General features: G+C 67.8%; 50 protein-coding genes and 7 pseudogenes (1 of these 57 cut by a window edge). 43 read left to right on the top strand and 14 right to left on the bottom strand.

Going from position 1 to position 57316, the window contains the following annotated elements:
- The 6 genes from ndk to proB all read left to right on the top strand — a co-directional run.
- A protein-coding gene (ndk, locus tag IHQ52_RS17675) for a nucleoside-diphosphate kinase (RefSeq protein ID WP_006437205.1) crosses the window boundary here: on the top strand, window positions 1-44 show its end. The gene continues 373 nt to the left of window position 1, outside the view; the window shows 44 of its 417 coding nt (coding positions 374-417); its start codon lies off the left edge, out of view; its stop codon occupies window positions 42-44.
- Between the two features lie 425 nt (window positions 45-469).
- A complete protein-coding gene (locus IHQ52_RS17670) occupies window positions 470-3820 on the top strand; it encodes a translation initiation factor IF-2 N-terminal domain-containing protein (protein WP_040004841.1) in 3351 nt (1116 codons plus the stop codon).
- Window positions 3821-4099: 279 nt separating this feature from the next.
- A complete protein-coding gene (gene rplU, locus IHQ52_RS17665; protein WP_006437207.1) occupies window positions 4100-4411 on the top strand; it encodes a 50S ribosomal protein L21 in 312 nt (103 codons plus the stop codon).
- A gap of 38 nt (window positions 4412-4449) precedes the next feature.
- Window positions 4450-4713, top strand: coding sequence for a 50S ribosomal protein L27 (gene rpmA, locus IHQ52_RS17660; protein WP_005198946.1), 264 nt, complete (start codon window positions 4450-4452; stop codon window positions 4711-4713).
- 96 nt (window positions 4714-4809) lie between these two features.
- A complete protein-coding gene (obgE, locus tag IHQ52_RS17655; RefSeq protein WP_006437208.1) occupies window positions 4810-6276 on the top strand; it encodes a GTPase ObgE in 1467 nt (488 codons plus the stop codon).
- Window positions 6273-7418, top strand: a complete 1146-nt coding sequence (gene proB, locus IHQ52_RS17650; protein WP_006437209.1) for a glutamate 5-kinase — start codon at window positions 6273-6275, stop codon at window positions 7416-7418. The genes obgE and proB overlap by 4 nt, the downstream gene beginning before the upstream one ends.
- Before the next feature lie 4 nt (window positions 7419-7422).
- Here proB and IHQ52_RS17645 read toward each other — a convergent pair whose 3' ends face one another.
- From IHQ52_RS17645 to ectA, 4 genes are all read right to left on the bottom strand, one after another.
- Complete coding sequence (locus IHQ52_RS17645; RefSeq protein WP_006437210.1) at window positions 7423-8301, bottom strand: Sir2 family NAD-dependent protein deacetylase; 879 nt, start codon at window positions 8299-8301, stop codon at window positions 7423-7425.
- A 55-nt stretch (window positions 8302-8356) separates the two neighbouring features.
- Entirely contained in the window at window positions 8357-8791 is a 435-nt protein-coding gene (locus IHQ52_RS17640; protein WP_006437211.1) for an ectoine synthase, read from the bottom strand.
- Window positions 8788-10077, bottom strand: coding sequence for a diaminobutyrate--2-oxoglutarate transaminase (gene ectB, locus IHQ52_RS17635; RefSeq protein WP_006437212.1), 1290 nt, complete (start codon window positions 10075-10077; stop codon window positions 8788-8790). The genes IHQ52_RS17640 and ectB overlap by 4 nt, the downstream gene beginning before the upstream one ends.
- Before the next feature lie 186 nt (window positions 10078-10263).
- On the bottom strand, window positions 10264-10791 hold the full coding sequence (gene ectA / locus IHQ52_RS17630; protein ID WP_006437213.1) for a diaminobutyrate acetyltransferase: 528 nt from the start codon (window positions 10789-10791) through the stop codon (window positions 10264-10266).
- Window positions 10792-10955: 164 nt separating this feature from the next.
- On the opposite strand from ectA, the gene rsmD reads away from it, so the two are divergent.
- From rsmD to IHQ52_RS17595, 7 genes and pseudogenes are all read left to right on the top strand, one after another.
- Window positions 10956-11516: a 16S rRNA (guanine(966)-N(2))-methyltransferase RsmD gene (gene rsmD, locus IHQ52_RS17625; RefSeq protein ID WP_006437214.1), complete on the top strand. Its 561-nt coding sequence runs from the start codon at window positions 10956-10958 to the stop codon at window positions 11514-11516.
- A 60-nt stretch (window positions 11517-11576) separates the two neighbouring features.
- A complete protein-coding gene (coaD, locus tag IHQ52_RS17620; RefSeq protein WP_006437215.1) occupies window positions 11577-12065 on the top strand; it encodes a pantetheine-phosphate adenylyltransferase in 489 nt (162 codons plus the stop codon).
- Window positions 12066-12189: 124 nt separating this feature from the next.
- A complete protein-coding gene (locus tag IHQ52_RS17615; RefSeq protein WP_006437216.1) occupies window positions 12190-13038 on the top strand; it encodes a DivIVA domain-containing protein in 849 nt (282 codons plus the stop codon).
- Window positions 13039-13080: 42 nt separating this feature from the next.
- On the top strand, window positions 13081-13752 hold the full coding sequence (locus tag IHQ52_RS17610) for a YceD family protein (RefSeq protein ID WP_006437217.1): 672 nt from the start codon (window positions 13081-13083) through the stop codon (window positions 13750-13752).
- Complete coding sequence (gene rnc / locus IHQ52_RS17605) at window positions 13745-14473, top strand: ribonuclease III (RefSeq protein ID WP_006437218.1); 729 nt, start codon at window positions 13745-13747, stop codon at window positions 14471-14473. The genes IHQ52_RS17610 and rnc overlap by 8 nt, the downstream gene beginning before the upstream one ends.
- Before the next feature lie 12 nt (window positions 14474-14485).
- Complete coding sequence (gene mutM, locus IHQ52_RS17600) at window positions 14486-15361, top strand: bifunctional DNA-formamidopyrimidine glycosylase/DNA-(apurinic or apyrimidinic site) lyase (protein ID WP_006437219.1); 876 nt, start codon at window positions 14486-14488, stop codon at window positions 15359-15361.
- A gap of 185 nt (window positions 15362-15546) precedes the next feature.
- Window positions 15547-15939, top strand: a pseudogene (locus IHQ52_RS17595) (DUF222 domain-containing protein); the annotation flags it as partial.
- Window positions 15940-16002: 63 nt separating this feature from the next.
- Here IHQ52_RS17595 and IHQ52_RS17590 read toward each other — a convergent pair.
- Complete coding sequence (locus IHQ52_RS17590; RefSeq protein ID WP_006438890.1) at window positions 16003-16803, bottom strand: ATP-binding protein; 801 nt, start codon at window positions 16801-16803, stop codon at window positions 16003-16005.
- Between the two features lie 4 nt (window positions 16804-16807).
- On the bottom strand, window positions 16808-18463 hold the full coding sequence (gene istA, locus IHQ52_RS17585) for an IS21 family transposase (protein WP_232513133.1): 1656 nt from the start codon (window positions 18461-18463) through the stop codon (window positions 16808-16810).
- Window positions 18464-18601: 138 nt separating this feature from the next.
- Between istA and IHQ52_RS17580 the strand changes: the two are divergent.
- Window positions 18602-19605 (top strand): annotated as a pseudogene (locus IHQ52_RS17580) (HNH endonuclease signature motif containing protein); the annotation flags it as partial.
- 457 nt (window positions 19606-20062) lie between these two features.
- Here the strand turns inward: IHQ52_RS17580 and IHQ52_RS23600 are convergent.
- Window positions 20063-20620: pseudogene (locus tag IHQ52_RS23600) on the bottom strand (helix-turn-helix transcriptional regulator); the annotation flags it as partial.
- A gap of 111 nt (window positions 20621-20731) precedes the next feature.
- Here IHQ52_RS23600 and IHQ52_RS17570 point away from each other — a divergent pair.
- From IHQ52_RS17570 to IHQ52_RS17465, 22 genes and pseudogenes are all read left to right on the top strand, one after another.
- Entirely contained in the window at window positions 20732-21127 is a 396-nt protein-coding gene (locus IHQ52_RS17570; protein WP_006438186.1) for a VOC family protein, read from the top strand.
- A gap of 65 nt (window positions 21128-21192) precedes the next feature.
- Window positions 21193-21648 carry an OsmC family protein gene (locus tag IHQ52_RS17565; protein WP_006438185.1) on the top strand — a complete coding sequence of 152 codons (456 nt, stop codon included), beginning with the start codon at window positions 21193-21195 and terminating at the stop codon, window positions 21646-21648.
- Window positions 21649-21651: 3 nt separating this feature from the next.
- Window positions 21652-21933 carry an acylphosphatase gene (locus tag IHQ52_RS17560; RefSeq protein ID WP_006438184.1) on the top strand — a complete coding sequence of 94 codons (282 nt, stop codon included), beginning with the start codon at window positions 21652-21654 and terminating at the stop codon, window positions 21931-21933.
- 44 nt (window positions 21934-21977) lie between these two features.
- Window positions 21978-25586, top strand: a complete 3609-nt coding sequence (gene smc / locus IHQ52_RS17555; protein WP_006438183.1) for a chromosome segregation protein SMC — start codon at window positions 21978-21980, stop codon at window positions 25584-25586.
- Window positions 25583-27106, top strand: coding sequence for a signal recognition particle-docking protein FtsY (gene ftsY / locus IHQ52_RS17550; RefSeq protein ID WP_006438182.1), 1524 nt, complete (start codon window positions 25583-25585; stop codon window positions 27104-27106). The genes smc and ftsY overlap by 4 nt, the downstream gene beginning before the upstream one ends.
- Window positions 27107-27332: 226 nt before the next feature.
- A complete protein-coding gene (locus IHQ52_RS17545; protein WP_006438181.1) occupies window positions 27333-28685 on the top strand; it encodes an ammonium transporter in 1353 nt (450 codons plus the stop codon).
- A 50-nt stretch (window positions 28686-28735) separates the two neighbouring features.
- Complete coding sequence (locus IHQ52_RS17540; protein ID WP_004572306.1) at window positions 28736-29074, top strand: P-II family nitrogen regulator; 339 nt, start codon at window positions 28736-28738, stop codon at window positions 29072-29074.
- A gap of 8 nt (window positions 29075-29082) precedes the next feature.
- Window positions 29083-31719 carry a [protein-PII] uridylyltransferase gene (locus IHQ52_RS17535; protein WP_006438180.1) on the top strand — a complete coding sequence of 879 codons (2637 nt, stop codon included), beginning with the start codon at window positions 29083-29085 and terminating at the stop codon, window positions 31717-31719.
- A 53-nt stretch (window positions 31720-31772) separates the two neighbouring features.
- Window positions 31773-33335: a signal recognition particle protein gene (gene ffh, locus IHQ52_RS17530; protein WP_006438179.1), complete on the top strand. Its 1563-nt coding sequence runs from the start codon at window positions 31773-31775 to the stop codon at window positions 33333-33335.
- 17 nt (window positions 33336-33352) lie between these two features.
- Window positions 33353-34432: pseudogene (locus tag IHQ52_RS17525) on the top strand (amidohydrolase family protein).
- Window positions 34433-34877: 445 nt separating this feature from the next.
- Window positions 34878-35327, top strand: a complete 450-nt coding sequence (gene rpsP / locus IHQ52_RS17520) for a 30S ribosomal protein S16 (protein ID WP_006438177.1) — start codon at window positions 34878-34880, stop codon at window positions 35325-35327.
- Window positions 35324-35566: an RNA-binding protein gene (locus IHQ52_RS17515; RefSeq protein WP_006438176.1), complete on the top strand. Its 243-nt coding sequence runs from the start codon at window positions 35324-35326 to the stop codon at window positions 35564-35566. The genes rpsP and IHQ52_RS17515 overlap by 4 nt, the downstream gene beginning before the upstream one ends.
- Window positions 35567-35593: 27 nt before the next feature.
- On the top strand, window positions 35594-36127 hold the full coding sequence (rimM, locus tag IHQ52_RS17510) for a ribosome maturation factor RimM (RefSeq protein ID WP_006438175.1): 534 nt from the start codon (window positions 35594-35596) through the stop codon (window positions 36125-36127).
- Window positions 36127-36846, top strand: coding sequence for a tRNA (guanosine(37)-N1)-methyltransferase TrmD (trmD, locus tag IHQ52_RS17505; protein WP_006438174.1), 720 nt, complete (start codon window positions 36127-36129; stop codon window positions 36844-36846). Before rimM ends, trmD begins: the two co-directional genes overlap by 1 nt.
- 36 nt (window positions 36847-36882) lie before the next feature.
- The gene (locus IHQ52_RS17500; protein WP_006438173.1) at window positions 36883-37221 is read left to right on the top strand and encodes a YbaB/EbfC family nucleoid-associated protein; all 339 of its coding nucleotides are present in this window, start codon (window positions 36883-36885) and stop codon (window positions 37219-37221) included.
- On the top strand, window positions 37218-37556 hold the full coding sequence (locus IHQ52_RS17495; RefSeq protein ID WP_006438172.1) for a hypothetical protein: 339 nt from the start codon (window positions 37218-37220) through the stop codon (window positions 37554-37556). Before IHQ52_RS17500 ends, IHQ52_RS17495 begins: the two co-directional genes overlap by 4 nt.
- A complete protein-coding gene (locus IHQ52_RS17490; RefSeq protein ID WP_006438171.1) occupies window positions 37553-38569 on the top strand; it encodes a hypothetical protein in 1017 nt (338 codons plus the stop codon). The genes IHQ52_RS17495 and IHQ52_RS17490 overlap by 4 nt, the downstream gene beginning before the upstream one ends.
- A gap of 155 nt (window positions 38570-38724) precedes the next feature.
- The gene (rplS, locus tag IHQ52_RS17485; protein ID WP_004572295.1) at window positions 38725-39066 is read left to right on the top strand and encodes a 50S ribosomal protein L19; all 342 of its coding nucleotides are present in this window, start codon (window positions 38725-38727) and stop codon (window positions 39064-39066) included.
- Window positions 39067-39084: 18 nt separating this feature from the next.
- A complete protein-coding gene (gene lepB / locus IHQ52_RS17480) occupies window positions 39085-39939 on the top strand; it encodes a signal peptidase I (protein ID WP_006438170.1) in 855 nt (284 codons plus the stop codon).
- 22 nt (window positions 39940-39961) lie between these two features.
- On the top strand, window positions 39962-40648 hold the full coding sequence (locus IHQ52_RS17475) for a ribonuclease HII (protein WP_006438169.1): 687 nt from the start codon (window positions 39962-39964) through the stop codon (window positions 40646-40648).
- Window positions 40645-40956 (top strand): DUF2469 domain-containing protein, encoded by a 312-nt coding sequence (locus tag IHQ52_RS17470; RefSeq protein ID WP_005198978.1) that lies wholly within the window; start codon window positions 40645-40647, stop codon window positions 40954-40956. The genes IHQ52_RS17475 and IHQ52_RS17470 overlap by 4 nt, the downstream gene beginning before the upstream one ends.
- Before the next feature lie 114 nt (window positions 40957-41070).
- Window positions 41071-41493, top strand: a complete 423-nt coding sequence (locus tag IHQ52_RS17465; protein ID WP_006438168.1) for a YraN family protein — start codon at window positions 41071-41073, stop codon at window positions 41491-41493.
- A 22-nt stretch (window positions 41494-41515) separates the two neighbouring features.
- Here IHQ52_RS17465 and IHQ52_RS17460 read toward each other — a convergent pair whose 3' ends face one another.
- The 3 genes from IHQ52_RS17460 to IHQ52_RS17450 all read right to left on the bottom strand — a co-directional run bounded on the left by IHQ52_RS17460 (window position 41516) and on the right by IHQ52_RS17450 (window position 45329).
- Window positions 41516-42844 carry a DUF4185 domain-containing protein gene (locus IHQ52_RS17460; protein WP_006438167.1) on the bottom strand — a complete coding sequence of 443 codons (1329 nt, stop codon included), beginning with the start codon at window positions 42842-42844 and terminating at the stop codon, window positions 41516-41518.
- A 98-nt stretch (window positions 42845-42942) separates the two neighbouring features.
- Window positions 42943-43581, bottom strand: coding sequence for a 5,6-dimethylbenzimidazole synthase (bluB, locus tag IHQ52_RS17455; RefSeq protein WP_006438166.1), 639 nt, complete (start codon window positions 43579-43581; stop codon window positions 42943-42945).
- 29 nt (window positions 43582-43610) lie between these two features.
- Window positions 43611-45329 (bottom strand): HNH endonuclease signature motif containing protein, encoded by a 1719-nt coding sequence (locus IHQ52_RS17450; protein WP_006438165.1) that lies wholly within the window; start codon window positions 45327-45329, stop codon window positions 43611-43613.
- Between the two features lie 308 nt (window positions 45330-45637).
- Here IHQ52_RS17450 and IHQ52_RS17445 point away from each other — a divergent pair, with 308 nt between their 5' ends.
- The gene (locus IHQ52_RS17445; RefSeq protein WP_006438164.1) at window positions 45638-47146 is read left to right on the top strand and encodes a YifB family Mg chelatase-like AAA ATPase; all 1509 of its coding nucleotides are present in this window, start codon (window positions 45638-45640) and stop codon (window positions 47144-47146) included.
- Window positions 47143-48279 carry a DNA-processing protein DprA gene (dprA, locus tag IHQ52_RS17440; RefSeq protein WP_006438163.1) on the top strand — a complete coding sequence of 379 codons (1137 nt, stop codon included), beginning with the start codon at window positions 47143-47145 and terminating at the stop codon, window positions 48277-48279. The genes IHQ52_RS17445 and dprA overlap by 4 nt, the downstream gene beginning before the upstream one ends.
- A 1-nt stretch (window position 48280) precedes the next feature.
- Here dprA and IHQ52_RS17435 read toward each other — a convergent pair whose 3' ends face one another.
- Window positions 48281-48874 carry a TetR/AcrR family transcriptional regulator gene (locus IHQ52_RS17435; RefSeq protein WP_006438162.1) on the bottom strand — a complete coding sequence of 198 codons (594 nt, stop codon included), beginning with the start codon at window positions 48872-48874 and terminating at the stop codon, window positions 48281-48283.
- 181 nt (window positions 48875-49055) lie between these two features.
- Here IHQ52_RS17435 and IHQ52_RS17430 point away from each other — a divergent pair, with 181 nt between their 5' ends.
- Both IHQ52_RS17430 and IHQ52_RS17425 read left to right on the top strand, forming a co-directional pair.
- Window positions 49056-49934 carry a siderophore-interacting protein gene (locus IHQ52_RS17430; RefSeq protein ID WP_006438161.1) on the top strand — a complete coding sequence of 293 codons (879 nt, stop codon included), beginning with the start codon at window positions 49056-49058 and terminating at the stop codon, window positions 49932-49934.
- Between the two features lie 68 nt (window positions 49935-50002).
- Window positions 50003-50887, top strand: coding sequence for a tyrosine recombinase XerC (locus IHQ52_RS17425; protein WP_051995441.1), 885 nt, complete (start codon window positions 50003-50005; stop codon window positions 50885-50887).
- Here the strand turns inward: IHQ52_RS17425 and IHQ52_RS17420 are convergent, their stop codons facing one another.
- Entirely contained in the window at window positions 50888-51391 is a 504-nt protein-coding gene (locus IHQ52_RS17420) for a M23 family metallopeptidase (RefSeq protein ID WP_006438159.1), read from the bottom strand.
- A gap of 288 nt (window positions 51392-51679) precedes the next feature.
- On the opposite strand from IHQ52_RS17420, the gene rpsB reads away from it, so the two are divergent.
- Both rpsB and tsf read left to right on the top strand, forming a co-directional pair.
- Window positions 51680-52498: a 30S ribosomal protein S2 gene (rpsB, locus tag IHQ52_RS17415; protein WP_006438158.1), complete on the top strand. Its 819-nt coding sequence runs from the start codon at window positions 51680-51682 to the stop codon at window positions 52496-52498.
- A 54-nt stretch (window positions 52499-52552) separates the two neighbouring features.
- Window positions 52553-53377, top strand: a complete 825-nt coding sequence (gene tsf / locus IHQ52_RS17410; protein ID WP_006438157.1) for a translation elongation factor Ts — start codon at window positions 52553-52555, stop codon at window positions 53375-53377.
- On the opposite strand, the pseudogene IHQ52_RS17405 reads toward tsf, so the two are convergent.
- Window positions 53349-55024: pseudogene (locus IHQ52_RS17405) on the bottom strand (MFS transporter). The gene tsf and the pseudogene IHQ52_RS17405 overlap by 29 nt on opposite strands.
- A 50-nt stretch (window positions 55025-55074) precedes the next feature.
- Window positions 55075-56142: pseudogene (locus IHQ52_RS17400) on the bottom strand (condensation domain-containing protein); the annotation flags it as partial.
- Between the two features lie 87 nt (window positions 56143-56229).
- Between IHQ52_RS17400 and IHQ52_RS17395 the strand changes: the two are divergent.
- Window positions 56230-56694, top strand: a pseudogene (locus IHQ52_RS17395) (DUF4158 domain-containing protein); the annotation flags it as partial.
- Between the last annotated feature and the right edge of the window lie 622 nt (window positions 56695-57316).

Raw genomic sequence — 57316 nt, 5'->3', positions numbered from 1 at the left:
CCGAGCGTGAGATCGCTCTCTGGTTCCCCGAACTCGCAGGCTGACCGGGGTTCCCTCGGTTCGACGCGCGGCTCAAACGCGCATACTTTGCGGTCATCCGACCACCGTGTGGGATACTTGCAGGGTTATCGTCGGCACACTTTGCCGACGATGGCCGGATGACGCGCCCTGGTTCGGCGCGTCTCGGTGCGGTAGGTCCGCATCGCGACGCCCACAACCACAGCTGATCCCGCCGAGGTTCGTACTGCTGCCAGCAGCCGAACACTCAGGCTCTGCCCTGTGCCCGGTGGCGTGGAAGGCGCCCGGGATGCGGTCATCGACACAGCAAGAGCGTTCTCTGCTGAACCGACTCTCGGATCAGCGTGATGACGCGGAGACCACACAACACCGGTCATACGTGACCGGGACACAGAGCAGACCCTCGCGTGGCCGCGTCAGCCCGACGCGCCCGGGGGTTCGAGGAGACTGAGTGACCGACAACGGGTCACCGGCTGACGCGAACGCAGCGTCAGAACCGGTGGAAGAATTTCCCAGCAAACTTCGTGTGCACGCACTGGCCCGCTTCCTGGGCCTGACGAGTCGGCAGGTGCTGGCGCACCTGGCCAATCTCGGGGTGCAGACGCGCAGCCCGCAATCCAGCGTCGACCGTGAGTTGGCGCAGGCCGTGGCCGAACGGGTGCGGGCCAACGTGGAGGCGGACGAGGCGGTGACGCCGGTCCCGGCCGAAGAGGCCACCCCCGAGGCGCCGCAGGTCGAAGAACCGGCCCCCGAGGCCCCGAAGGTCGAAGAGGCCACCCTTGAGGCCCCGACGGTCGAAGAGCCGGCCGTCGAGGTTCCGAAGGTCGAGGAGCCGCCGAGTCTGTTCTCGGCCGCGGCTACCCGCTACGACGAGCCGGTCGCCGCGCAGGCCGCCGAGGACGACACGTCCTTCGGCACCCAGCCGCTGTTCCTCCAGCCACAGGCGCCCGCCGAGAAGCCGAAGACCGCACGTGCGGCGAAGCAGGCCGAGAAGCCGGCGCAGCCCGAGAAGCCGGCGCAGCCCGAGAAGCCAGCGCAGCCCGAGAAGTCAGAGCAGCCCGACAAGCCGGCGAAAGCCGAGAAGAAGGCGCCGCCGACCGGCGCACCTTCTGCCGACACCTCCGCTGACGACCAGGCTCCCGAAGAGGACGCCGACGAGACCGACACCGACAGCACCGACGCCGACGACTCGGGTTCGGGTCGTAGCCGTCGTCGCCGTCGCGGACGTCGTGGTCGTGGTCGCGGCCGCGGTGACCAGGGCGAGTCCGGCGATTCGTCGGATGACACCGAGTCGGACGAGACCGGTGACCGCGCCGAGGACTCGGCAACCGACTCCGAGTCGACGGCCGACGAGTCCGGCGACGAGAAGAAGACGGATGAGTCGCAGTCCGAGGAGTCTGCCGCCGGTGATGGCGAGCCGACCGGACGCCGACGTCGTCGCAGCCGGCGGTCAGCCGGAGAGAACTCGGAGGAGGCCGATCAGAAGGAGGCCGCTTCCGCGGATGTGTCGGAGGGCGACTCCTCGACGGCCACCGATTCCGGTGACGACACCGAGTCGGACGACGGTGAAGGCGACGACTCGGATGAGGCGTCCTCGACCCGCCGTCGGCGTCGCCGCCGTCGGCGCAAGGGCGGGGGGGAGCCCGACGAGGGTTCGCCGGACGATCCGCCGAACACGGTGGTCCACGAACGCGAGCCCCGGAGCAAGCGTGCGCGCGACGAGGTGCAGGGCATCTCCGGTTCGACCCGGCTCGAGGCCAAGCGTCAGCGCCGTCGCGACGGACGCGACGCGGGCCGTCGACGCCCGCCGATCCTGACCGAGTCGGAGTTCCTCGCCCGTCGCGAGGCCGTCGACCGCGTGATGGTGGTGCGCGAGCGCAGCGCCAACAGCAGCATCTCCGACGGCGACGGCCACGAGCTCGCCGCGGTGGAGGACTACACCCAGGTCGCGGTGCTCGAGGACGGCGTCCTCGTCGAGCACTTCGTCACCACGGCGACGTCGTCGTCGATGGTGGGCAACATCTACCTCGGCCGCGTGCAGAACGTGCTTCCCGGCATGGAGGCGGCTTTCGTCGACATCGGCCGCGGCCGCAACGGTGTGCTGTACGCCGGCGAGGTCAACTGGGATGCTGCCGGACTCGACGGCGGCTCGCGGAAGATCGAGCAGGCGCTCAAGCCCGGCGACAACGTGCTGGTGCAGGTCAGCAAGGACCCGGTGGGACACAAGGGCGCCCGCCTGACCACGCAGATCTCGCTGGCCGGCCGGTACCTCGTCTACGTGCCGGGCGGGTCGTCGACCGGTATCAGCCGCAAGCTGCCCGACGTCGAGCGCAAGCGTCTCAAGCAGATCCTGGCGAAGCTCGTGCCCGACGAGGCCGGGGTGATCATCCGCACCGCCTCGGAAGGCGTCAGTGCCGAGGAGCTCGGTGCCGACATCGCTCGTCTCGAATCGCAGTGGAAGTCGATCGAGGAATCGGTCGCGCAGGCCAAGAAGGGTGGCTCGTCGGCTCCGCGTGCGCTGTACGAGGAGCCCGATCTGCTGGTTCGCGTGGTGCGTGACCTGTTCAACGAAGACTTCAAGAAGCTCGTCGTGGAGGGCGACAAGGCGTGGAACCTCGTCGAGGGTTACGTCAGTTCCGTCGCACCCGACCTCATGGAGCGGGTCGAGCAGTTCAGCAAGCCGCACGCCGATGCACCCGACTCGTTCGTGGTCCATCGCATCGACGAGCAACTGGCAAAGGCGCTCGACCGCAAGGTGTGGCTGCCGTCGGGCGGCACGCTGATCATCGAGCACACCGAGGCCATGACGGTCGTCGACGTCAACACCGGCAAGTTCACCGGTTCGGGGGGCAACCTCGAGGAGACGGTCACCCGCAACAACCTCGAGGCGGCCGAGGAGATCGTGCGGCAGATGCGCCTGCGCGACATCGGCGGCATGATCATCGTCGACTTCATCGACATGGTCCTCGAGTCCAACCGTGACCTGGTGCTGCGTCGCCTCACCGAGGCCCTGGCTCGGGACCGAACCCGCCACCAGGTGTCGGAGGTGACCTCGCTCGGCCTGGTGCAGATGACCCGCAAGCGTCTCGGAACCGGTCTGCTCGAGGCGTTCTCGACCCCGTGCTCGACGTGCGGCGGTCGCGGCCTGATCGTGCACACCAACCCGGTCGAGGTGCGCGGCGACGACTCGGCGCGTTCGGAGAGCGCCGGTCCCAAGCGTTCGCGCCGCGGCAAGAAGAAGTCGGAGGCACCCGCCGAGACCAAGCCGGCGCCGCAGCCGGCACACAAGCCCGCTGCCGAACACCCGTTGTTCCGGGCCATGGCCGCACACAACCACGACGACGAGCACCCCGAGGGCGAGTACCACGAGGGTGATCACACCGAGGGCGCGCCCGAGGAGTCGACCGCCGCCGGCGCCCCAGTGGCGACGGAAGCGACCGAGACGAAGGCGCCGTCCGAGAAGCCGGAGAAGCCCGAGCCGGTGGCCGAGACCGTGTCGGAACCGGACACCGCGGAACCGGAAGCGGCGGAAGCGGAGCCGGTGAAGGTCGAGGAACCGGTCGTGTCGACCGACGGGCAGGCTCCCGCGGTGGCCAAGCGCCGCCGCCGGGTGGTCCGGCGCCCGGCGCAGACGACCACCGCACCGGAGAACGTGGTGATGACGGCCGTCGACGCGGCACCGGAGGCGCCCAAGACGACCTTCGGTCCGGTCTCCACCGGGGAGTCCGTGGTCGCGGTCCGCCGGCGCCCGCGGAAGCGCACGGCGGGCCGGCCCGCCGGACCGCCGCCGACCGACAGCTGATCGCCGAGGGACGGGCCGGCGGGGCTGGTTTGACCCGGCCACCGCCGTTCCCGTAACCTTGGAAAGTCGCCTCCCGCGGAGGGTCTGCGCTGTTCTGCGTGCCACGTGCACCGGCGGCGGCGCGAATCCCGTGGCAGGCCCTCTGGTGTGATCTGCAGCCACTCCCGGTCAGCTGACTGGGTCGACTGCGGCCCGCGCCGGGATGCACTACACGAACGCCTTCGAGAGCGCCTCGGCGCTGGCGAGGGCCCGACCAGACGAGTAAGAGGAAGAACTTCGATGGCAACGTACGCGATCGTCAAGACCGGCGGTAAGCAGTACAAGGTCGCTGAGGGCGACATTGTCAAGGTCGAGAAGATCGACGAGAAGGTCGGCTCCACGGTGAGCCTGCCGGTCGCGTTGGTCGTCGACGGCTCGACCCTGACCACCGACGCCGACAAGCTGGCCAAGATCTCGGTCACCGGCGAGGTCGTGGAGCACGTCAAGGGCCCCAAGATCCGCATCCACAAGTTCAAGAACAAGACCGGCTACCACAAGCGCCAGGGTCACCGTCAGAAGCTGACGCTCCTGAAGGTCACCGGGATCAAGTAGTTCGACCAGCTTCGCGAAGACCTCAGGAGGACTGACACATGGCACATAAGAAGGGCGCATCGAGCTCGCGCAACGGTCGCGATTCCAATGCCCAGCGACTCGGGGTGAAGCGCTTCGGCGGCCAGCAGGTGAGCGCGGGAGAGATCCTGGTTCGTCAGCGCGGCACCAAGTTCCACCCCGGCGTGAACGTCGGTCGCGGTGGCGACGACACCCTGTTCGCGCTCGCCGCAGGCGCGGTGGAGTTCGGCAGCAAGCGTGGCCGCAAGACGGTCAACATCGTCCCGGAAACCGCTCAGGTCTGACCCGAGCTATCCGGCACGACAAGCCTTTTCGCAGGGCGGGCAGGGTCATCACGTACCCGGCCCGCCCTGTTCTTTTTTGGATGGAAGAAGGATTCGATGTCACGGTTCGTCGACCGCGTGACCATTCACGTCGCGGCGGGCAACGGTGGCCACGGCTGCGCCTCGGTCCACCGGGAGAAGTTCAAACCTCTCGGCGGCCCGGACGGCGGTAATGGCGGGAACGGCGGGTCGGTGCGCCTCGTCGTCGACCCGCAGGTGCACACTCTGCTCGACTTCCACTTCCGTCCGCATGCCAAGGCGAGCAACGGCAAACCCGGTGCCGGCGACAACCGTGACGGCGCCAACGGCGAGGATCTCGTCCTCAAGGTGCCCGACGGTACCGTCGTGCTCGACGAGAACGGCACCATTCTCGCCGACCTGGTCGGCGCCGGAACGACTTTCGAGGCGGCACAGGGCGGTCGAGGCGGCCTCGGCAACGCCTCGCTCGCGTCGAAGGCCCGCAAGGCCCCCGGCTTCGCCCTCCTCGGTGAGGACGGCCAGGAACGTTCCCTCGTTCTCGAGCTGAAGTCCGTGGCCGACGTCGGTCTCGTCGGCTTCCCGTCGGCGGGTAAGTCGTCGCTGGTGTCGGTGCTGTCGGCGGCCAAGCCGAAGATCGCCGACTATCCGTTCACCACCCTCGTGCCGAATCTCGGTGTGGTCCAGACCGCCGGTGAGGTGTTCACCATCGCCGACGTGCCCGGCCTGATCCCAGGTGCGTCGACCGGCCGTGGTCTCGGACTCGAGTTCCTGCGCCACCTCGAGCGGTGCGCCGTCCTCGCGCATGTCGTGGACTGCGCGACCCTCGAACCCGGTCGCGACCCGGTGTCCGACATCGATGCCCTCGAGGCCGAACTCGCCGCCTACCGCCCGGCGCTCGACGCCGATCACGGTCTGGGCGACCTGGCCGAGCGTCCGCGTGTGGTGATCCTCAACAAGATCGACGTCCCCGATGCCGCCGAACTCGCCGACCTCGTCGAACCCGAACTCGCCGAACGCGGTTGGCCGGTCTTCCGGATCTCGGCCGTGGCCCACGAGGGTCTGCGCGAACTGACCTTCGCACTGGCGAAGATGGTCCGCGAGTACCGGGAAGCCCAGCCCGCCAAGGTGCCCCGCCGCGCGATCATCCGTCCGAAGGCTGTCGACGACACCGGGTTCACCATCGTCCGCGATCCGGAGATCGAGGGCGGTTTCATCGTGCGCGGTTCACGTCCGGAGCGCTGGATCGCGCAGACGCAGTTCGACAACGACGAGGCCGTCGGCTACCTGGCGGACCGCCTCAACCGGCTCGGCGTCGAAGACGAACTGGTGAAGCTGGGTGCGGAGCCCGGTGCGCCGGTCACCATCGGTGCGGTCACCTTCGACTGGGAGCCGAGCACGCCCATGGGCGAGGACGTCCCGGTCACCGGACGCGGCACCGACATCCGACTCGACCGCAACGATCGCGTGGGCGCCGCCGAACGTAAGCAGGCGCGCCGGCTGCGCCGCGGGCTGCCCGTCGAGGACGGAGAGCAGGACCAGTCGTGACCGCGGAAGCCCGCATCGAGGTTCGGGGCGTTCGGGAACAGATCGCGCACGCGCGCAGCGTCGTGGTGAAGATCGGCTCGTCGGCTCTGACCGACCTGACCGAGGGACTCGATCGGGATCGGCTCAACGCCTTGGCCGACGCGCTCGAAGCGCGGATGCGTGCCGGCTCCGATGTCATCGTGGTGTCGTCGGGTGCGATCGGCGCGGGTATCGCCCCGCTGGGTCTCAAGAAGCGTCCGACGGACCTCGCAACCAAGCAGGCCGCGGCAAGCGTCGGACAACTGGCGCTGGCGCATGCCTGGGGGACCTCGTTCGCCCGCTACGGCCGCACCGTGGGGCAGGTCCTGCTGACCGCAGACGACATCTCCAACCGGTCGCATCACGCCAACGCCCAACGCACGCTTGATCGTCTGCGGTCGTTGGGTGCGGTGGCCGTGGTCAACGAGAACGACACGGTGGCGACGAACGAGATCAGGTTCGGCGACAACGACCGGCTCGCCGCCCTCGTCGCCCACCTCAGCGGCGCCGACGCGCTCGTGCTGCTCTCCGATGTCGACGGACTCTACGACGGCGACCCGCGCAAGGTGGGCGTCGACGGTCGACGTGCCCGTCTGATCCCCGAGGTGAATGGGCCCGAGGATCTCGACGGCGTCATCGCCGGGTCGGGGGGAGCGCTCGGTACCGGCGGGATGGCCTCGAAACTGGCCGCGGCCCGCCTGTCCGCGGATGCCGGTGTCCCGGTCCTGCTGGCCGCCGCCTCGTCGGCGGCGCAAGCTCTCGCCGACGCCTCGGTGGGTACGGTGTTCGCCGCCCGCGAGGAGCGGTTGTCCGCACGTCGGTTCTGGGTGCGTCACGCCGCGGACACGCGGGGTCGGATCGTCCTCGACGACGGTGCGGTGGCTGCGGTATCCCATCGGCGTCGTTCGCTTCTCGCCGCCGGCGTGGTCGGCGTCGAGGGCCGGTTCTTCGATGGCGACGTCGTCGAACTGGTGGACCAGCGCGGGGCGGTGAAGGCGCGCGGGGTCGCCTCGTATGACTCCGACGACGTCACCTCGATGGTCGGCCGCCAGACCGACGAACTCCCGGCCGAACTGCAGCGGCCCGTCGTGCACGCCGACGACCTGGTCGTCGTGTCGCGCTGAACTTCTAGCCTGCAGCCAGGGCCGGCAGCACGACCCCGGCCCGATGGTCGATCTTGAGCACGGCCAGCTCGTCGGCGCGGGTGTGTCCGCGGTTCACGATGATCAGCGGCTTACCGGCGCGATGGGCCCGGCGCGCGAACCGCAGGCCGGACATGACCGTCAGGGACGACCCCACCACCAGCAGCGCGTCGGACTCGTCGACCGCGGAGAATGCCTGGGCGACAAGTGGTTTCGGAACCGTCTCGCCGAAGTAGACGATGTCGGGTTTGAGGATGCCCCCGCAGTGCGGGCAGTCGATCATCACGAAGTCGGAGGTGTCGGAGAGCGTCGCATCCGCATCGGGTGCCACCTCGATGGCGCCGCGTCCCGCGACCCGGTCGGCGAAGCCGGTGTTGACCTTCTCGAGCTCCTCTGCGAGCCGGTGCCGGGAGATCCGCCAGTCGCAGGTCAGGCAGCGTACGCGCCCATAGCACCCGTGGAGTTCCAGCACTCCCTTCGTCCCGGCCTTCGTGTGCAGCATGTCGACGTTCTGAGTGATCACCGTCGAGACCGCGCCGCGGCGTTGCAGTTCGGTGAGCGCCAGATGCGCCGTGTTGGGTAGTGCGGCGTCCATGTGACGCCAGCCGAGATGATTACGCGCCCAGTAGTGCCGGCGGAACTCGGGGGAGGACAGGAACATCTCCAGGGTCATCGGCGTGCGTGGCGGTGAACCCGGGCTGCGGTAGTCGGGTATTCCCGAGTCGGTGGAGATGCCGGCTCCGGTCAGGACCGCGACGCGACGCCCGGCCAGGATGTCGGACGCGAGCTCGATGCGCTCGGCGACATCATCGTCGAGGGGCGTGTGTTCGGCCGGGGCGTGGCCGAGCTGAAGACGAGTGCGCACCCTGCCCAGGATAGGCAGGGTGCGCACTCGGAATGCTCTTCTGAGCTGGCGTCCGTCAGGACACGACGGTCTCCTCGGCATGTTTGCCGGCCGGCTGCGGCACGGCGACCAGCGGGTACACGCCGTTCTCGTCGTGCACCTCGGTGCCGACGACCGGCGGATTGAACACGCACAGCATCCGCATCTGCGTGTCGGCGGTGACCGTGTGGCGTTCGTGACCGTTCAGCAGGTACATCGTGCCGGGGGCCAGCGGATAGGTCTCGCCGGTCTCCCGGTCGAGCAGGGTACCCGTGCCCTCGACGAGCCAGACGGCCTCGATGTGGTTGGCGTAGTGGAATTCGTTCACGCTGCCGGCGGCGATGGTGGTCTCGTGGAACGAGAACCCCACGCCGTCGCCGCCGAGGACGATGCGCTTGGAGACCCAGTTGCCCTTGGGGTCCGCGACATCGCGATCGGTACCGGTGATCTCCTGGGTGGTTCGGACGATCATCCGATCACCTCCTTGACTGCGTCGGAAAGGATGGACAGGCCGCGGTCGAGGTCCTCGCGGGAGATGGTCAGCGGCGGGAGCAGCTTGACGACCTCGTCGGACGGACCCGACGTCTCGGCGAGCAACCCGGCGCCGAAGGCCTGCGCACAGACCTTCCCGGCTGCCGTGTGATCGTCGAACGCCAGGCCGCGGACCATGCCGCGACCGCGGGTCGAGATGCCCTCGTAACGGTTGCAGAGCTCGGAGAAGACCTCGTGGATGCGCTCACCCTTCGCGTGGATCTCCCGGGTCAGGGTGTCGTCGGACCAGTAGGTCTCGATGGCCTTGGCGGCGGTGACGAAGGCGGGGTTGTTGCCGCGGAACGTGCCGTTGTGTTCGCCGGGGGTCCAGACGTCGAGCTCGGGCTTGAACAGGGTCAGCGCGAAGGGCAGACCGTAGCCGCTGATCGACTTGGACAGCGTGACGATGTCGGGCTTGATGCCGGCCTCCTCGAACGAGAAGAACTCGCCGGTCCGGCCGCAGCCCATCTGGACGTCGTCGACGATGAGCAGGATGTCGCGGCGCTCGCACAGGTCCGACAGCGCGCGCAGCCACTCGGCGCGTGCGACGTTGACGCCGCCCTCGCCCTGCACGGTCTCGACGATCACCGCGGCGGGACGGTTCAGGCCGCTGCCCGAGTCGTCGAGGACGCGCTCGAACCAGGCGAAGTCCTCCATGACGCCGCCGAAGTAGTTGTCGAACGGCATCGGGGTGGCGTGGACCAGGGGGATACCGGCGCCCGCGCGCTTCATCGAGTTGCCGGTGACCGACAGCGAACCCAGGGTCATGCCGTGGAAGGCGTTGGTGAAGCTGATGATCGACTCACGGCCGGTCACCTTGCGGGCCAGCTTGAGGGCCGACTCGACGGCGTTGGTGCCCGTCGGACCGGGGAACTGGATCTTGTAGTCGAGTCCGCGCGGCTGAAGGATGTGCTGGTGGAACTTCTCGATGAAGTTCCCCTTGGCGACGGTGGCCATGTCCAGGCCGTGGGTGATGCCGTCGGACTCGATGTACTCGATCAGAGCCTTCTTAAGCGCGGGGTTGTTGTGCCCGTAGTTCAGCGAACCGGCGCCCGCGAAGAAGTCCAGGTACTCCCGACCGTTCTGGTCGGTGATGTAGGAACCCTTGGCGGTGGTGAAGACCGCAGGCCAGTTGCGGCAGTAGCTGCGCACCTCGGATTCGTGGGTCGTGAAGATGGAATCGTCGAAGGACTTTTCCAGAACGGGGGTGGCGTCGAGAAGTTGCATATCGGTGCTTCCTTCTATGGGTGACATCGTGAGTTCGGTGCCCATCGGCGATATGAACTCGAAAAGCGGCGTCGCGCAGCGACGCTGTGGTGGATCAGCGCCAACGATGTTGCGGCACTGCGCATCCGGAAACCGTCGGTCAGGGGCTGTGCCGCGGTCCGGGGTGCTGAGGGATCACGCGCGAGCTCAGGGCTCGGGGATCTCCGGTTCCAGCATGTAGAGGTCCTCGGGCTCGTGCGAGTCCGGGAAAGCGTTGGCGGCGAACAGATCACGGCGTTCGAAACGCAGGCCGCGAGCCTTCGCCACCGACTCGAACAGTCGCTGCGACGGAATGTTGTCGGGACTGATCGTGGTGTGCATCGCCACCATGCCGAGGCGGTTCACGCGATCGAAGAGGTGGTGCAGCATGGACCCGGCGATGCCGTGTCCGCGCATCGAGTCGTCGACGGCGACCTGCCACACCATGAGGGTGGATGGATCGTTCTGGCGACGATATCCGGTGACGAAACCGACCGGACGGCCATCGACTTCGGCGATGATCGAGGTCTGGGCGAAGTCGTGACACCACAGCACATAGGAATACGACGAGTTGACGTCGAGAACCTTTGAGTCCGAGGCGATTTCCCAGAGGCGGGTACCGTCGGCGACAGTCGGCATCCGATAGTCGACGGTAAGGACAGTTGTTGGGGCCGTTCTTGTTTGTGAAGGGCTCATAACGCCATCGACGTTAACAACGCGTGTCGGCGAAGTCACCCACCTGCGGAAATTGCCTCGTCGAACCCCTACCTTCTACCTGATCAGACATGCAATGTGAAGTGAGTCACAAGAGTGTCACCCACGGGTGTCATCGGGGCTTCACGGGAGAGCAGAATGGCCCCATGACGAGGATTATCGCGGGCGAGCTGCGGGGGAGACGGCTCCGCGTTCCGGGCGAGGGAACTCGTCCCACTTCCGATCGTGTGCGGGAGTCGGTATTCAACATCCTCGACGCCCGATTCGATCTCGACGGGCTCTGGGTTCTCGATCTGTACGCCGGTTCCGGCGCCCTCGGCATCGAGGCGGTCTCACGAGGAGCGGCCGGCGCGACCTTCGTCGACTCGGCACGGAAGGCGGCCGCGGTCATCGGGGCCAATGTGCAGGCCTGTGGCATCGCCTCGTCGACCACGGTACTGACGAGACCGGTGTCCGCCTATCTGTCCTCGCCGCCCGAACGGAAGTACGACCTCGTGTTCTCCGACCCGCCGTACGCGGTCGACGCGACGGCGCTCTCCGAGGACCTGACCAGACTGGCCGCGACACGGCTCGCCGACGATGCCCTGGTGGTCGTGGAGCGCTCCGCCCGCTCCACCGGCCGGATCTGGCCCGCCGGCTTCGAGGTGTTGGTGGACAAGAACTACGGCGACACCCGGGTCGAGGTCGCAGAGTTCACCGGTGCCTGAGACGCCGCCGCGCAGCTCCTGACGACACTGAGGCGTAGGACCTGACGGTAAGTTCAGGCCATGACGACGGCAGTGTGTCCCGGTTCCTTCGATCCCTTCACCCTCGGCCACCGTTACGTGGTCGAACGCGCCGCGGCGTGTTTCGACGAGGTGGTCATCACCGTGGTGGTCAATCCCAACAAGCGCGGGATGTTCAGCGTCGAGGAGCGGATCGCGCTCATCGAGGAGGATTGTGCCGATCTGCCCGGCGTGCGGGTCGATCGCTGGGAAGGGCTTCTCGTCGACTATCTGAAGCAGGAGTCGATCCACACGATCGTCAAGGGCCTCCGGTCGGCGGTCGACTTCGACTACGAGGTTCCGATGGCCCAGATGAACCGCGCGCTCGCCGATGTGGAGACGGTCTTCCTTCTCACCGATCCCCGGTTCGCGCATGTCTCGAGTTCGCTCGTCAAAGAGGTGGCCAAGCTCGGCGGCGACGTCGCGCCGTTCTTGTCGTCGCACATCCACAAGCGCCTCACGGCAAAGCTGACCGGTGAGCGGTCCGTCTGAGGAATCACCTGGGGAAACCCGCGACACACCCCACGCGCTTCACTAATCACAGGCGCAACATTCGGCACAATAGTCACAGATTCACCAACTGTTGCAAACAGGCAAGCGCCGGATTGGAGTGGCTGTGTACCGGGTATTTGAGGCTCTCGACGAGCTCGTGGCGATTGTCGAGGAGGCACGGAGTGTGCCGATGACCGCGGGTTGCGTCGTGCCGCGTGGTGACGTGCTCGAACTCCTCGACGACATCAAGGACTCGATCCCGGGCGAGCTCGACGACGCTCAGGACGTCCTCGACCAGCGCGACACGCTCATCGGTGATGCGCGTGAGCACGCCGAGACGACGGTCGCCAAGGCCGACTCCGAATCCGAGGCCGTCCTCGCCCACGCCCGGGCGGAGGCCGATCGCATCCTGTCCGAGGCCAAGGCTCAGGCCGATCGCATGGTCGACGAGGCGAGCTCGCATTCGCACTCGCTCGTCGAGGATGCCACCGAAGAGGCACGCCGGCTCCAGACCAGTGCTGCCCGCGAATTCGAGGCCGTCACCGGGCGCGCACGGGCCGAGGCGCAGCGCACCATCGACGCGGCGAACAACACCTACGACAAGTCGGTGGCCGACGGCATCGCCGAACAGCAGCGCCTCGTCTCCGAGACCGAGGTCGTCGGCGCCGCCAAGTCGGAGGCCGAGCGCATCATCGACGCCGCGCACGCCGAGGCGGACCGTCTGCGTGGCGACTGCGACGTCTACGTCGACGAGAAGCTGGCCCAGTTCGAGGAGATCCTCACCGGGACACTGCGTTCGGTGAACCGCGGACGGCACCAGCTGCGCACCGGCGCCGGCATGCACGACTACGTCGAATACCCACGCAGCGTGGACGATGCGGCACGCGACTCGCGCGGCGACCACTCGCGGTCGCGCGAGACGTCGACCCGGAATTCCTACGACCGTGACCAGGGATCCCCGCTGGCGGTGTGACCGGTCGGGCGACCGACCCGGCACACACCGTGGCGTCAGTCGATGATTCGCGATCGCGAGCGTATGGTGCAGTTTGTGTCTGATCATGCTGTGACATCAGAACCGTCGCACGGTCCCGATTCCGCGCCACGGCGCGATCCCTTCGTCCTCGACGTCCGGTCGCTGGGTCGTCGCCCGGGCACCATGTCAGAGGTGCACCGGACGGTGGCGACCCCGGACAAGCTCGGAGTCGAGATGATCGGCATCCCGGCCGGCTCGGACGTCGATCTCGACCTCCGGCTCGAGTCGGTGAGCGAGGGAATCCTGGTGACCGGCACCGCGTGCGGCGAGACCGCGGGGCAGTGTTCGCGCTGCCTCGAGCCGATCGACGGCACGGTGACGGTGTTCCTCACCGAACTGTTCGCGTACCCGGACAGTGTGACCGAGCAGACCACCGAGGAAGACGACGTGCACCGCATCGTCGACGACCGCATCGATCTCGAACAGTCGATCATCGACGCGGTGGCGCTGGAACTCCCGATGTCGCCGCTGTGTTCACCGGACTGCCCCGGGCTCTGCCAGGTGTGCGGTATCCGGTTGGCGGTCGCCGAACCCGGCCACGCGCACGAGCTGATCGACCCTCGGTGGGCCGGTCTCGCTAACAAGTTCTCCGAGCTCGCAGAGGAAGACAAGGCGGACGAGGACAAACCGGGCGATCAGGAACGTCGTGACTGAGACCACTCGCGAGGACGGTCGGCGTGCCGCGCTGCTCGCCGCTCTCGACACCGACATCCCCGAACACCTTCTGACACTGGCGCTCACGCACCGTTCCTATGCCTACGAGCACGGCGGGCTGCCGACCAACGAGCGCCTCGAGTTCCTCGGGGACTCCGTTCTCGGTGTGGTGATCACCGAACGCCTGTACCTCCGATTCCCGGACCGCCCCGAGGGTGAGCTCGCCAAGATCCGTGCCAGCGTGGTGAACATGCACGCGCTCGCCGACGTGGCCCGCGGGCTCGGCGACGAGGGCGGCCTGGGCAAGTACCTGTATCTCGGCCGCGGCGAGGAGATGACCGGCGGCCGCGACAAGGACTCGATCCTCGCGGACGGCCTCGAATCGCTGTTCGGCGCAGTGTTTCTCAGTCACGGGCTGGAGACCTCGCAGCGGATCATCCTGCGACTCTTCGACGAACGCATCGAGAAGGCCGGGCAACTCGGCGCGGGGCTGGACTGGAAGACCTCGCTGCAGGAGCTGAGCTCGGAACGCGGTTACGGCCCGCCGCAGTACCAGATCTCGTCCACCGGACCGGACCACAACAAGGAGTTCACCGCGATCGCGATGGTCGCGGGGGAGAACCTGGGCGAGGGCGTCGGACGCACCAAGAAAGAGGCCGAGCAGCAGGCGGCGGCCCTCGCGTGGACGGCGCTCACCGAACGCGCCGCCGCCTCCTCGTGACACCGGCAGTCCATGCCTGAACTACCCGAGGTCGAGACCGTGCGCATGGGTCTCGAGAAGCATCTGACCGGGCGCACGGTGACCTCGGTCGAGGTACGCCATCCGCGTGCCGCGCGTCGCCACGTCGGCGGCGAACCGGACCTGATCGGTCGCCTGTCCGGCAAACGTGTCACCGGGGTGCGTCGTCGCGGCAAGTACATGTGGATCGATGTCGCCGACGACACCGACCGCGCCGCCCTCGTGGTGCATCTCGGCATGAGCGGTCAGATGCTGATCGCCCGCGACGGGGCACCCGATCACACCCACCTGCGCATCCGCGCCGCCCTCGACGACGACAACGAGTTGCGTTTCGTCGACCAGCGAACCTTCGGCGGATGGCATCTCGACGACTACGCGGTGTCCGAGGGCGCCGACGACATCCCGGTGTCGGTCGCGCACATCGCGCCCGACCCGTTCGACCCGGCCTTCGACGCGGCAGCGGTCGTGACCCGGATGCGCGCCAAACACTCGGAGATCAAGCGCGTCCTGCTCGACCAGACCGTCATCTCCGGGGTCGGCAACATCTACGCCGACGAGGCGCTGTGGCGTGCGCGACTGCACGGCGCACGTATCGCGGAGACGATCTCGCGCAAGAAGCTGCTCGAACTGATCGACGCGGCGACCGCGGTGATGACCGAGGCGGTGGAGGTCGGGGGTACGTCCTTCGACGCGCTGTACGTCAACGTCAACGGCCAGTCGGGCTACTTCGAACGCTCGCTCAACGCCTACGGACGCGAGGGGCTGCCGTGCCGCCGCTGCGGGGCGATCATGCGCCGGGAGTCGTTCATGAACCGCAGCTCGTACTTCTGCCCGAAGTGCCAGACCGTGCCTCGGCGCCGTGCACGTTGAGTCACTGATACTTCCTGCGCAGCTCTGACGCGTCCGGTGAAGGTGACGAGCGTTCCGCGGAACGCTCGAAGCGCCGTGACCAGCTACTTTGTCGGTGGGCGCCGATACGTTGTTCGTATATCCGTTCGAACGGCTGGGGGCCTGGGGTGTCTGTTTCGGTGCTGCACGGTGAGAACGTGTCGTCGATGTTCGATGGCGCGGATCCGGCGTCTCTGTCAGATGACGCGCTGGAAAGACGAGTACTCGGTTATGCCGCGCAGATCACCGCGCTCACCGCCGAGTTCTTGTCTCTGGTGGCGGAATTGGATGAGCGGCAGTCGTGGAGGGGGCCGGGTGTTCATTCGCTCGCGCACTGGATGTCGTGGAAGGCAGGTGTCTCTCAGCGCACGGCGCAGGAGCAGATACGGGTGGCGAAGGCATTGACGGAGTTGCCGCTGATCCGGGAGGCGTTCGGTGCGGGGCGGTTGTCGTATTCGAAGGTGCGGGCGCTGACGCGGGTCGCGACCTCGTTGCGGGAGAAGGAGCTGGTGAATCTGGCGTTGTCCTGTACGGCGTCGCAGCTGGAGCGGGCGGTACGTGTGTCATTTGCCACTGCTATGGGACCGCCTGGATTGCCACGAGGATGGGACCACCTTGGCGCGTTATTGAGGATGCTCTGCGGGGTTGGGTCGGTCAAGTCCGGGTCGGTGTCGTTGGCGGTAGGAGGGGCCTTCGATGACGAGGGTGTGCGCGCGTGAGGTGAGTCGGTCGATGGCCGATTGGGCCAGTAGCGCGTCGGCGGTCATGGTGAGCCATTCGGCGGGTTCTCGGTTGGATGTGACGATGGTGGTCTTGGTCTGCTGGTGGCGTTCGACGATGAGTTCGTAGAAGTCGTTGGTTTCGGTCGCGTCGAGCGCTCTGAGTGCGAAGTCGTCGATGATCAGGATGTCGACGGCGGTGATGCGGCGGAGTTCGGCGTCGACGCTGTTGTCGAGGCGGGCGGCTTTGAGTCGGTGGAACAGTTTGTCCGCTCGCGCGAACAGCACTGTTTTGCGTCGGCCGATGGCCATGTGGCCCAACGCGTTTGCTAGGTGTGTTTTGCCGACTCCGACGGGGCCGAGCAGGATCGCGGAGTGGCCGGCGTCGATGAACCGCAGGGTGGTGAGGTCCTCGAGCAGGGGGCGGTCGTAGAGTAGATCGTCTGCCGCGCGCCAGTTGTCGATCCGCATGCTGGGGTCGAGACCTGCCTTGGCTGATCGTCGGGCGGCGGAGCTGGATTCACGCCGTGAGACTTCATCGGCGAGCAATTGTTGCAGGAACGTCAGGTGCGAGGTTTTGTGTTGGCGGGCCAGGGCTGCGCGTTGGGGCAGGGTGTCGGCGAGGGCTCCGAGTTTGAGGGTTTTGAGCAGGCCGAGCATGTCGGCGCCGACAGGTTCGGGCACACTGTTGGTGGTTCGGGTCATCGGTTCACTCCTGAATGGTGTTGTCGGGGTTAGGAACAAGTGTCAACTGTGTTCTGTTGGTTGCGTATTCGGAGGGGTCGCGGGCAAAGCGAGACGATTCCGACCCGGCGGCCACGGGCATGTCCGGGGTGGTGTTCTCGGTGGCCTGCTCAAGCATCGAGGCGATCTTGGGCACGGCGATGACATCGAACTCCAGGGCGGTGGCACAGGCAGCATCGACAGGTCCGGGCCCGTAGGTGCGCACCAGGCCGAGCAGGGTGTACACCGCCCGCACCCGAGACCACGGGCGCGGGTCGTCGACGATACGGGCCGCGTAGAGCCCGATATGGGGGCCGTGATGCTCGCAGGTGGCCTGCAGCTTGCTGATGTTGCGCAGCGCGTAGGCGGCCTTGTCTGCGGGGTAGTCGTTGGGGTCGGTGCTCTGCCCACCGGCGGGCTGGCGCGGGTGTTGCTTGACCAACTCGCCGCGGTGATAGAACTTCACCGCTTCGCTGTCCAGGCGAACGTCCAGTGTCGAGCCGATCCAGGTTTCGGGCAGTGAGTACAGTGCTTTGCCGACCGAGGCGTGAAAGTCTCTGTGCACCTTGACAGTTTTGAAGATCGGTACGTCGTAGTCGGCCGGTATCGGTAACAGGTGGGCGCGCTCGTCTGTGTCGAACAGCACCGCTGGCGCGGCGGCGGTGGTGCCGTGAATCCGCAGCCCCGCGGTGCTCTGGCACCACGCCACCGCGGCGGCCTGGGCATCGGGCAGGCTCGAGAATCGCTCACCGGCCCAAAAGTTGTTCTGCACGTAGTGGATGGTGCGTTCTACCCGCGGCTTGTCGGTTGGTGTGGCGACTCGGGCGGTGTCGGTGACGAACCCGGCATGCTGGCCGTAGTCCAACCAGCCCCGAGACAACCTCGGATTGAGGGTGTCTGCTTGGGTGACAATAGGTTTCATGTTGTCCGGAATGATCACAGCGAACACGCCGCCGAAGAACTCCCACGCCGCTGAACAGCCCTCGAGGATCGTTGACAGGGTTTGGGTGTGTGAGAGCCACACGAACGTGTGCCGCGAGTACACGGCGGTGAACACCAGCGCGAACACTTTGCGGCGCTTACCTGTTGCCGCATCATCGAGCATCCCGAGGTAGCCGAAGTCGATCTGGCACTCCACCCCGGGATCCCCATCGGCCACCCGCACCGTGGTCGTGGTGCGGCGATACCCACAGCACTCGGTCGCGAACCGCACCAGCGTCCGATACGGGACCACACACCCCTGACGGGCCAGCAGGATGTGAATCTTCGTCACCGTCAACGGTTCTGGATTCTCCGGCGTTCCTCCCCTCACCCACTGCGTGATCTGTTCGCTGAACGGCACCAACGCTTCCCACGCCTGGCCATGACCCTTCGGCCGCGCCGGACGCACCCCGGCCACCACCGCACCGAGCAACTCATCGGTCAGTGCCGACGCACCGACATCGCGCGTCAACCCCGCCGCCTGCGCCGCCGCGATGTAGCGTCGCACCGTCTTCCTATCGACACCCGCACGCGCGGCGATCGTGCGCAGACCCGGCGCCGGTAACCCCACCGCAAGGCCCAACCACAACCGCAGGACTTCTCTGATCTCTTCCACTGCAACCTCCCGGTAGCCCATGCCGTCGGCCCCTTCCGTGAACATCGTCACGGCCGAGTCAACGGACAAAATGAAGGACCACCAGCGCGACGCGCCGGTGGTCCCATAACTGGCAATCCAGGTGGTCCCATCCCTATGGCAAACAATCAGCCCAGGTGGTCCCTTCACGGTGGCAAATGACAACGTGCGATGGGACAGATCGATCGGGATCGTGGCATCGAGTCGGAGAATCGCCCACCGGTGGAGTCGACAGGCCGGTGGAAGTGGAATGCGGATGGCTCGTTGTCTGTGTCGCTGACGCTGTCTCCGCTCGATGGTGCCGGCTTCTGGCCGGTGCGGTTCGTGCGGAGTACGAACGCACCCGGACCTGCGACGATGCGGATTTGCACGCGGTGTCGAGCGTTCCGCGGAACGCTGCGAGCGAGTTGGAAACCGTGGATGGTGAACGGGATTCCGAGGCCAAGCCGGCGAATCGTCGGGACCTGTGGCGGAATGTGCCGTCGAATCCGGCGCCGGCGATGGTGGCCATGGCCGACATGGTGCACGAGGGGATCGCGATGCCTGATCTCGCACCGGGCGCCGAGATTCTGATCCATACCGACGAGGGTGGGGAGCAGGCCCACCTCGATGACGGGCCGGCGCTGTCGGAGGCTGAGTTGGACGAGGCGCACTGCGGTGCTGCGGTTCGGAAGGTGTTGTCCAGCAGGGTTTCCGGAGCGCCGGGAAAGTTGGCGTTGCTGGGGTTGGGGCGTAAGTCGCGAACGCCGAACAAGGCACTGGTCAGGGCGTTGTTCCTGAGAGACCGGTGCTGTCAGGTGCCCGGCTGTGAACGCACACGGCATCTGCACGCCCACCATGTGGTGTTCTGGTCGGCCGGTGGACCGACCGACCTGGACAACCTGATTTTGTTGTGTGGAAGCTGTCACCGTGCGTTGCATCGGGGTGAGTTCAGTATCACCGGTCATGGGTCGCAACGGTTTTCGTTCCACCGGCCGGGCGGTTCAGTGATCGACGTGAGTCCCGCGACACGTGCGCCAGGTCGGTGGTCGCCGGATGAGCGGGTGGCAGCGAATGCGACGGTGCCCGTGGGTGGCGGCAAGCTCGACCTCGGGTATGCGACCGAGGTGATCTACGCGGTGTGGGAATGGAAGGAACGCAACGCAGGCCGAGAGGTGACAGCGGCCTGACGACCCGCCCGGCCGCGTCAGGATCTCGGCGTGCCACCGGAAACGCTGACGACCCGGAGCATCCTCGTCGCCGCGTCCCGGACCAGGTCTCGAAGCTCATCGGGTCGCTCGATGACGACATCGGCGTCCATGGCGGCGATGATCGGCGGCAGCCAGTCGAGGCTGTCGGCGTGGATCTCGACTCGGTGCCGGCCGGGCCGTCGCCCGTCGGTCCGTCGGTTGCGTCGTCCATGCGCTCTATCCGAGCGACGCTGCGCGGCAGGCGTGCGCGCAGGCGTTCCTCGGTCTCACGGATACGCATGACCACCCGCCAGCGATAGTCCGCGGTGGCGAAGAGGTCCAGGAGCCGTTGCTCCACGTCGAGATCCGCCGGCGGGGCGAAGGTCTGGGGCATAGACCGCGCGGTGCGGATCCGGTCGACACGAAATGTGCGTTCCTGCTTCGTGTCTGGGTCGGCGGCGACCAGGTACCAGTTGTCCGAGTGCGCGGCCAGGCCATAGGGGTGAATCGTCCGGCGAGACGGCGCGCCCGTCCCGTTGCGGTAGCGCAGGTCGACCACGCGTCGAAGATGCACCGCCTCCGCAAGCGTCAGCATCAGGGCGGGGTCCGGATCCATCCCGCGGCGCGAGACCGGCGTCATCAACCCGAGGAGCACGTCGACCTGCCTCGCGTCAGCCGCCGGCAGCGCCCGCATGACCTTGGCCATCGCCGTCTGCGCTGAAAGGTCGGTCTCGCCCGTGGCGGCTCGGCTGCGGGCGAGCCCGAGGAAGACCGCCACCGCCTCCTCTTTGCTGAACATGAGCGGGAGGACGCGCTGACCCGGCGCGAGCTGGTATCCGCCATACCGTCCGCGCAGCGTTTCGATGGGGATTCCCGACTCGGTGAGCCGACCCACGTCTCGGCGCACGGTGCGCTCGTCGACCCCGAGGTGTTCTGCCAGTTCGCCCACGGTGCGTTGGTGCGCTGACTGCAGTAGCTCGAGGAGTCGCAGCGCCCGCGCGGTGGTGTCGGCCATGAATCCATGATCGCCCATCAAACCGGGCGGTTTCTGTCCGGTATTGCTCCTACCGTCGCACCTGCGGCCGGGCGAACGGTCGCGTCCACGCACATCGGAGGAGAAAATCCAATGCAGTTGGCAGCCACCCGAATCTTCACCGACGACGTCGACGCGCTCATCGCGTTCTACGAAGCGGCGACCGGACTCACCGCTGCGCGGTTGCACCCGATGTTCGCTGAGCTCCGCACCCCGTCCGGCACGCTGGCCATTGCCGATACCGCCACGGTCCCGTTGCTCGGTGACGGTGCCGCGCAGGCGCGCGCGAACCGCAGCGTCGCCCTCGACTTCCGGGTCGACGACGTCGACGCTGTCTACGCAGTGCTGCGTGATGTCGTGACGGTGTTCGTCAACGAGCCGACGAACATGCCATGGGGCAACCGCTCGCTGCTGGTCAGGGACCCGGACGGCACGCTGGTCAACTTCTTCACCCCGGTCGGCGACGAGGCCGCGGGGAATCTCTTCTGATCCCCGGCTCTTATGATTGTGCGCGGTGTCAGCGCCGCCCCGCCGCCCGAGAGGATTCACCCAGCATGACGATCGAACAGAACACCGCCGAAGAGAACAGCACAGCCCCGGCGCACACCGAGCTCTGGGTCGAGCGCACCGGGACCCGGCGGTACACCGGGCGCAGCTCACGTGGTGCCGAGGTGCTGATCGGCTCGCAGGACGTCGACGGGGTCTTCACGCCGGGCGAACTGCTCAAGATCGCGCTGGCGGCCTGCACCGGCCTGTCCTCGGACCGTCCGCTCTCGCGTCGCCTCGGCGACGACTACGACGCCACCATCCGGGTCAGCGGTGACGCCGACCGCGAGAACGAGGTGTACCCGCGGATCGAGGAGGTCCTCGAGGTCGACCTCTCCGAACTCGACCCCGACGCGGCGCAACGCCTACTCGTCGTCGTCGAGCGTGCGATCGACGCGGTGTGCACGGTGGGACGCACCATCAAGGCCGGCGCCGAGGTCGACCTGAAGATCGTGACGGACTGAGTCATGAGTGCCGACCCTGTCCGGTTATCTGCGTTCGTCCACGGACACGTCCAGGGCGTGGGCTTCCGATGGTGGACGCGGTCGCGGGCCCTGGAGCTCGGTCTGGTCGGTTACGCGTCCAATCAGGCCGACGGGCGGGTGCACGTCGTGGCCGAGGGACCCCGCGACAAGGTGCAGGCTCTGCTCGATGCGCTGCGGTCCGGCGAGACCCCCGGTCGGGTGGATCTGGTGGTCGACAGCCTGGACCCCGCTCGCGGAGACCTGGTCGGTTTCCTCGAACGGTGAGCGTTGCCCGAAACGCATCACGATGGTGAGTACTCTGTACCGTCGTGCACCTCAAAAGCCTGACCCTGAAGGGCTTCAAGTCGTTCGCCTCGGCGACGACCCTGCGCTTCGAGCCGGGCATCACGTGCGTCGTCGGCCCCAACGGCTCCGGTAAGTCCAATGTCGTCGACGCCCTGACCTGGGTCATGGGCGAGCAGGGCGCCAAGGCGCTGCGCGGCGGCAAGATGCAGGACGTGATCTTCGCCGGCACCTCCGGACGTCCGCCGCTGGGACGTGCGGAGGTGACGCTCACCATCGACAACGCCGACGGCGCGCTCCCGATCGAGTACTCCGAGGTCTCGATCACCCGCCGCATGTTCCGCGACGGCGCGGGCGAATACGAGATCAACGGCAGCACCTGTCGCCTCATGGATGTTCAGGAGCTGCTCTCCGACTCCGGTATCGGCCGCGAGATGCACGTCATCGTCGGTCAGGGTCGTCTGTCGGCGATTCTCGAGTCGCGTCCAGAGGACCGTCGCGCGTTCATCGAGGAGGCGGCCGGCGTCCTCAAACACCGCAAGCGCAAGGAAAAGGCGGTCCGCAAGCTCGACGCGATGCAGGCCAACCTGGCGCGCCTGACCGACCTCACCGCCGAACTGCGACGCCAGCTCAAGCCGCTCGGCCGGCAGGCGGAGGTCGCCCGCCGCGCGCAGACCGTCCAGGCCGACCTCCGTGACGCCCGACTGCGCCTCGCCGCCGACGACCTGGTCATCCGGCGCGCCGAGATGGCCGAACACGCCGCCGTCGAGGACGAGGTGCGGCGCCGCCAGGACGAGGTGGCCGCGGAACTCGACCGCGCCAATGCCGAGGTGACCGAGCACGAGCAGCATCTCGCCGAGGTCACCCCGGCGGCCGCGGCGGCCAGCCGCGCCTGGTTCCGGTTGTCGGCCCTGGCCGAGCGCGTCGACGCGACCCGCCGGGTCGCCGCCGAGCGCAGCCGCTATCTGAGCGAAGCCGCCACCGAGGCGACCGGACCCGACCCGGAGGAACTCGAGGAGCAGGCCCTGGAGGCCGCCGAACTCGAGGCCGAACTGACCGAGGGCGTCGAGATCGCCGCCGAACAACTCGAGACGGCCCGCGAGGTGCTCCGCGAGCGCGAGTCGATCGCCGAGGCCGCGGAGGCCGCCCATCTCGCCGCCGTCCAGGCGATCGCCGACCGTCGGGAAGGACTGGCCCGTCTCGAGGGACAGGTCGACAACCTGCGAACGCGTTCCGAGGGGGTCGACGCCGAGGCCGACCGTCTGACGGCTGCCATCGCCCACGCCACCGAACGCGCCGAAAGCGCTGCCATGCAACAGGATTCGGCAGCGGGGGAACTCGCGCAGCTGGAGGCGTCCGAGCAGGCCCTCGACGAGCACCACGAGCGGTGCGTCACCGCGCTGAACCTGTCCAACGAACGTGTCGCGACCCTGCAGGCGCAGCACCGCGAGGCCGAACAGTCCATCGCCTCGCTGTCGGCGCGGGTCGAGGCCCTCGCCATGGGCCTGGAACGCAACGACGGCGGCGCCTGGCTGCTCGACAACGCGCCCGACGGCCTGCTCGGACCGATGTCGGAGCTGGTCACCGTCGAACCCGGCTTCGAGACCGCGATCGCCGGTGCGCTCGGCCCGGCGGTCGACGGCATCGTGACGGTCGACGGCATGGCGGCCATCCGCGCGCTCGAGGCCCTCAAGTCCGGCGACGGGGGACGGGCCGCCCTGATCTGCGGCGGCCTCACCGACTCCGTACGGCAACGAGACGCTGCCTTGCCCGAAGGCGCTCGCTGGGCATCCTCCGCGGTGACCTGTGGTCCGGAGATCCGCACCGCGATCGACACCGTCCTCGCCGACACCGTCGTAGTCGACGACCCCGCCCGGGGCCTGGAACTGGCCCGCAGCCTCGGCGTGCGCGTGGTGACCCACGCCGGTGACCGCATCGGTCCCGCCTCGATCGAGGGTGGATCGTCGCGGCGTCCGTCGACGCTCGAGGTGCAGTCCGCCATCGACGCCGCGACCGAGGACCTGGCCGCGACCCGACGGCGCGTCGAAGAGCTGGAGGCCGCACTCGACGGGGCACTCACCGAACAGCGGGAACGTCGGGAAGCGGCCGAGGAGGCACTCGCCGCGCTCCACGAATCGGATTCCAGTGTCGGCGCCGCGTATGAGCAGATGGCCCGGCTGGGCCACGAGATCCGCACCGCCCGGGCGGAGGCCGATCGCTTCACCCGTCAGCGCAACCTGCTGGAGAAGGGTCGCGCCGAGACCCTGGAGTCCCTTCGCGAACTGGAGGAACGGCTGCGGCTGGCCCGCGACGAGTCGGACTCGGGTCCGGAGATGGCCGCCGACGACTCCGAGCGGTCGACCGCCGCGGCGGCCGTCGGGATCGCCCGCGGTACCGAGATGGAGGCGCGTCTGGCACTGCGCACCGCCGAGGAACGCCTCTCGTCGGTGCGCGGCAAGGCCGACTCGCTGCGGCGCGCCGCCCAGCGTGAGCGGGAGGCCCGCGAGCGGGCACGTCGTCAGGACGAGATCCGGCGACAGGCCGCCGGGGTGGCGGTGGCCGTCGAGCGGGCCGGCGCGCAGGTCGCCGAGCGTCTCGCGGCGGCGGTCGCGTCGGCGCAGGCGGGTCGCGACGAGCTCGAGGAGCTCCGGGTCGCGCGCTCGGCGACCCTCGACGAGCTGCGCCTGAAATCCGGGGAACTGACCACCACGCTGAACTCGTTGCGCGACACCGTGCATCGTGACGAGGTGGCCCGTGCCCAGGTGGCGCTGCGGATCGAACAGCTCGAGGAGCAGATTCTCGAGACGTTCGCGATGTCGCCGGACGACCTCATCGCCGAATACGGCCCCGACGTCCCGATGCCGCCGTCGGCCCTGGAGATGCAGGAGTACGAGGAGGCGAAGGCGCGCGGTGAACAGGTGGTGGCCCCGGCACCCATGCCGTACGACCGCGCCACCCAGGAAGCCCGGGCGAAGAAGGCGCAGAAAGACCTCAACACGCTCGGCAAGGTCAACCCGCTCGCGCTCGAGGAGTTCGCCGCGCTGGAGGAGCGCTACAACTTCCTGTCCTCGCAGCTCGAGGACGTCAAGGCCGCACGCAAGGACCTGCTCGACGTCGTCGAGGACGTGGACGCCCGCATCCTGCAGGTGTTCACCGAGGCCTACGCCGACGTCGAGCGCGAGTTCGGCCAGGTCTTCCAGACGCTGTTCCCCGGCGGCGAGGGCCGGCTCGTGCTGACCGAGCCCAACGACATGCTGACCACCGGCATCGAGGTGGAGGCCCGGCCGCCGGGTAAGAAGGTGAAGAGACTGTCGCTGCTGTCGGGCGGGGAGAAATCCCTGACCGCGGTCGCGATGCTGGTGGCGATCTTCCGTGCCCGCCCGTCACCGTTCTATGTCATGGACGAGGTCGAGGCGGCGCTCGACGACACCAACCTGCGTCGTCTCATCAAGCTGTTCGAGCAGTTGCGGGAGAAGTCGCAGCTCATCGTCATCACCCATCAGAAGCCCACGATGGAGATCGCCGACGCCCTCTACGGCGTCAGCATGCGCGGGGACGGCATCACGACCGTCATCTCGCAGCGCATGCGGGGCGTCAACATGCCCGTGGCTCAACAGGAGGACACCAGCCAGTGAACACCGGAATCATCATCGGGATCGTCGTCGCGGTGCTCGTCGTCGCCGCGCTGATCGTGCTCGGACTGGTGCTGGCGCGTCGTCGTCGCATCTCGCTGTCCGACACCACGACGAAGCCGGAGATCGTCGACGGGACCACCCGTCAGGTCGACCGGTCCGGGGGCTATCAGGCGGGGTCGGGTTTCAGTTTCAGTCGTGGTGACACGGCCCTGGCCGAGCCGCCGGCGCGCAAGCCGGCACCGGAGCCCAAGCCGGAGCCGCCGGTCCGGCCGGAACCACCGATCCAGCCGGTCGAGGAGCGCACCGACGTCGACGGCCAGCCCGCGGTCGGCGACGACGCCGCGGTGCCGCGCGACTCCCACCGCCGCGGGATCACCGAGGTGTCCCTGCCCGACGTCATCGAGCCGGTAGAAGCCGAGCCCGAGACAGCAGAGCCCGAGACAGCAGAGCCCGAGACAGCCGCACCCGAGGCAGCGGCGCCGGAGACCGCAGCACCCGAGGTCGCCGAGCCGGACGTCATCGCGCCCGAGGCGACCGCGCCCGAGGTGGCTGCACCCGACGACGCGTCCGGCGCGGTCACGGCACCGCCGCGCGAGGAGATCGCACCGACCGCCGGCCGTCTGGGCCGGCTGCGTGGTCGGCTGTCCCGGTCGCAGGGCGCGATCGGCAAGAGTGTGCTCGGTCTGCTCGGCGCCGGTGACCTGGACGAGGACAGCTGGGAGGAGATCGAGGACACCCTGGTGATGGCCGACCTCGGTACGGCGACCACCACGACCGTCGTCGAGACCCTGCGGTCCGAGCTGGCCGCGAACCCGGTCAAGTCGGCGGCAGAGGCCCGCGCACTGCTGAAGCGGGTGCTTGTCGAGCAGCTCGACCCGACGCTGGACCGTTCGATCCGCGCGCTGCCGCATGCGGGGCGCCCGGCCGTCGTGCTGGTCGTGGGCGTCAACGGCACCGGCAAGACCACGACGACGGGCAAGCTGGCCCGCGTTCTCGTCGCCGACGGACGTCGCGTGCTCTTGGGTGCAGCCGACACCTTCCGCGCGGCCGCCGCCGACCAGCTGCAGACCTGGGGCGAGCGCGTCGGTGCGGAGATCGTTCGCGGCAAGGAACAGGCCGATCCGGCCGCGGTGGCGTTCGACGCGGTCGACCGCGGCATCGCGTCGGGCGTCGACGTCGTCATGATCGACACCGCCGGCCGTCTGCACACCAAGACCGGTCTGATGGACGAGCTGGGCAAGGTCAAGCGCGTCGTGGAGAAGAAGGCACCGGTCGACGAGGTGCTGCTCGTGCTCGACGCCACGGTCGGCCAGAACGGGCTGATGCAGGCACGGGTGTTCGCCGAGGTCGTCGACATCACCGGTGTGGTGCTGACCAAGCTGGACGGCACCGCCAAGGGCGGCATCGTCTTCCACGTGCAGAAGGAACTGGGCGTGCCGGTGAAACTGGTCGGTCTGGGCGAGGGCGCCGATGATCTGGCGCCGTTCGAGCCGGAGGCCTTCGTCGACGCGCTGCTGTGATCGCCGCACGCTGGTGAATTTGATCGCCGATCGGAAATCGCGGGTGAGAGATCGCCGGGACAAAACTGAGACAGCCCTCAGAGCGAACCTGCTGTTTTACACCCGCGAAATATAAATCGCTCATCGGGTTACGTACCCGAAACGTGAAGGCACCACTGCGGAAACCGAGTGCCGACAATCTCTTTGCAGGCGCCGAGCCGTCGGTGCATCTGAGGAGGTTTTCGTAGTGGATTTGGCTCTGTTGCCAAACGAATCGTTTGGCCCCATCGACACGGGCAACACGGCATTCATGCTCGTGTCGGCCGCGCTCGTCCTGCTGATGACCCCGGGCCTTGCCTTCTTCTACGGGGGGTTGGCACGCGGCAAGTCCGTCCTGAACATGATGATGATGTCGTTCGGCTCCCTGGCGACGATCAGCGTCGTCTACGTGCTGTGGGGCTTCTCGATGTCCTTCAGCGACGGCATCACCGGCGAGAACGACATTCTGGGCATCTTCGCGAACCCGTTCGCGCTGTTCGGTTCCGACCAGCTCATGAGCACGATCGGTGAGGGCGATTCCGAGCAGTACGTCACCGGCGGGCTGTCGATCCCGGCGATCGTCTTCATGGGCTTCCAGCTGACCTTCGCGGTCATCACCGTTGCCCTCATCAGCGGTGCCCTCGCCGAACGCGTGAAGTTCTCGACCTGGATGGTCTTCACCGTCCTGTGGTCGACGATCGTGTACTTCCCGCTGTCCCACATGGTCTGGGGCGGCCTGGTCGGCGGCGGCGGTCTGCTCGGTGCGGGTGAGGACGGTCTGGCGGCCAAGATGTTCGGCACCGACGACGAGGGTGCGGCTGTCGTTGCGCCCATCGACTTCGCCGGCGGCACCGTGGTCCACATCAACGCCGGTATCGCTGCTCTGGTCCTGGTTCTCATCATCGGCAAGCGCGTCGGCTTCGGTCGTACCGCCTACCGTCCGCACAACATCCCGTTCGTCATGCTCGGTGCGGCACTCCTCTGGTTCGGCTGGTTCGGGTTCAACGTCGGCTCGGAGCTGGGCGCCGACCTCCTCGCCGGCCAGGTGTGGGTCAACACCACGGCCGCGACGGCAGCCGCGATCATCGGCTGGCTCATCGTCGAACTCATCCGCGACAAGCACGCCACCAGCGTCGGCGCCGCCTCGGGCATCGTGGCCGGCCTGGTCGCGATCACCCCGGCCTGTGGTGCGCTGACCCCGGTCGGCTCGCTGATCCTGGGTCTCATCGCCGGTGCCCTGGCCGCGGTGGCCATCGGCCTGAAGAACAAGTTCGGCTACGACGATTCGCTCGACGTCGTCGGCGTCCACCTCGTCGCCGGCCTGTGGGGCACTCTCGCCATCGGTCTCCTCGGCAAGGACGTGGGCCTCCTCTGGGGTGGCGATTACAAGCAGCTCGTGGTCCAGGCGGTCATCGCCTTCTTCGCCCTGGCGTTCACCGCCGTGCTCACCGCGATCATCGCCTTCGCCCTCAAGCCGCTCGGCTGGCGCGTCAGCGATGAGGACGAGAAGAGCGGCATCGACGAGGCAGAACACGCTGAGACTGCCTACGAGCTGGCATGACGATCGAGTCCAATCGCTACTACGCTGACACCCGTGGAGAGGGATAACTAATGAAGCTGATCACTGCAATCGTCAAACCGTTCACGCTCGAGGACGTCAAGGCCGGTCTGGAGCAGGCGGGCATCCTGGGCATGACCGTCAGCGAGGTCCAGGGTTACGGACGCCAGAAGGGCCACACCGAGGTCTACCGCGGGGCCGAGTACTCGGTCGACTTCGTGCCGAAGGTCCGCGTCGAGGTCGTCGTGGACGACGCGGCCGTGGACAAGGTCGTCGACGTCATCGTCGAGGCCGCCCGTACCGGCAAGATCGGTGACGGCAAGGTGTGGGTCTCGCCGGTCGAATCGGTCGTGCGTGTCCGCACCGGCGAGCGCGGCGGCGACGCTCTGTAAGTGAGCTCGTGCCCTTTCTGAACCCCAAGCGCGGCCCCGCGTCCGACGACCAGTCGGGCGCGGGGCCGCACCGTTCAACCCCCGAAACCGAGGAGGCTCCCGTAGCCGCGACCGATCTGGCCAAGACCCGCCGGCAGCTCACCGAGTCGAGCCGGAACGGGAAACTCGACGCACCGGCGTTGCGCCAGGTGCTCGTCGACCTGCACGAGTTCTGGCTGACCAGCAAGGGCGCCGAACTCGGCATCAAACCCCACAGCGGATTCGCGATCGTCGCGGTCGGCGGACTGGGACGTGGCGAACTGCTGCCGTACTCCGACCTAGATCTGATCCTGCTGCACGACGACATGCCCCTCGAGCGGGTGTCCGAGGTCGCCGACGGACTCTGGTATCCGTTGTGGGACGCGAACATTCCGCTCGATCACAGTGTCCGGACCGTTCCGCAGGCGCTGCAGGTCGCCGCTGAGGACGTCACCGCGGCCCTCGGATTGCTCGAGGCCCGCCACATCGCGGGTGACGAGGATCTGTCGAATCTGCTGATCGGTGGTGTGCGCCAGCAGTGGCGCAACGACATCCGTCATCGGTTCCCCGATGTGGTCGCCCACGCTCAGGATCGCTGGCGCCGTGCCGGCGACATCGCGCATCGCGCCGAACCCGACCTGAAGAACGGTCGGGGAGGGTTGCGCGATGTACAGCTCCTCGGTGCTCTGGCGATCGCCCAGCTCACCCACGGGATGGCCGGTCTGCGGCCGGATTCGCCGGGCGCCGGACCGCAGGTCGCCTACGCGCGGCTCCTCGACATCCGGACCGAACTGCACCGCATCGCGGGCCGTCCGCGCGAACAGGTGCGCGCGCAGGACGCCGACGAGATCGGGGCCGCCCTGCGGATCGGGGACCGGTTCGATCTGGCGCGTGTCATCAGCGACTCGGCCCGCACGATCAGCTATTCCATCGACGTCGGTCTGCGGACCGCGGGCAACGCACTGCCGAGGCGCGGCCTGGCCAAGCTGCGCCGGTCGCCGCTGCGCCGCCCGCTCGACGAGGGCGTGGTCGAGCACAGCGGCGAGATCGTCTTGGCGCGCAACGCTATTCCCAGCAAGGACCCGGGGCTCATCCTCCGGGTCGCGGCCGCGTCGGCGAGGACGGGTCTGCCGATCAGCGCGTCGACCCTGAGCCGGCTGGCCGACTACGCACCCGAACTGCGGGAACCGTGGCCGGCGGAGGCGTTGAGCGACCTGTTGGTCCTGCTCAGCTCGGGTCATCACATGGTGGACCCGATCGAGGCGCTCGACCGCACCGGACTCTGGGGCCGGCTGCTGCCGGAATGGGGTGCGGTGCGCGACCTTCCGCCGCGCGACGCGATCCACACCTGGACAGTCGACCGTCACCTGGTGGAGACCGCGGCGTATGCGAGTTCGATGACGACGCGGGTATCGCGGCCGGATCTTCTCGTTCTCGGGGCGCTCATCCACGATCTCGGCAAGGGACGCGGGGCCGACCACAGCATCGTCGGCGCCGAACTCGCCGTCCAGATCGGCAACCGGTTCGGCCTGTGGCCGCAGGACGTGACGACCCTGTCCGACATGGTGCGACACCACCTGTTGCTGCCGCAGGTCGCGACGCGTCGCGATCTCGACGACCCGGCGACCGCCGAGTTCGTCGCCACCGCACTGGGTCACAACCGCGTCCTGCTGGAACTCCTTGCGGCACTGGCCGAAGCGGATTCGCTGGCGACCGGCCCGGGCGTGTGGGGCGAGTGGAAGGCCTCACTGATCGGTGAACTCGTCCGGCGCTCGATGAGCCACATCGAGGGCATCCCGCCGTCGGTACCCGAACCGCTGACACCCGAGCAGCTGGCGATCGCCGCCGAGGGGGACTACGCGGTCCGGCTCGTGCGCGCCGACGGTCCGCACACCTACGACGTCACGATGGTCGCGCCCGATCAGCCCGGGTTGCTGTCGAAGATGGCCGGAGTGCTCGCGCTCGGCGGGTTGCGTTCACACAAGGCCTGCGCGCAGAGCCACGACGGCAAGGCCGTCAACTCCTTCATCGTCGTGCCGATGTTCGGCAGTCCGCCGGACGCAGGTCTGCTGCGCCAGCAGCTCATCGCGTCGGTCAACGGCAAACTCGATGTGCTCGCGCGTCTCGATGCACGGGAACGGGAGTCGCCGATACCCACCATCGGCTCGGTCAGCACCCCGCCGGGGACGATGGTGACTCTCGGGGCGAGCGCCGGCAGCACCGACCCCGACGTCGACGGTGCCGGTCACCCCAAGAACGCGGTACCCGCCCTGTTCGCGGTCGCGCCGCCGCGGGTGACCTGGCTCGACACCCCCGAACCCGACGCCACCGAAGGGGCGGTGCTGCTCGAGGTCCGGTCGGACGACCGGATCGGGCTGCTGAGCCGGGTGAGCGCGGTCCTGGAGCAGCACGGCGCCGACATCCGCTGGGCGAAGGTCTCCACCCTCGGCGCGACCGTCGTCGACATCTTCAGCCTGAGGTTGGCCGAGGACACCGCGGAGATGCGTGCGACGCTCACCGACGCGATCATCGCGGTGTGCCCGCCGCCGCAGCCCAAGCGGGACGAGGACGGTGACGGGCCGCAGCCCTCCGGCGGCACCGGCCGGTCGGGGGTGCCGATCTCCTAGATGTGAGGTCCCAGCAGCCGAGGTTCCCCGACCCACATGGAAGGATGGGACCCATGTTCGATTCCCTCTCCGACCGGTTGACCGGTGCCCTGAAGGACCTGCGTGGCAAGGGGCGGCTCTCCGACGCCGACATCGACCGCACCTGCCGCGAGATCCGGCTCGCCCTGCTCGAGGCCGACGTCTCGCTGCCGGTGGTGCGCGCCTTCATCGCGCGGATCAAGGAACGGGCGAAGGGCGCCGAGGTCTCCGCGGCGCTGAACCCGGCCCAGACGGTCGTCAAGATCGTCAACGAGGAGCTCATCGGCATCCTCGGCGGCGAGACCCGTCGGGTGCGCTTCGCGAAGAACCCGCCCACGGTCATCATGCTGGCGGGTCTGCAGGGTGCCGGTAAGACGACCCTCGCCGGCAAGCTGGGCAAGTGGCTCAAGCAGCAGGGCCACACACCGCTGCTGGTGGCCTGTGACCTCCAGCGTCCGGGCGCCGTCTCGCAGCTGCAGATCGTCGGCGAGCGTGCCGGCGTCCAGGTCTTCGCGCCGCACCCGGGCACCAGCGTCGGCGGTGAGGGAACACTCGGCGTCACCTCCGGTGACCCGGTCTCCGTCGCGCGCGCCGGTGTGGAGGAGGCGAAGAACAAGCACTACGACGTCGTCGTCATCGACACCGCGGGCCGCCTCGGTATCGACGCCGAGCTGATGAAGCAGGCCTCCGACATCCGTGACGCGACCGCTCCCGACGAGGTGCTGTTCGTCGTCGACGCGATGATCGGTCAGGACGCGGTCACGACCGCCGAGGCCTTCGCCGACGGCGTCGGCTTCACCGGTGTGGTGCTCACCAAGCTCGACGGCGACGCCCGCGGCGGTGCCGCCCTGTCGGTGCGCGAGGTCACCGGTCAGCCGATCATGTTCGCGTCCTCCGGTGAGAAGCTCGAGGACTTCGACGTCTTCCACCCCGACCGCATGGCCAGCCGGATCCTCGGCATGGGCGACGTGCTCAGCCTCATCGAGCAGGCCGAACAGCACTGGGACGCACAGCAGGCCGAGGCCGCCGCGGCCAAGATCACCCAGGGTGACCTGACCCTCGAGGACTTCCTCGACCAGATGCTGATGATCCGCAAGATGGGTCCCATCGGCAACATCCTCGGCATGCTCCCCGGCGCCGGCCAGATGAAGGACGTGCTGAGCCAGGTCGACGACAAGCAACTCGACCGGGTCCAGGCGATCATCCGCGGCATGACCCCCGCCGAGCGGGAGAACCCGAAGATCATCAACGCCTCCCGCCGGCTGCGTATCGCCAACGGTTCCGGCGTCACCGTCAGCGAGGTCAACCAGCTGGTCGACCGATTCTTCGAGGCCCGCAAGATGATGGCGCAGATGTCCGGTCGCATGGGCATGGGCGGGATGAACCGGAAGTCCAACCGCAAGGGGAAGAAGGGCAAGAAGGGCAAGGGGCGCGGTCCCACTCCGCCGAAGGTGCGCGGTGGTTTCCCGGCGATGCCGGGCGGCATGCCCGCCGGGTTCCCGGACCTGTCCGACATGCCCGCCGGACTCGACCAGCTGCCCCCGGGACTCGAGGGCATCGACGTCTCGCAGTTCCAGCAGCCCAAGAAGAAGAAATAGCGATGAGTAGCCCGGCAATGGATGTCACCGCCCGCCACTATCGGGGCACCGATCCGCTCACCGGCGAACCGATCGAGTTCTGGGTCTCCGGTGAGACCATCAGCCACACACCCGTCGCAGAGGCCGAGACCGCTGTCGACGACGGCTGGATTCTGCCGGGACTCGTCGACGCCCACAACCACGTCGGCATCGCGCCGGGGCTCGGCGTCGACATCGAGCAAGCCCGTGGTTACGCGTACGCCGACGCCCGGGCCGGGACGCTCCTGATCCGTGAGGTCGGGTCACCGCTGGACACCCATCCGCTCGACGACGACCCCGCCTGTCCGCGGTTCATCCGCTCGGGTAAACACATCGCCCGCCCGAAACGCTATCTGCGTGACTACGGCGTCGACCTCGACGATCCCGACGAGCTGGCGGCCGAGGTGGCACGACAGGCGGAGGCCGGCGACGGCTGGGTGAAGATCGTGGGGGACTGGATCGATCGCGAGGTCGGGGACCTCGCGCCGCTGTGGACGCGGGACCAGATCGAAGCCGCGGTCGCCGTCGCGCACGAACACGGCGCCCGGATCACCGCCACGTCTTCGGGACCGACGCCCTCGTCGACCTGATCGGAGCAGGTGTCGACTGCATCGAACACGGCTCCGGACTCACCGCCGACTTGATCGATCAGCTCGTCGAACGCTCGATCGCATTGGTGCCCACCATGATCCAGGTGGAGAACTTCCCGGGGATCGCCGACGGCGCCGAGCGCTTCCCGACCTATGCGGCGCATATGCGGCAGTTGCACGCCGACGCCCCGAAGGTCTTCGAATCCGCGCGCGAGGCAGGCGTGGCCATCTTCGCGGGCACCGATGCCGGCGGCTTCGTCGAGCACGGCCGCATCGTCGACGAGATCGAGGCGCTGTCGAAGGTGGGGCTGGGGAACGCCGGGCGCCATCGCGGCCGCGTCGGTGCGCCCCCGCCGCTGGCTGGGCGCAGACCTTCTCGGTGACGGCGACCGCGCCGATTTCGTGGTCTACGGCGAGAACCCGTGCGAAGACCTGGGCGTCCTGCGCCATCCGGTAGCAGTGGTGTCGTCGGGTCGCCACCTCGTGTGAGCAACGCCACAAGGTGGACTCTGGTTGCAGTTACCTACTGACACGTAAGGTAGCAACCGCGTTGCAGAGGTTCGTTTGGGGACGAACCGATCAGCTCAATGCAGACCCTGCCGAATCCGGGGGTGAGGACGGGGTTTCGGCAGGAGTCGCAAGCCTGGGGACCGATTCTTCGGTAGGCGAGTGGCGTTGGCGACGTACGGCATGTGGTTGTTCTCGCGGGGTGGACAACCACATGCCGGATCTCCGTCCGATACATGAGGCGGACTTCGTCCGGGCGACGTGACGGATTTCTTTCTGAAGCCGCTGTTCTGGCAGAATGGCTCGACGGTTCGTCGGATACGGTCACGGCCGCCCGACGGTCACACCGAAACAGACGCAAAACCGGGTCCACCATTCCGGGTGGGTTGCAGAATTGCGCAGTGACCACACGAAAGTAGAAGTAGACATGGCTGTCAAGATCAAGCTCACGCGGCTCGGCAAGATCCGCAACCCGCAGTACCGCATCGTCGTCGCCGACGCTCGGACCCGCCGCAACGGCCGGGTGATCGAGACCATCGGCAAGTACCACCCGAAGGAAGAGCCCTCGCTGATCGAGGTCGATTCCGAGCGCGCACAGTACTGGCTGGGCGTCGGCGCGCAGCCGACCGAGCCCGTGGCCGCGATCCTCAAGGTGACCGGTGACTGGCAGAAGTTCAAGGGCCTGCCGGGCACCGAGGGCACCCTGAAGACCGCCGAGGCCAAGCCCTCGAAGCTCGACCTGTTCAACGCCGCTCTCGCAGCTGCCGACAACGAGCCGGTCGCCGCGGCCACCACCCCGAAGAAGAAGGCCGCCAAGAAGGACGAGGCCCCGGCAGAAGCTGCCGCCGAGGCTCCCGCCGCCGAGGGTGACGCGTGAGCGCAGTCGTCGCCGACGCGGTCGAGCATCTCGTCCGCGGAATCGTCTCGAACCCGGACGACGTCCGGGTCGACCTCGTCACCGGTCGTCGCGGCCGGCTCGTCGAGGTCCACGTGAACCCCGAGGATCTCGGTAAGGTCATCGGCCGCAACGGTCGTACCGCCACCGCCCTGCGCACCCTCGTCTCCGGTATCGGCGGACGCGGCATGCGCGTCGACATCGTCGACACCGACCGCTGACGGTCACGTCGTAGGACGAAACGCATCGTGGATCTCGTCGTCGGGCGCGTGGTGAAGTCGCACGGCATTCGTGGCGAACTCGTCGTCGATGTCCGTACCGACAACCCCGACCTGCGCTTCGCTCGCGGCGCGGTGCTGCGCGGCCGACTGCCGCGCGGTGGCGGCGAACGTGAATTCACCGTGACAGCCGCCCGGGAACACTCCGGGCGGCTGTTGGTGTCTCTCGACGGCGTCGCGAGCCGGGATGCGGCCGATGCCCTGCGCGGCACGTTGTTCCTCATCGACTCCTCGCTGGTCGAACCGTCCGACGATCCGGACGAGTTCTACGACCACGAACTCGAGGGGGTCCCCGTCCAGCTCACCGACGGGACCGAGGTGGGCGTCGTCGAGTCGGTGCTGCACATGCCCGGCGGTGAGCTGCTCGCGGTGCGCACCCCCGACAAGCGTGAGGTCCTGATCCCGTTCGTACGGGAGATCGTGCCGACGGTGACCCGCGAACTGATCGTCATCGACCCGCCCGAGGGTCTTCTCGATCCGGACTCGGCCGACGGCGCGCAGTGATGCGGCTCGACATCGTCTCGATCTTCCCCGAGTATCTCGAGCCCCTTCGGGTTGCCCTGCTGGGCAAGGCGATCGACGCCGGACGCATCAGCGTCGACGTCCACGACCTGCGGAACTGGACGCATGACGTGCACCGCAGCGTCGACGACTCGCCGTACGGCGGCGGTCCCGGCATGGTCATGAAGCCCGAGGTCTGGGGTCCGTGTCTCGACGACGTGTGCCCCGACGACGCGCTCCTCGTCGTCCCCACCCCGGCCGGTGTGCCGTTCACCCAGGCGACCGCACAGCGGTGGAGCGCCGAGAAACATCTCGTCTTCGCCTGCGGTCGCTACGAGGGCATCGATCAGCGTGTCTTCGACGACGCAGCCCGCCGGGTGCGCGTCGAAGAGGTGTCCCTCGGCGACTTCGTCCTCATCGGCGGCGAGGTCGCGGTGATGGCGATGATCGAGGCGACCGTCCGGCTGATCGACGGCGTCCTCGGGAATCCTCGCTCGCACCAGGAGGATTCGTTCTCCGACGGGCTCCTCGAAGGGTCGAGTTACACGCGTCCGGTGAGCTGGCGCGGGCTCGACGTCCCGCCGGTCCTCCTCTCCGGCGACCATGCGAAAGTCGCGCAGTGGCGACACGAGCAGGCGCTCGAGCGGACCCGCGCCCGTCGACCCGACCTTCTCGCCGACCCTGTGAAACCAGCCGGTGACCGCGGGCCGGATTCCGGCTAGGATTCGGCACGACTCGAGTCGCACGGTGGGAGGGCTATGCAGGGCTATGAGGCCATGGTCGACGAACTCGACCGTCAGCGTGCCGAACTCGCGCGGACCCGGGCGGCGTTGTCGGAGCTGACCTCCCGAGCCATCAGCCGGGACCGCCTCGTCGCGGTCACCGTCAATGCGCGCGGGCTCGCTGTCGACATCTCCATCGATCCCACCGCCCTGCGTCGCTACCGTGCCGATCAGCTGTCCGAGCTCCTCACCACCCTCATCGCCGAAGCGGATCGTGCGCTCAGTTCCCGGCGTGGTGAACTCCTCGCTGCCGCAACGGTTTCCGGTGTGGACTACGCCGACGCGCGCCTCGAACCAGAACGGACGCCCGGATGACCTCTGGTGGCCGCTCCCACAACCGGGTCGCCGCCGACGTGGGCACCGCGGCGGACCTGTCCGCGCGTCTGGCCAATGCCGAGACACGGTTGGGCACGGTGCATTCCGAACTCGTCGAACTGCTCGCCGACATCGACTGCGCGGTCGGGGTCGGGGAGGGGGCGTTGGCATTTCGGCGGGGTTTCGGGCCCCCGAGCGCCGAAACGGGTGACCTCCTGCGGTCCGTGATCGTGCGTCTCGCCGAGCACCGGCAGGCCCTCACACACGGCGTCGAATCGCTCGCCGACGCCGATGCGGATGCCGCCGGCGCCGTCGATTCCGGTGACACGCGATGAACTCCTCGGCGAGGCAGATCGCGGATGAACTCGCGCCGGGTGTGTGGCCTGGCGCGGATCCGGTGTCGCTGCGCGAGGCCGCGCGGCGGGCGCGGGCTCTGGCCGAGTCCGTGGAGCGGGTGACCGACGTGGTCGTCTCGGCGACCGCCGCCTACGCCTCGCCGGCCATCGGTGGCGTGGCCGTGGAGGGGGAGTTCGGCGACGCCACCGTCGACGGACTGGCCCAGATCACCGGTGCCGGTCCGGATTCGTTGCCGCACGTCGCCGGGCGGCTTCGCGTCATGGCGGCGTCGCTGGAGAGCTTTGCCGACGTCGTCGTCGAGACCGAGCAGCAGATGACGACCATCGCCCTCGTCGCCGACCGTGACCGGCGTCGGGCGGAGGTCTTCGCCGAGGTCGGTGACGACTCGTGGCGGGTGAGTGCGTCGAGTGCGGGCCGTCTGGCCCTGACGGCCGCCGGCGACGACTACACGCAACGGTCGGAGGAGGCGGGGCAATCCGCGGGCGGAACCCCGCCCGCAGCGACCAGCGGGATGATGCCGTTCGCACCGATGGGTGCGCTGGGCGGTGCGGGAGCCCTCGGTGCCGGATTGGGGGCCGCCGGACTGGGCGCGGCGATCGGCGCCGCCGGGTCGCGAGCCGGCCGGGACACCACCGGCGGAGACCTGACCTGGCTTCGCCGGCGCGCCGAGAACCTGCAGGCGAGCGTGCCGCCGGCCATCGCCGGGTGGTTCCGCACCGCGGTGGGGGTCGGTGTGGGGGCGCGTGGGCGGCGGGTGGTGGTCGTGGGGACCAACGATCCGCAGCCGTACCAGCGCGCGGGACTCGAACTCGCCGACGACGAGGCCCTGACCGCGAACGGCCGGGCACCCGAACTCGCGATCGTCGAACACATGACCGCCTCGGGGATCACTCCCACCGCGATCGCCGCCGCGACCCCGATGGAGTCGGCCACACTCTCGGCTCTCCGGGCCGCAGACATCGTCGCGGTGGGGCCCGGTTCACGCCCCTGACCGGCGATTTCGTCGGACCGGGGTCTCTCTGGCACAATAGTCGGGTTGCCTGTCCCGCTGACGGGCACCGACGACTCGGAGTACGAACCGGTTCGAAGCCCGACGGCCCGCCAGGTTCCTCTGCTCAACGTTCACGCCAGACAAGGACCCAACCAATGAACACGCTCGACTTCCTCGACAAGCAGTCCCTCCGCGACGATGTCCCGGACTTCGGCCCCGGCGACACCCTCGACGTCCACGTCAAGGTCATCGAGGGCAGCAAGGAACGCGTCCAGGTGTTCAAGGGTGTCGTCATCCGTCGCCAGGGTGGCGGCGTCCGCGAGACCTTCACCGTTCGCAAGGTGTCCTTCGGCGTCGGCGTTGAGCGCACCTTCCCGGTGCACAGCCCGAACATCGCCAAGATCGACGTCCTCACCCGCGGTGACGTCCGTCGCGCCAAGCTCTACTACCTGCGTGATCTGCGTGGCAAGGCCGCAAAGATCAAGGAAAAGCGCTGACGCGTCTACCCTGACGAGGTGGCCGACACACAGCGACCCAGCGACGATCGCGACCTTGACACCGACGGCGACGACGGTGCGAAGCGTCCCTGGCGGTTGAAGTCCGATCCGGACGAGACCGAGGACGGCAAGCGCAAGTCGGGATCCGGCTCGCTCTTGCGCGAGGTCGTGATCATCGTGGGGTGCGTCCTGCTCCTCACCTGGCTGCTGCAGACCTTCATCGGACGGCAGTACGTCATCCCGTCGGAGTCGATGGAGTCGACTCTGATCGGCTGCGACGGGTGCACCAACGATCGCATCGTCATCGACAAGATGGTCTACCGCTTCGGTGACCCCCAGCCCGGTGACGTCGTCGTCTTCAAGGGGCCGTCCGAGTCCTGGAACGGGTCGTGGGTGTCCCCGCGATCGACGAACCCGGTCATGCACAAGGCGCAGGATGCGTTGTCGTGGTTCGGTTTCGCCCCGCCCGACGAGAACAACCTCGTCAAGCGGGTGATCGCGACCGGCGGGCAGACCGTCGAGTGCCGCAACGACGAAGGTGTCGGTGTGAAGGTCGACGGGAAGCCGCTGCACGAGCCGTACATCAACATGGAGCTGCAGCGCGAGACCGTCGCCGCATTCGGTCCCGGTGTCGCCGGCCCGGGTGAATCGGTCCCGCCGTGCCTCGGTCCCGACTTCGGCCCGATCAAGGTGCCCGAGGGCAACGTGTGGGTGATGGGCGACAACCGCCTCAACTCGCAGGACTCGCGTTACCACGTCGACGACCGGTACCAGGGCACCGTGCCGATCAGTGACATCCGCGGCAAGGTCCGAACCATCATCTATCCTTTCTCGCGGATCGGTGGTGTCGGTTCGATCAATCCCCAGCAATGATCATGTGGGGACTACGCACACCATGAGTCGCTGGCCACCGCGCTCGCCCGTCCGTCGTGCGGCGGGACTGCGGACTTTCGAATTCGCGCTCTACCGGCAGGGCCTCGGCCCGGTCGCGGGGGTCGACGAGGCCGGTCGCGGTGCGTGCGCCGGCCCGCTGGTGGTGGCGGCGTGCGTGCTGAAGCCGACGCAGTTGGCCTCGCTCGCCGAACTCGACGACTCCAAGCGGCTGACCGAGAAGACCCGAGAAACGCTGTACCGATCGGTGACCAGGTATGCCGACGCGTGGAGCGCGGTCGTCATCGACGCCGCCGAGATCGACCGGATCGGCATCCACGTCGCGAACATCGAGGGCATGCGCCGAGCGGTCGCAGCCCTCGACGTGACGCCCGGATATGTGCTGTCCGACGGTTTCGTCGTCCCCGGGCTGACCGCGCCGTCGCTGCCGGTGATCGGTGGAGACGGGGCCGCAGCCTGCATCGCCGCCGCGAGCATCATCGCGAAGGTGACGCGGGATCGGATCATGGTCGCGATGGACTCCGACCTGCCCGGTTACGACTTCGCGATCCACAAGGGATACAGCACGCCACTTCACATGTCCCGCATCGATGCGGCGGGACCGTCACCACAACACCGCATGTCGTACCGAAATGTCGCGGCACGAGTGGTCTCCAGCGCAAACGACAACAGGGATAGGCTTACAGGATGAGTGCTGAGGATCTCGAGAAGTACGAAACCGAGATGGAACTCTCTCTGTACCGCGAGTACAAGGACATTGTCGGGCAGTTCACCTACGTGGTGGAGACGGAGCGGCGCTTCTACCTCGCCAACGCGGTCGAGATGATTCCCCGCAACACCGATGGTGAGGTGTACTTCGAGCTACGGATGAGCGACGCCTGGGTCTGGGACATGTACCGGCCGGCGCGCTTCGTCAAACAGGTTCGGGTGATCACGTTCAAGGACGTCAACATCGAGGAACTCGAGAAGCCGGAACTGCGGCTTCCCGACGAACCCTGAACTCTTCTCGGGTGAGCAACTCAGCAGTGTGCAGAACCCGATGGTTGTCCACAGATGCGGCCGCGGCGGGAGCAGTCCCACCGCGGCCGTGCTGTGTTCGGTGAAGCTCAGGGCATGAGCGATACCGTTCCGTCTGCCGGTCGTCCCGTCAATCGTCGCGCGCACGTCGGCAAGCTGGGGGAGGACATCGCCGCCGACTTCGTCGGGTCACTGGGTTGGATTGTCCTGGAACGTAACTGGCGCAACCGATACGGCGAACTCGACCTCGTCGGCGTCGACCCGCACACCACGGACGGCCCGACGCTGGTGGTCGTCGAGGTCAAGACCCGTGCGAGCCGGACTTTCGACGATCCCGTCATGGCGGTGACGCCGGACAAGCTCGCCCGGATGCGTCGGCTCGCGCGCACCTGGCTCGCCGGGCAGGAACGACGATGGCGTCAGATCCGGTTCGACGTCATCAGCGTGCAACTCGACGGCTTCACCCCGGACGATCCCGCACGTGCCCGGGTGAGACATCACCGGGGCGTCTACGACTGAGTGGTCGAGAGCTTTGGCGGTTCTAGAGCTTGCTGAGATCGGAGCGGATCAGCATGACGTTGTAGTCGCTCCAGCGTGAGGCGTTGAAGTACAGATCTTTGCCCGTGCCCAGCAGCGCAGGCGAGTTCGGCAGCATCATGGGTCCGTACACGACCGGGTTGCCGGGTGCCACGATGGTGCGCGGGCCGCTCCAGGGGCCTTCCGGATGGTCGGCGGTGCGGAGCCGAATGCCGTTGTCCCCATCGAGCATGATGTATTTCTTCAGATACGGGCTCCACGAGACCGACAGTTCGCTGACGGGTTGGCGGGCGACGACACCTTCGGTGTCGTGGATGTCGCTGATGCTGTCGACCCAGCCGATCCGCTCGCCCGACCAGTACTCGTACTTGTCGAGGTCGAGAATGTCCTCCGGCTTGAACCGCGCCAGGAACGCGGCGCCGAAACGGCCGTTGGGCGTACCGAACTGGTAGATGTAGCCCGCTTCATCGGTGCCGGGCCGGCCGCGCATGTACGCGTTCTGCTGGAACTTGCCGTTGTTGACGTCGATCGCGCGGAGGTTGCCGGGCAGGGCGAGATCGATCGGCGCGTTGATGAGGATCGTGTCGGGGTCGCTGGTCCAGGTTTGGCCGTTGTTGTCGGAGTAGGCGATGCCCGAGTAGTTGGTGACCCAGTTGCCCGCCGAACCCCACGACCGTACCGACATGTAGTTGATGTACTGGCGGAAGCCGTCGCCGTGGGGGATCGAGATCGCCGCGGTCGGGATCGTGGTGACCTCGATGTTCGAGATGCCCAGTGAGGGAATGAGTTCCTGGGCGAAGTTCGGCCGATCCCCGATCACGGTGCCCGAGTTGATGTCTCCCGCGACTCCGTTCGGTACCTTCAGCCCGTCGGCGAGGTCGTTGTCGTTCGAGCGCAAGAGGACATTGTGCCGCCACTCTTGTCTCGGGGCGTTGCAGTTGCCGAAGGTGTCGCCGAAGGCCATGAGGGTCTGGCCGCGGCCGTTGTCCCAGGCGATTCCCAGATCTGTGCCGCCGATGCCGAAGCGGTCGTAGGTGTCGTTCTTGCTGTACGGGCCGGTCACCCAGCCCACGCTGCGGGAGATGGACCCGACATAGGGGATGAGTGGTCGCTGAGGTCCCGGGTCGGGGACGTTGGAGCCGGAACCCGAGCCGGAGCCCGAACCCAATGAGCCCGACGAGCCGAATCCGAGGAAGCTCGAACCGTTTCCGGAATTCCCGCACGGCGCGGCCTCGGCGATGCCGGTACCGGCGGTCAGGACGATCGCGGTGGTACCGATTGCGAAGGCTCCCGCCAGCGCCAGTCGGACACCCTTGGTGAAACGGCTGGGCACGCAGACCTCCGTGTGACAGGTGTTTCTGAAGTTATTGACGTGACCATTGTTACTGGAGTTGTGTTACAGGAGGGTCCGAGAAGGGTCACGATGCGGTGTCAACGGATGAGGTGCCGCGTCTCCGAGTCGGTGCGTGATTGCCACCCGACGCGTTCGAGTTCGGGGATGTCGTTCTCGTGTTCGGGATATCCAACGCAGAGGTAGGCGACCAGTTTCCACGTGGCCGGAACCGCGAGTGCTTCGGTCACTGCATCGGGTTCGAGAATGGACACCCAGCCGATGCCGACGCCGCGGGCCCGGGCCGCCAACCACATCGTGGTGATGGCCGTGACGACCGAGTATTCGAGCGTCTCCGGCACGGTCTGGCGACCCAGGCCGTGGCCCTGCTCGGCGTCGGGCGCGCAGAAGACGGCGAGATGGACTGGTGCGTCGTCGAGGCCGGCGAGCTTCAGTGACGAATACAGTTGTGCGCGTTCGCCGGTGTAGCCGTCGAGTGCTTCGGTGTTGCATCGGATGAAGCTGTCGCGCACCGCCTCCCGCGCCGATGCGGTTTGCACCTCGACCCAGCGCCAGGGCTGGCTGTTGCCGACCGACGGAGAGAACTCCGCTGACTCGAGGATCTCGGGGAGGAGGTGTGGTTCGAGGGGTTCGCGGCTGAATCGACGGACGTCGCGTCGCCAGCGGAAGAGTCGGTCGAGGTCGCCGACGAACGCCTTGTCGAAAGTTCCGTCAGTCATCGGTTGTCGAGCTTAGCGACGACGATCGATCAGAACGGCGCCGGTCCGTCGGTCTGCTCGCGCCGTTCGCGTTCGCGCTGGTTGCGGGCGCGTTCGGCCCTCCGCCGGGCGTGTTTCGCGGCGGTTCGGTTGTTCGGTGGCGGAGTGTCGGCACCGGTGATGACCCGTGGTGTGGGTGGGGCTTGGGCAGGTTGTTCGAATCGGATTCGGCGCAGGTTCGGGAACAGGTCTTCCAGGGTTTCGGCGTCACCGTGGATGCGGTAGCCCTCGGGGGTGATGTATTCGGTGACCAGGCGGCCGTCCTCGTCGCGGTACTGGACGTCGACCCAGTCGCCGAAGGTCTTGTGCAGGTGGCCGAACCGGCACTTCGCGTTGAGGTTCTCACTCGAGGTGAGACCGCCGCGGGTCGGGCGCTGATGGTCGAACTCGGTGACGTGGTCGAGGTCGCAGCTGAAAGACGAACGCTCACAACCCGGCTCGGCACAGTAGCCGTCACGGATGCGGACGAAGTCGGCGCACGCGGTGGTCGGGCGGTAGGGGTCAGACGGTTGAGAACCGGGGTAGATGACGACGACATCCGACGACGGCGCGACGGGAACGTTCGGCGCGACCGGCTCATCGTTCGGAGTGGCTGCGGGTTGCGGGCGCCGGGCTTCGCGGGACTGTGCGTCACGCTCGTCGCGGCCGTCTTCCGGAGAGGGCGCTTCGGCGGCAAAACGTGTGGGTGCTGTACGTGCCGGCGTGACCGGCTTGATCGTCGCGTCGGGCCGGTTGGCGAGGTCGCGGACGTGCTCGTCGGAGATGACGCCGTGGCCGTCGATCCAGCCGATCCCGGGTGCGCCGTTGAGCGTCGCGGGATCGGTGACGGCATGGATGATGACTTCGCTGCGCACCGAGGCGAGTGCCGCTCCGGGCTCGGGGACCTCGGCCGTGCAGTCCTCACGGTCGCAGCAGCACTCGAACACGGTGCCGGTCAACAGCGCGAACATGGCGTCGGAGTTGCGTTGCCCGACGGTGCGACCGTCGTGCTTGCACACCGAATCAGCCAACACGCGAACGGCTTTGGCCGCGATGCGCACGTTCTCCGCGGCCATCACACCGGTGATCTCGGCGGTCCCGTCGTCCAGGGTGTGAGTCGACATGCCACGGTTGTCGAGTGCTTCTTTGCGCCGTTCCCGGACGAGGTCGGGATCGTGCCGGAAGACCAGCCGGTCGACCATGTCACGCAACCGTGCCCTGGTCCACGACCCTTTCTTGCTGCGCAGGGTGGCGGCGATCGCGGCGTCGAGGGTCGGGGTGATCGATGAGTCGGGCGGGACGAGTGCGGTGCGGGACAGGATCACCTGAAGCTGCCAGCGGGTGGTGATGCCGTCACGGAGTGTGTCGAGAACTTCGGGAAGGGACTCGCGCAGGCCGATGGCCTCGTCGACGAGGATCTCTGCCTGTCGTCGAGTGAGCGATAGTTGCCGTGCCACTCGGATGACGCAGTCGGCTTCGCCACTGACGACGATCCCGCCGGCCAGGGTGCTGCGGACCGCGATGCAACGGTCGGCGATGGCGGTGACCAGCTGGTACCGCAACCAGTCCTCGTGAGAATCCCGGCGCTGCGACTCTGCCAACGCGTCCATGAGGGAGTTCATGTCGGCGTCGTAGGGGTGGGCAGGATCGACCCCGGCGAATGATCCGCCCGATGGGTCGATCCGATCGTCCGACACCCTGCCCCCAGAAGTGTTGCAGATCCGGCACATTCGACCGGATCACTTGCTGACCACCAATGTAGACCCGATCACCGACAAGATCTGATTCGTGTCCACAGGGTCCGGCTGTCAGGTAGTGCGCGACAGTCGAATCCGCCGGATTGACATCGCGTGCGACATCGATCCGTCGACGCGATCTCAGCCGAAGTCGTTTAGCCGGATTGACATCGCGTGCGACTTCGTTCCGTAGAACCCAGGCCATGGTCCGGCCGCTGAACAACTCGACGTTCATCCACAGATCACCCGTCCGCCGGTGGTGACACGGTTCCGGGTAGGGGCTCCTCGACCACACTGTGCCCATGCTGGGGCAAACGCAGGCGGTGGGGCTCAACGCCTTTGCGGCGCATGTCGTCGACGTACAGGCGAGTGTGGGGTCGGGGTTGCCGGGTTTCTCGGTGACCGGTAGCCCGGATGCGTCGGTGCGGGAGGCTAGGGACCGAGTGCGGGCGGCGATCAAGAACTCGGGGTTCACGTTTCCCGATCTGAAGGTGACGGTGGCGTTGTCGCCGGCCGACATGCCGAAGGTCGGGTCGGGGTTCGATCTGTCGATGGCCGTGGCGATTCTGGCTGCGACAGAACAGGTGTCGTCGGAGAAGCTGGTGTCGACGATCTTCCTGGGTGAACTCGGGCTCGATGGGAACGTGCGGCCGATCCGGGGAGTGTTGCCGGCGGTGATCGCTGCGCGTCAAGCCGGTTATCGACGTGCGGTGGTGCCGATCGAGACGGTGGCGGAGGCTGCGCTGGTCGAGGGGATGGACGTCGGTGGTGCGTCGAGCCTCAAGGAGGTGGCGGCCTGGCTCGCGGGTGATCTCGTACTCGACAACTTCCACCGGACGGCACCCACGAAGCCGCCGCCGATCCCGGACATGGCCGACGTGGTGGGTCAGCACGAGGCGCGGCACGCACTCGAGATCGCCGCGGCCGGAGCGCATCACGTCCTGATGACCGGGTCGCCGGGCATCGGCAAGACCATGCTCGCGCGACGACTGCCGGGCATCCTCCCGCCGTTGGGTCTCGAGGATTCCCTGGAGGTGACGGCGATCCACTCGCTGGTCGGGGAGCTGTCAGCAGGGCGTCCGCTGATCACCGAACCGCCGTTCGTCGCCCCGCATCACAGTTCGTCGACGACGGCGCTCCTCGGTGGCGGAACCGGGTTCGCCCGTCCCGGTGCGGTCTCCAAGGCACACCGCGGAGTTCTGTTTCTCGACGAATGTGCCGAGATGAGCGTCAAGGTCCTGGAATCCCTGCGGGAGCCGCTCGAAGACGGCGAGGTGCGAGTGCCGCGCCGAGACGGGGTCGCCGTATATCCCGCGCGGTTTCAGCTCATCCTCGCGGCGAACCCGTGCCCGTGTGCACCCGCACACGACGTCGACTGTGTGTGCACCGCGGTCGTGCGACGCCGCTATCTCGGCAAGTTGTCCGGACCCCTGTTGGACCGTGTCGACATCCGGGTCCGCATGGACCCGCCGGGAAATGCCGCGCTGATGAGTGGGGCGGGAGAGTCGAGTGCCGAAGTTCGCGCGCGGGTCACCGCGGCGCGTGCGGCTGCGGTCGAGCGGTGGTCGGAATTCGGGTGGCGCACCAACGCCGAGGTGCCGGGATCGGCCTTGCGGCAGAAGTTCCGGCTACCCCCCGACGTCCTCCGGCCCATCGAACTGTTTCTCCGCGACGGGCGGGTGACGGCACGCGGCGCCGACCGTGCGTTGCGCCTGGCCTGGACCCTCAGCGATCTGCGCGGCACCGACGCTCCCGTCGAAGACGATGTCGCACAAGCACTTCTGTACCGAGACCGAGGAGCGACCTGGTGAGTGGCAAGTACCCGTCGGAGCTGTCGGCGTGGACCTACTTGGCGCGCGTGGCCGAACCGCCGTGTGCGGACGTGATCGCGCTCGTGGACGAGGTCGGTGCGGTCGAGGCGGCGTCGGCCATCCGCAGCCGCACGGTGCCCGACGGTCATGAACCGGTGCTGGCCGCGACCGCGGCACGATGCGATTCCGACCGTGCGGCCGAGGACCTCGATGCCGCCGCCGCGATCGGGGCGCGGTTGGTGACCCGTTCCGATCCCGAATGGCCGGCGTGGTCGCTGCTCGCGTTGAGCCAGGCCGACACCGCCGCTCGCGGTGGTGAACCCCTGGCACTCTGGGTCCGCGGACCGGCCCGCCTCGACGATCTCGCCGCCGCCTCGATCGCCCTCATCGGCTCCCGCGCGGCGTCGGCCTACGGCGAACACGTCACGCAGGTGCTGGCGTCGGGTCTCGTCGGTGAGGGATTCGCGGTGATCTCCGGTGGCGCCTTCGGCATCGACGGTGCCGCCCACCGCGCCGTCGTGTCCGCCGGTGGGGTGACCGCGGCCGTGATGGCCTGCGGGATAGACCGTGACTATCCGGCCGCGCATTCGGCGCTCCTGACCGAGATCGCCCGGACCGGCGCGGTCATCAGCGAGTATCCGCCGGGGACGACCGCGGCCAAACACCGCTTCCTGACCCGTAATCGGCTGGTCGCATCACTGTCCGGGGCAACCGTTGTCGTCGAAGCGGGCCGGCGGTCGGGTGCGGCGAACACCGCTGCGTGGGCGCGCAAGCTCGGCCGTCCGCTGGGCGCGGTCCCCGGACCGGTGACGTCGGCGACCTCGGTCGGCAGTCATCGGATGATCGCCGACGGATTGGCGGTTCTGGTGTCCGACGTCGCGTCGGCGGTGAACCTCGTCCGGCCCGACGGCGGGGGAGACTTCGGCCGAGGACGGGCGAAGCCAACCGATGGGCTCAGCGCCGATCAGTTGCGGGTACACGACGCGATCCCCGGTCGGGGTGGTGTCGGGATCGAGGAGATCGCCTTCGCGGCCGGGCTCGAGGTACCGGCCGTGCGGGCGGCTCTGGCGCGACTGGACATCGACGGGCTGGTGGAGAACGTCGGCGGCCAGTGGCGACTGGCCACCGGGTGACTCACTTCCGCGTCAGGATGTCGAGGAAGATGCGGAGGTCGTCGGGCGTCGCCTCGCCGAGGCGTCCGTGGGCGTGGACGAAGCCGATAGCGGCGTAGAGCAGCGTGGTCGCGCGGGCATGGGCCTCCGCCTCGTCGAAGCCGAGTTCACGCATCGCCTGATGGGCGATCTGGAAGATCTGACCGTCCAGCTCGGAGATCGAGTCCGCGATCGACTCGTCGGTCTCGGCCCACCTGCGCATCGCGGCCTCCATGCGCCAACGCCGGGGGTCGGACATGAGCCGCGTCATGCCCTCGATCCGCTCGATGGGCGGGAGCACCTCGAGCTCCGCGATCTGTGCCACGGCTGCGGCCTGAACCTTCTTGCAGTGGGCGGCGAGCTCGGACTTCATCGTCGCGAGGTCGGTGAAATGCCAGTAGAAGCTGCCCTTGGTGACGCCGAGCCGGGCACTGAGGTGGGAGATCTTCAGACCGTCGATCCCGTCCTCGAGAAGGACCTCCACCGCCGCGTCGAGCCAGTCGTCGGCGCCGAGACGCGATCCGCGCGTCGGAGCGCCCTCTCGGGTCGGCTGGGGCTCCGCGGGGTGGTCCGGCATGGAATCGCCTCTGGTCGGGTCTCGCGACGTCGGATCTCAAGAACTGCAAACTCTCGGATCACATCGCTTGATCGTGAGAAAACCTTACAAGCGCGTACCGCGAGTTCGCCGGAATGAACCGAAATCATCTCTTATGTGGGCCTAAGTAGGAGGCGTAAGGTGGTCGCGACAAGGAGGTTCCATGGCCAAGCGCGTGAACACGATGACGGTGCTCCGACGGGAACAGATCAGCCCGCACTTCGTCCGCCTCTACCTGGGCGGAGAAGGTTTCGACGACTTCCAGGAGGCGGTCGGGGCACCCGATGACGCCGACACCGACATGTACGTGAAGTTCGTCTTCGCGCCGGACGGGGTGACCTACCCGGAGCCCTTCGACCTCCAGGAACTGCGGACGACGCTGCCTCCCGAACAGCAACCCGTCCTGCGCACCTACACCGTTCGCCGTGTCGATCCCCAGGCCCGGGAGATCCTCGTCGATTTCGTCGTCCACGGCACCGAGGGCATCGCCGGCCCATGGGCCGCCTCGGTGGAGCCGGGCGAAACCGTCCGGTTCATCGGACCGGGCAGCGGGTATCGGCCGAAGTCCGAAGCTCCGTGGCACCTGCTCGCCGCCGACGAGGCGGGACTGCCCGCCGTCGCCGCCGCACTCGAGGCGCTGCCCGCCGACGCGGTCGCCAAGGTGTTCATCGAGGTCGCCGGGCCGGACGACGAGCTCGACCTCACCGCGCCCCCGGGCGCGGAGATCGTCTGGGTACACCGCGGCGGACCGGCCGGGGAGGTCGACGACTCGGTCGCCGGCGACAACGCACCCCTCATCGCCGCGGTCCGCGAGGCGCAGTGGCTCGACGGCGAACCCCACGTCTTCATCCACGGCGAGGCCCAGGCCGTCATGCACAACCTGCGCAGCTACATCCGCAAGGAGCGCAAGGTGAGCGCGGGCAACGCCTCGATCTCCGGGTACTGGCGGCGCGGCCGCACGGAGGAGGGCTTCCGGAAATGGAAGGCCGAACTGCGCGCCGCCGAAGAGGCGCCGGTGTCGGTCGGTAGAGCCGGCCGATAGGCATCGATCCGGCCACGGCACCGCGTGTGGGGTTGCACCCGCTCCTGCCGCACGCTGTGCTGACGGACATGCTCGACGACTTCGCCGATCACCTGCGCCTGGAGAAAGGTCGCAGTGAACACACCATCCGCGCATACGTCGGTGGTGCGCGGGCGCTGCTGTCGTTCGCCGGTGCCCGCGGAGTCGCCGCGGCGGACATCGACCTCGCCCTCCTGCGCGCCTGGCTGGCCGAACTGACACGCCGCGGCGCCGCCCGCACGACGATCGCGCGGCAGGTCTCCGCGGCGAAGACCTTCTGCACCTGGGCGGTTCGCGAGGGCATCATGGCCACCGATCCGTCACAGCGACTCAAGGCTCCGAAAGCACATCGCACCCTGCCTGCGGTGCTCGCGCCCGGACAGGCCGACGCCGCGATCGATGCGACCGCTCAGGACCGCGACCCCGGAGACCCGATCGCACTCCGAGATCGCCTGATCCTGGAGTTGTTGTACGCCAGTGGAATCCGTGTCGGAGAACTGTGCGGGCTCGACGTCGACGACGTGGACGCCGGGCGACGCATCCTGCGGGTGATCGGCAAGGGTGACAAAGAACGTGCCGTGCCCTACGGCGAACCGGCGGCCAAGGCCATCGACGACTGGCTGCGACGCGGGCGTCCCGCCCTGGCCACCGACACATCAGGAGCCGCGCTGCTCCTCGGGGCACGCGGCGGCCGGCTCGACCAGCGGATGGCACGGTCGGTCGTGTCCCAAGCGGTCGCGGCCGCCGGCGGCCCGGCGATGGGACCACACGGCCTCCGGCACAGCGCCGCGACACACCTCCTCGAAGGTGGAGCCGACCTACGCGTCGTGCAGGAACTGCTCGGGCACTCGTCGTTGGCGACGACGCAGATCTACACCCACGTGAGCGTCGAACGCCTGCGAGCGGTGCACCGCCAGGCACACCCCCGCGCCTGATCACGGTGGTGGCCCCGGCTTCAGCGGTTTGAGCCGGACCCGCACCGCCCCGAGGAGGCCCAGCGGGTTCAGGTACTCCGCATCGCGTCCGACCCCGCGTCGAGCGCCCCAGTGCAGGCACGCCGGCACCGGACAGCCCGGATGCCCGGCGACGAGCGTGCCGATCAGCTCGCCGCGGGACACATGGTCGCCCTCGTCGACGGCGGCATCGACCGGTTCGTACGTCGTGATCACCCCGTCCGGATGCTGCACCGAGATGACCGGGCGTCCGGCGACCCGGCCCGCGAACCGCACGCGACCCGCTCCCGCCGCGGCGACCGGCACTCCGGGTGCGGCCGCGAGATCGACACCCCGGTGACCCCGTTGCCATCTCTTCTCCGGCGCATCGAAGCCGGTCACGACCGTCGGACGCGGAGACAGCGGGGCAGAATAGGGGCGAGGTGCGGCGGTACCGGCCTGCGGGGTCGGGCACAGGACGGCCAGCCACAACAACGCGGTGAGCACAAGGCGGGAACAAGCGGGCGGCACACCTCTTGGACGCACGCGGCGCCGATCCGGATCCGTGGCCTGGGTCGGCGGCCGGAACGTTTTGGTTTTCGCTGGTCGACGCGCGTAAACTTTCGTCCGCACCTCATCGGTTGTTGATGGGGTGACTTCGCGCGCCTGCGAAAACACACGCCGAGTGGGCAGTCCCGGGCCTGGTCATCGACCGGTTCGGGTGGCACTCGCCGGCAGGCGCCAGGGTCGGCACCAACCCGGTGTCGACAGACAACTGCGACAAAAGGACATCTCATGGCTGTCGTGACCATGAAGCAGCTGCTTGACAGCGGCGCACACTTCGGGCACCAGACCCGCCGTTGGAACCCCAAGATGAAGCGATTCATCTTCACCGACCGCAACGGCATCTACATCATCGACCTGCAGCAGACGCTGACCTACATCGACAAGGCCTACGAGTTCGTCAAGGAGACCGTCGCCCACGGCGGCACCATCCTGTTCGTCGGCACCAAGAAGCAGGCTCAGGAGTCGATCGCCGCTGAGGCAACCCGCGTCGGCATGCCGTACGTGAACCAGCGTTGGCTCGGTGGCATGCTCACCAACTTCAACACCGTGCACAAGCGTCTCCAGCGCATGAAGGAGCTGGAGACCATGGAGCAGACCGGTGGCTTCGAGGGTCGCACCAAGAAGGAAATCTTGATGCTGACCCGCGAGAAGAACAAGCTCGAGCGCACGCTCGGCGGCATCCGCGACATGGCCAAGGTTCCCTCGGCCGTGTGGGTCGTCGACACCAACAAGGAGCACATCGCCGTCGGTGAGGCTCGCAAGCTGAACATCCCGGTCATCGCGATCCTGGACACCAACTGCGACCCCGACCTGGTCGACTACCCGATCCCGGGCAACGACGATGCCATCCGCAGCGCCGCCCTGCTCACCCGCGTCGTGGCCTCGGCCGTCGCCGAGGGTCTCCAGGCCCGCGCCGGTGCCGCCGGTGGCGACGCCAAGCCGGAAGCCGGCAGCGAGCCGCTCGCCGAGTGGGAGCAGGAGCTGCTGACCCAGGCCGCAGCTCCCGCCGGTGGCGAGGCAGCCACCGACGCCCCGGCTGCTCAGTAACACCGCCGCAGCAATTCGGTCCCACCACACTCTTTCGAAGGAGGCTCGCCAACGATGGCGAACTACACCGCAGCCGATGTGAAGCGTCTTCGCGAACTCACCGGCTCTGGAATGCTGGACTGCAAGAACGCGCTGGCCAACAACGACGGTGATTTCGACAAGGCCGTCGAGGAGCTGCGCATCAAGGGTGCCAAGGACGTGGGCAAGCGCGCTGAGCGCTCCACCGCCGAGGGCCTGGTCGCCGCCAAGGGCGGCGCCATGATCGAGATCAACTCCGAGACCGACTTCGTCGCCAAGAACGACGAATTCCAGAAGCTCGCCGATGACATCGTGGCCGCGGCCGCCGAGGCCAAGACCAACGACGTCGAGGAGCTGAAGAAGGCTGCTCTCGGCAGCGGCACCGTCGACGAGGCCATCGCTGCCCTCTCCGCCAAGATCGGCGAGAAGCTCGAGCTCCGTCGCGTCGTCTACTACGACGGCCCGGTCGCCGTGTACCTGCACAAGCGTGCTTCGGATCTCCCGCCCGCCGTCGGCGTGCTGGTGTCCTACTCCGGTGAGGGCGAGGGTGCCGATGAGGCCGCCCGCGGCGCCGCCATGCAGGTCGCAGCTCTCAAGGCGCGCTACGCAACCCGCGACGAGGTCCCCGCGGACGTCGTCGAGAACGAGCGTCGCATCGCCGAGCAGACCGCCAAGGAGGAGGGCAAGCCGGAGCAGGCTCTGCCCAAGATCGTGGAGGGTCGCGTCAACGGCTTCTACAAGGACGTCGTGCTGCTCGACCAGCCGTCCGTCCAGGACTCGAAGAAGACCGTCAAGGCCCTGCTCGACGAGGCCGGCGTGACCGTCAAGGGCTTCACCCGCTTCGAGGTCGGCCAGGCCTGATCGTTTCCCGGGCCTCCCCGGACGACGACTCGACCGCCCCGTCTCCCATCGTGGAGGCGGGGCGGTTGTCGTTTCGCCGCAGCACCAGCGTCAGGCAGCCGACACCGATCGCGAGTGCGGCCAGAACCCACAGCGTCATGCGGAATGCACCCAGGAAGGTGCGTGCGGTGACCGCGCGTGCCGCACTCTGCGTCCAGGGCTGCGCCTCGCCGGCGATCGCCGCGACCGTGCTGTTCGCCGGGGTGCCCGCACATCCGGTGGCAGGTCGTTCCGGATGTGGCGAGGTGAGCTGTCGTGTCGCGCACCAGGTGAACCGGTCGGCCACCGCCGGCCGGAACATCGGATCGACCGGCGAATCCTCCAGTGCGACGGCGAGTTCCGCGTGCACGGCGGGCACGCTCGTGCCGGTCTGCCCGGCCACCTGTCCGAAGAAGAACATCGTCACGAGCGCCAGTCCGATCGATGCGCCGATCTGTTGCACCGTCGGGATCGTGCCGCTGGCCGACCCGACCGTCTCCGCCGAGGTGTCGGAGAGGATGACCGCCTGCAGGGGGGGGCGACGAACAATCCTGTACCGACACCACCGAGGACCAGGGGAGCCAGGATCGCCGTCACCGGAAGGATTTCCGACGCCGGGTCGAGGACCAGCGCGATCCAGGCGAACGCCACCCCGACGGTGAGAACACCGCCGAGCAGAACCCGTGGCGCGCTCAGGTGGGCGACGGCCCACGGCGAGGCGACCGATCCCACGGCCGCCCCACAGGCGAACGGCAGAGCGAGCAGTCCGGTCTCCAGCGCCGAGTACCCGAGACCGAACTGCGCCGTGATCGACACGGTGAAGAAGAAGCCCGCGAAGACGCTGAAGAACAGCAGCGACATGCCCAGTCCGACCGCGAACCGGCGGGAAGAGAAGAGATCGATGCGCAGCAACGGTGTTCCGCCCCGGGCCGCGAGCCGTTTCTGCTGCCACACGAAGGCGACCGACAGGACCACGGCGGCGCCGAGCATGACCCAGAGGAGTGCCGGCCACTGTTGTTCCCGCCCCACGGCGAGTCGGTACAACAGCAGGAGCAGCGCGGTTGCCGAGAGCGTCATCCCGACGATGTCGGGCCGGTCGGGATCGGGGTCGACGTCGGCGGGGAGTCGACGCCACGCCAGCACGCAGGCGACGACCCCGAGCGGCAGGTTGACGAAGAAGGTGGTGCGCCAACCCCATCCGGCGACGTCGGCGTGCACGAGCAGTCCACCGACGACGGGACCCAGGATCGCGGCGAGACCCGCCACGGCGCCGTAGATCCCGAAGACCAGCCCGTGGCGTTCCCTGGTGAACAGGGCGGCGATCAAGGCCAGTGTCTGTGCGGACATCAGCGCCGCGCTGATGCCCTGCGCACCGCGGAACACGATGAGCATCACCGGAGCCGTTGCCATGCCGCACAACATCGAGGTGACGGTGAAGGCGATCATCGCGATCAGGAACAAGCGCCGACGCCCGTACCGTCCGCGGAGGGTCGCCGCGGTGAGCAGCGTGCACGCGAACGACAACGTGTAGACCGTCAGCACGAGAAGTTGCTGCGAGGTCGACGCCCCGAGGTCGACCGTCAGGTCGGGGAGCGCGATGTTGACGATCGTCGTGTCCAGCATCTGCATGAACACGCCCAGCAGACACCCGGCAAGGGCCAGCCACGCCGGGCCTGCGGTCACGAGGTGAGTGCGGGCAAGGAGGCTCGATAGTCACCCTGCTCGGCCGCCGTGCTGATGACCTCGACGAAGCGTTCGACGTAGCGCTGCACCGATTCCCGCGCGATGTCGGTGTTCGGGTACAGGAAGGTGATCGAGGTCGTGGTGGGGAAGCGGTTCACCCACATGTAGACCTCTTCGCTGCTACCGCGGTTGCCGAACAGGCAACCGTTTCCGGCCTCGAAGATCTCTACACCCGGCAGCTTGCGAACGTCGATGTAGGAGATCATCGGCACCGACCAGCCGGGCACGACATCGAGCCCGTCCCGGGGTTCGGCCAGCTCCAGCACCCGGTGGAAGGAGATGTCGGTTAGCTCTTTTCCGGCGGCGTAGCTGCGTGCCGCCTGCGGTGCGAGGCTGCGGAACGTCGTCGTGTCGTCGACCGTCAGTGGTACCGGGATGAGGCTGGTGAACCAGCCCACCGAGTTCATCTCCTCGGCGCCGGACCTGGTGCTCTTCGGTGTCATGCCGAAATACTCGTTCTTGCCGGTGAATTCGGCGTAGACCAAGGCGGCGGTGGCCATGACCCCGGAGATCACGTTGGAACCCAGTTCGCGGCAGACGTCCTCGAAGCGCTGGGCGGCAGCCTCGTCGAACACCGTCGCGTTGAGAAGCGCACTCCGCGTGTAGCCTTCGTCGCCGGTGCCGAGGGGGAGCGGGAAGCTGGGCAACCGGCCCTCGTTGGCCCGGACCAGCTCGATCCACCTTTCGACGTGGGGCGAGCGCCGGGTGAGCTGCCGGGAGATGGCGCGTTCACGTGCGCAATAGTCGATGTAGCTTCCCACGGAGGGGAGTTCGGCCCCGGCGCCGAACGCGGCGTTCATGTAGAGCGTCATGAGCTCCAGGCAGGTGGACGCCTGGGAGATGCCGTCGGTGTTGAGGTGGTCGACGGCGGCGTAGACCGTGAAACCGCCATCCCATTCGATCGCACCGAAGGTGAAGCAGTCCCAGTTGAACGGACCGGCCGTCTCGTCCTGGACGAGAGTGCAGAGACGCTCGGCGTCGAGATCGCCGTGGTCGACGGGCACGGCATGTGGGGTCCAGTTGAGCGAAGACTGGCGTTAGCGAGTGCCGGTGGCGAAACCCGTTGCTATGGCGGTTGATTCGCCGGATTGGTGGGTGTTGGCGGGCGTGTGGTGGTTGCATGTCGGGTTGTGCGTGATGAGGGCGGGGCCGGGTACGGCCAGTTCGGTGTGCTGTCGAGGGGCGAGCTGGAGCGGTTCTTCTACCTCGATGACGAGGATCGTCGTCTGATCGCGGGCCGGCGGCGGGATTCGAATCGGCTCGGTTTCGCGCTTCAGCTGGTGACTGTTCGGTACTTGGGGATGTTTTTGCCCGATCCGCTCGATGTTCCGGGCGAGGTCGATTACCTGGCTGAGCAGTTGGAGATCGCGGATCCGTCGTGTGTGAAGTCCTACACCGACCGGGAGAAGACCCGGTTCGAACACGCGTGGGAGATCCAGCGCAGGGAGGGGCTGGTCTCGTACGCGCAGGTCGAGGCCGAGCTGCTGACGTGGATCGCGGATCAGGCGTGGATGACCGGCGACGGCCCGAAGGCCCTGCTTGCGGGCGCGGTGGACTGGTTGCGCAAACGCAACGCTCTACTGCCTGGTGTCACGACCCTGGAGCGGCTGGTCACCGACGGCAAGCAGGATGCTGACCGGCGCCTGTGGGCGCAGCTGGCCAGCCAGATGTCGGGCAGGGAGGCTGGGCAGCTGCTGGGGCTGCTGGACACCCAGGAGGGGAACCGCCGCAGGTATGTCGAGCTGGAGCGGCTGCGTAAGGGCGCGTTCACCCCTTCGTCGACGGGCATGAAGAACGCTCTTGCCCGGGTGCGTGACGTGAACGCGGTGATCCCGGCCTCGGTGGATATCGCGGCGGTGCCGGCGCGCCGGTTGATCGCCTTGGCCGCGCACGGCCTGACCGGCAAGACCGCGCACCTGCGGCGGCTGAAATCCCAGCGGGAGCGGTTACTGGCGTTGCTGTGCGCGACGGTGTTCACCTTGCGCGCCAAAGCCATCGATGACGTGCTGGAGCTGTTCGACCTGCTGATGGTCACCGACTTGATGGCCAAGGCCGAACGCCAGTCCAAGGACGAGAAGCTGAAGCGCTACCCGCGGGTGAGCCGCAACGCCGGCAAGCTGGCCCAGGCGGTGCGGGTGCTGCTGGAGATGAGCGAAAACGAGCCGGGCTTGTCGCTGG

Origin of the sequence: Gordonia amicalis (assembly GCF_022059885.1) — a bacterium.
Lineage (GTDB): Bacteria > Actinomycetota > Actinomycetes > Mycobacteriales > Mycobacteriaceae > Gordonia > Gordonia amicalis.
This window is presented reverse-complemented; position numbering and strand designations above follow the sequence as displayed.

What these genes read in the sequence shown, in the direction of transcription:
- IHQ52_RS17640 (WP_006437211.1), bottom strand. Translation starts at nt 8,791, where the DNA reads ATGATCGTCCGAACCACCCAGGAGATCACCGGTACCGATCGCGATGTC.
- bluB (WP_006438166.1), bottom strand. Translation starts at nt 43,581, where the DNA reads ATGACTGACGGAACTTTCGACAAGGCGTTCGTCGGCGACCTCGACCGA.
- rplS (WP_004572295.1), top strand. Translation starts at nt 38,725, where the DNA reads ATGAACACGCTCGACTTCCTCGACAAGCAGTCCCTCCGCGACGATGTC.
- trmD (WP_006438174.1), top strand. Translation starts at nt 36,127, where the DNA reads ATGCGGCTCGACATCGTCTCGATCTTCCCCGAGTATCTCGAGCCCCTT.
- IHQ52_RS17475 (WP_006438169.1), top strand. Translation starts at nt 39,962, where the DNA reads ATGAGTCGCTGGCCACCGCGCTCGCCCGTCCGTCGTGCGGCGGGACTG.
- IHQ52_RS17540 (WP_004572306.1), top strand. Translation starts at nt 28,736, where the DNA reads ATGAAGCTGATCACTGCAATCGTCAAACCGTTCACGCTCGAGGACGTC.
- IHQ52_RS17435 (WP_006438162.1), bottom strand. Translation starts at nt 48,874, where the DNA reads ATGCCGGACCACCCCGCGGAGCCCCAGCCGACCCGAGAGGGCGCTCCG.
- rsmD (WP_006437214.1), top strand. Translation starts at nt 10,956, where the DNA reads ATGACGAGGATTATCGCGGGCGAGCTGCGGGGGAGACGGCTCCGCGTT.
- obgE (WP_006437208.1), top strand. Translation starts at nt 4,810, where the DNA reads ATGTCACGGTTCGTCGACCGCGTGACCATTCACGTCGCGGCGGGCAAC.
- IHQ52_RS17450 (WP_006438165.1), bottom strand. Translation starts at nt 45,329, where the DNA reads ATGTGCCGGATCTGCAACACTTCTGGGGGCAGGGTGTCGGACGATCGG.
- IHQ52_RS17425 (WP_051995441.1), top strand. Translation starts at nt 50,003, where the DNA reads ATGCTCGACGACTTCGCCGATCACCTGCGCCTGGAGAAAGGTCGCAGT.
- coaD (WP_006437215.1), top strand. Translation starts at nt 11,577, where the DNA reads ATGACGACGGCAGTGTGTCCCGGTTCCTTCGATCCCTTCACCCTCGGC.
- rplU (WP_006437207.1), top strand. Translation starts at nt 4,100, where the DNA reads ATGGCAACGTACGCGATCGTCAAGACCGGCGGTAAGCAGTACAAGGTC.
- IHQ52_RS17490 (WP_006438171.1), top strand. Translation starts at nt 37,553, where the DNA reads ATGAACTCCTCGGCGAGGCAGATCGCGGATGAACTCGCGCCGGGTGTG.
- rpsP (WP_006438177.1), top strand. Translation starts at nt 34,878, where the DNA reads ATGGCTGTCAAGATCAAGCTCACGCGGCTCGGCAAGATCCGCAACCCG.
- ectA (WP_006437213.1), bottom strand. Translation starts at nt 10,791, where the DNA reads ATGAGCCCTTCACAAACAAGAACGGCCCCAACAACTGTCCTTACCGTC.
- IHQ52_RS17430 (WP_006438161.1), top strand. Translation starts at nt 49,056, where the DNA reads ATGGCCAAGCGCGTGAACACGATGACGGTGCTCCGACGGGAACAGATC.
- IHQ52_RS17565 (WP_006438185.1), top strand. Translation starts at nt 21,193, where the DNA reads ATGACGATCGAACAGAACACCGCCGAAGAGAACAGCACAGCCCCGGCG.
- IHQ52_RS17590 (WP_006438890.1), bottom strand. Translation starts at nt 16,803, where the DNA reads ATGACCCGAACCACCAACAGTGTGCCCGAACCTGTCGGCGCCGACATG.
- rpmA (WP_005198946.1), top strand. Translation starts at nt 4,450, where the DNA reads ATGGCACATAAGAAGGGCGCATCGAGCTCGCGCAACGGTCGCGATTCC.
- IHQ52_RS17445 (WP_006438164.1), top strand. Translation starts at nt 45,638, where the DNA reads ATGCTGGGGCAAACGCAGGCGGTGGGGCTCAACGCCTTTGCGGCGCAT.
- ectB (WP_006437212.1), bottom strand. Translation starts at nt 10,077, where the DNA reads ATGCAACTTCTCGACGCCACCCCCGTTCTGGAAAAGTCCTTCGACGAT.
- rpsB (WP_006438158.1), top strand. Translation starts at nt 51,680, where the DNA reads ATGGCTGTCGTGACCATGAAGCAGCTGCTTGACAGCGGCGCACACTTC.
- mutM (WP_006437219.1), top strand. Translation starts at nt 14,486, where the DNA reads ATGCCTGAACTACCCGAGGTCGAGACCGTGCGCATGGGTCTCGAGAAG.
- IHQ52_RS17610 (WP_006437217.1), top strand. Translation starts at nt 13,081, where the DNA reads ATGATTCGCGATCGCGAGCGTATGGTGCAGTTTGTGTCTGATCATGCT.
- IHQ52_RS17470 (WP_005198978.1), top strand. Translation starts at nt 40,645, where the DNA reads ATGAGTGCTGAGGATCTCGAGAAGTACGAAACCGAGATGGAACTCTCT.
- IHQ52_RS17465 (WP_006438168.1), top strand. Translation starts at nt 41,071, where the DNA reads ATGAGCGATACCGTTCCGTCTGCCGGTCGTCCCGTCAATCGTCGCGCG.
- IHQ52_RS17560 (WP_006438184.1), top strand. Translation starts at nt 21,652, where the DNA reads ATGAGTGCCGACCCTGTCCGGTTATCTGCGTTCGTCCACGGACACGTC.
- IHQ52_RS17495 (WP_006438172.1), top strand. Translation starts at nt 37,218, where the DNA reads ATGACCTCTGGTGGCCGCTCCCACAACCGGGTCGCCGCCGACGTGGGC.
- tsf (WP_006438157.1), top strand. Translation starts at nt 52,553, where the DNA reads ATGGCGAACTACACCGCAGCCGATGTGAAGCGTCTTCGCGAACTCACC.
- ffh (WP_006438179.1), top strand. Translation starts at nt 31,773, where the DNA reads ATGTTCGATTCCCTCTCCGACCGGTTGACCGGTGCCCTGAAGGACCTG.
- istA (WP_232513133.1), bottom strand. Translation starts at nt 18,463, where the DNA reads ATGTTCACGGAAGGGGCCGACGGCATGGGCTACCGGGAGGTTGCAGTG.
- IHQ52_RS17500 (WP_006438173.1), top strand. Translation starts at nt 36,883, where the DNA reads ATGCAGGGCTATGAGGCCATGGTCGACGAACTCGACCGTCAGCGTGCC.
- IHQ52_RS17570 (WP_006438186.1), top strand. Translation starts at nt 20,732, where the DNA reads ATGCAGTTGGCAGCCACCCGAATCTTCACCGACGACGTCGACGCGCTC.